Source organism: Pseudomonas sp. 44 R 15 (assembly GCF_900004965.1).
In the GTDB taxonomy this organism is placed as follows: domain Bacteria; phylum Pseudomonadota; class Gammaproteobacteria; order Pseudomonadales; family Pseudomonadaceae; genus Aquipseudomonas; species Aquipseudomonas orientalis_A.
This window is the reverse complement of sequence record NZ_CVTU01000066.1, coordinates 1-41,181: the sequence shown is the minus strand read 5'-3', so window position 1 is coordinate 41,181 and position 41,181 is coordinate 1. Positions and strand designations below refer to the sequence as shown.

39 protein-coding genes, 1 tRNA gene and 2 pseudogenes are annotated in these 41,181 nt (G+C 57.7%); 24 read left to right on the top strand and 18 right to left on the bottom strand.

The window, feature by feature from the left end; all coding sequences use genetic code 11:
- Positions 1 to 40: 40 nt before the first annotated feature.
- From BFP93_RS08000 to gabP, 4 genes are all read right to left on the bottom strand, one after another.
- A protein-coding gene (locus tag BFP93_RS08000) for an IS3 family transposase (RefSeq protein WP_122582746.1) occupies positions 41 to 1,188 on the bottom strand; the annotation gives its coding sequence in 2 pieces (ribosomal slippage) (positions 41 to 933 and positions 933 to 1,188; 1,149 coding nt in all).
- Positions 1,189 to 1,329: 141 nt separating this feature from the next.
- Positions 1,330 to 1,500 carry a hypothetical protein gene (locus BFP93_RS28830; RefSeq protein WP_163001567.1) on the bottom strand — a complete coding sequence of 57 codons (171 nt, stop codon included), beginning with the start codon at positions 1,498 to 1,500 and terminating at the stop codon, positions 1,330 to 1,332.
- A 147-nt stretch (positions 1,501 to 1,647) separates the two neighbouring features.
- Positions 1,648 to 1,818 (bottom strand): hypothetical protein, encoded by a 171-nt coding sequence (locus BFP93_RS28825; RefSeq protein ID WP_163003415.1) that lies wholly within the window; start codon positions 1,816 to 1,818, stop codon positions 1,648 to 1,650.
- A gap of 145 nt (positions 1,819 to 1,963) precedes the next feature.
- Positions 1,964 to 3,355, bottom strand: a complete 1,392-nt coding sequence (gabP, locus tag BFP93_RS07990; protein WP_065892681.1) for a GABA permease — start codon at positions 3,353 to 3,355, stop codon at positions 1,964 to 1,966.
- A 556-nt stretch (positions 3,356 to 3,911) separates the two neighbouring features.
- On the opposite strand from gabP, the gene BFP93_RS07985 reads away from it, so the two are divergent.
- The 5 genes from BFP93_RS07985 (at position 3,912) to BFP93_RS07965 (ending at position 8,117) form a co-directional block, all read left to right on the top strand.
- Positions 3,912 to 4,685 (top strand): ABC transporter ATP-binding protein, encoded by a 774-nt coding sequence (locus BFP93_RS07985; protein ID WP_065892680.1) that lies wholly within the window; start codon positions 3,912 to 3,914, stop codon positions 4,683 to 4,685.
- Positions 4,686 to 4,698: 13 nt separating this feature from the next.
- Positions 4,699 to 5,451 (top strand): ABC transporter substrate-binding protein, encoded by a 753-nt coding sequence (locus BFP93_RS07980; RefSeq protein ID WP_005783892.1) that lies wholly within the window; start codon positions 4,699 to 4,701, stop codon positions 5,449 to 5,451.
- A 74-nt stretch (positions 5,452 to 5,525) separates the two neighbouring features.
- Positions 5,526 to 6,221, top strand: a complete 696-nt coding sequence (locus BFP93_RS07975; RefSeq protein WP_065892679.1) for an ABC transporter permease — start codon at positions 5,526 to 5,528, stop codon at positions 6,219 to 6,221.
- 38 nt (positions 6,222 to 6,259) lie between these two features.
- Positions 6,260 to 6,949 (top strand): ABC transporter permease, encoded by a 690-nt coding sequence (locus BFP93_RS07970; RefSeq protein ID WP_065892682.1) that lies wholly within the window; start codon positions 6,260 to 6,262, stop codon positions 6,947 to 6,949.
- A complete protein-coding gene (locus BFP93_RS07965; RefSeq protein ID WP_065892678.1) occupies positions 6,930 to 8,117 on the top strand; it encodes a methyltransferase in 1,188 nt (395 codons plus the stop codon). Before BFP93_RS07970 ends, BFP93_RS07965 begins: the two co-directional genes overlap by 20 nt.
- A 219-nt stretch (positions 8,118 to 8,336) precedes the next feature.
- Here the strand turns inward: BFP93_RS07965 and bcsQ are convergent, their stop codons facing one another.
- The gene (gene bcsQ / locus BFP93_RS07960) at positions 8,337 to 9,257 is read right to left on the bottom strand and encodes a cellulose biosynthesis protein BcsQ (protein WP_065892677.1); all 921 of its coding nucleotides are present in this window, start codon (positions 9,255 to 9,257) and stop codon (positions 8,337 to 8,339) included.
- A gap of 331 nt (positions 9,258 to 9,588) precedes the next feature.
- Here bcsQ and BFP93_RS07950 point away from each other — a divergent pair.
- Positions 9,589 to 9,664, top strand: a tRNA-Thr gene (locus BFP93_RS07950).
- 172 nt (positions 9,665 to 9,836) lie between these two features.
- Positions 9,837 to 11,156, top strand: a complete 1,320-nt coding sequence (locus BFP93_RS07945) for a tyrosine-type recombinase/integrase (RefSeq protein ID WP_065892675.1) — start codon at positions 9,837 to 9,839, stop codon at positions 11,154 to 11,156.
- A 20-nt stretch (positions 11,157 to 11,176) separates the two neighbouring features.
- On the opposite strand, the gene BFP93_RS07940 is transcribed toward BFP93_RS07945, so the two are convergent.
- Positions 11,177 to 11,524 (bottom strand): hypothetical protein, encoded by a 348-nt coding sequence (locus BFP93_RS07940; protein ID WP_041475665.1) that lies wholly within the window; start codon positions 11,522 to 11,524, stop codon positions 11,177 to 11,179.
- 1,109 nt (positions 11,525 to 12,633) lie between these two features.
- Between BFP93_RS07940 and BFP93_RS07930 the strand changes: the two genes are divergently transcribed.
- From BFP93_RS07930 to BFP93_RS28260, 3 genes are read left to right on the top strand one after another with little or no spacing between them, the layout of a single operon-like run.
- Entirely contained in the window at positions 12,634 to 13,614 is a 981-nt protein-coding gene (locus BFP93_RS07930) for an integrase domain-containing protein (protein ID WP_065892673.1), read from the top strand.
- The gene (locus BFP93_RS27185; RefSeq protein ID WP_083205619.1) at positions 13,611 to 13,922 is read left to right on the top strand and encodes a hypothetical protein; all 312 of its coding nucleotides are present in this window, start codon (positions 13,611 to 13,613) and stop codon (positions 13,920 to 13,922) included. The genes BFP93_RS07930 and BFP93_RS27185 overlap by 4 nt, the downstream gene beginning before the upstream one ends.
- Positions 13,923 to 13,975: 53 nt before the next feature.
- Positions 13,976 to 15,325, top strand: coding sequence for a hypothetical protein (locus tag BFP93_RS28260; RefSeq protein WP_130138494.1), 1,350 nt, complete (start codon positions 13,976 to 13,978; stop codon positions 15,323 to 15,325).
- On the opposite strand, the gene BFP93_RS27180 is transcribed toward BFP93_RS28260, so the two are convergent.
- From BFP93_RS27180 to BFP93_RS07915, 5 genes are all read right to left on the bottom strand, one after another.
- Positions 15,322 to 15,936, bottom strand: a complete 615-nt coding sequence (locus BFP93_RS27180; RefSeq protein WP_242522246.1) for a GNAT family N-acetyltransferase — start codon at positions 15,934 to 15,936, stop codon at positions 15,322 to 15,324. The genes BFP93_RS28260 and BFP93_RS27180 overlap by 4 nt on opposite strands.
- Complete coding sequence (locus BFP93_RS27175) at positions 15,933 to 16,340, bottom strand: ASCH domain-containing protein (RefSeq protein ID WP_083205618.1); 408 nt, start codon at positions 16,338 to 16,340, stop codon at positions 15,933 to 15,935. The genes BFP93_RS27180 and BFP93_RS27175 overlap by 4 nt, the downstream gene beginning before the upstream one ends.
- On the bottom strand, positions 16,318 to 17,388 hold the full coding sequence (locus BFP93_RS07925; RefSeq protein WP_065892672.1) for an acetyltransferase: 1,071 nt from the start codon (positions 17,386 to 17,388) through the stop codon (positions 16,318 to 16,320). The genes BFP93_RS27175 and BFP93_RS07925 overlap by 23 nt, the downstream gene beginning before the upstream one ends.
- 5 nt (positions 17,389 to 17,393) lie before the next feature.
- On the bottom strand, positions 17,394 to 17,915 hold the full coding sequence (locus tag BFP93_RS07920) for an ATP-binding protein (protein ID WP_065892671.1): 522 nt from the start codon (positions 17,913 to 17,915) through the stop codon (positions 17,394 to 17,396).
- Between the two features lie 897 nt (positions 17,916 to 18,812).
- Positions 18,813 to 19,406, bottom strand: a complete 594-nt coding sequence (locus tag BFP93_RS07915) for a TetR/AcrR family transcriptional regulator (RefSeq protein WP_065892670.1) — start codon at positions 19,404 to 19,406, stop codon at positions 18,813 to 18,815.
- A 165-nt stretch (positions 19,407 to 19,571) separates the two neighbouring features.
- Here BFP93_RS07915 and BFP93_RS07910 point away from each other — a divergent pair, with 165 nt between their 5' ends.
- Positions 19,572 to 20,354, top strand: coding sequence for an SDR family NAD(P)-dependent oxidoreductase (locus BFP93_RS07910; RefSeq protein ID WP_065892669.1), 783 nt, complete (start codon positions 19,572 to 19,574; stop codon positions 20,352 to 20,354).
- On the top strand, positions 20,351 to 21,349 hold the full coding sequence (locus BFP93_RS07905) for an NADP-dependent oxidoreductase (RefSeq protein ID WP_065892668.1): 999 nt from the start codon (positions 20,351 to 20,353) through the stop codon (positions 21,347 to 21,349). Before BFP93_RS07910 ends, BFP93_RS07905 begins: the two co-directional genes overlap by 4 nt.
- 77 nt (positions 21,350 to 21,426) lie before the next feature.
- On the opposite strand, the gene BFP93_RS07900 is transcribed toward BFP93_RS07905, so the two are convergent.
- Positions 21,427 to 22,713, bottom strand: coding sequence for an OprD family porin (locus BFP93_RS07900; protein ID WP_065892667.1), 1,287 nt, complete (start codon positions 22,711 to 22,713; stop codon positions 21,427 to 21,429).
- A gap of 408 nt (positions 22,714 to 23,121) precedes the next feature.
- On the opposite strand from BFP93_RS07900, the gene BFP93_RS07895 reads away from it, so the two are divergent.
- Positions 23,122 to 25,209 carry a TonB-dependent receptor gene (locus tag BFP93_RS07895; RefSeq protein ID WP_065892666.1) on the top strand — a complete coding sequence of 696 codons (2,088 nt, stop codon included), beginning with the start codon at positions 23,122 to 23,124 and terminating at the stop codon, positions 25,207 to 25,209.
- A 26-nt stretch (positions 25,210 to 25,235) separates the two neighbouring features.
- Here the strand turns inward: BFP93_RS07895 and BFP93_RS07890 are convergent, their stop codons facing one another.
- The 3 genes and pseudogenes from BFP93_RS07890 to BFP93_RS29600 all read right to left on the bottom strand — a co-directional run.
- Positions 25,236 to 25,451, bottom strand: a complete 216-nt coding sequence (locus tag BFP93_RS07890; RefSeq protein WP_065892665.1) for a hypothetical protein — start codon at positions 25,449 to 25,451, stop codon at positions 25,236 to 25,238.
- 235 nt (positions 25,452 to 25,686) lie between these two features.
- The gene (gene aguA / locus BFP93_RS07885; protein WP_057725458.1) at positions 25,687 to 26,793 is read right to left on the bottom strand and encodes an agmatine deiminase; all 1,107 of its coding nucleotides are present in this window, start codon (positions 26,791 to 26,793) and stop codon (positions 25,687 to 25,689) included.
- A 133-nt stretch (positions 26,794 to 26,926) separates the two neighbouring features.
- A pseudogene (locus tag BFP93_RS29600) lies at positions 26,927 to 27,111 on the bottom strand (hypothetical protein); the annotation flags it as partial.
- Between the two features lie 151 nt (positions 27,112 to 27,262).
- On the opposite strand from BFP93_RS29600, the gene rfbB reads away from it, so the two are divergent.
- From rfbB to BFP93_RS07850, 7 genes are read left to right on the top strand one after another with little or no spacing between them, the layout of a single operon-like run.
- On the top strand, positions 27,263 to 28,345 hold the full coding sequence (gene rfbB / locus BFP93_RS07880) for a dTDP-glucose 4,6-dehydratase (protein WP_032894082.1): 1,083 nt from the start codon (positions 27,263 to 27,265) through the stop codon (positions 28,343 to 28,345).
- Complete coding sequence (rfbA, locus tag BFP93_RS07875) at positions 28,342 to 29,217, top strand: glucose-1-phosphate thymidylyltransferase RfbA (RefSeq protein WP_065883189.1); 876 nt, start codon at positions 28,342 to 28,344, stop codon at positions 29,215 to 29,217. Before rfbB ends, rfbA begins: the two co-directional genes overlap by 4 nt.
- A complete protein-coding gene (gene rfbC, locus BFP93_RS07870) occupies positions 29,214 to 29,759 on the top strand; it encodes a dTDP-4-dehydrorhamnose 3,5-epimerase (protein WP_065883191.1) in 546 nt (181 codons plus the stop codon). The genes rfbA and rfbC overlap by 4 nt, the downstream gene beginning before the upstream one ends.
- Positions 29,756 to 30,637, top strand: a complete 882-nt coding sequence (gene rfbD / locus BFP93_RS07865; protein ID WP_065892664.1) for a dTDP-4-dehydrorhamnose reductase — start codon at positions 29,756 to 29,758, stop codon at positions 30,635 to 30,637. Before rfbC ends, rfbD begins: the two co-directional genes overlap by 4 nt.
- Positions 30,638 to 30,673: 36 nt before the next feature.
- A complete protein-coding gene (locus BFP93_RS07860; protein ID WP_065892663.1) occupies positions 30,674 to 32,482 on the top strand; it encodes a sensor histidine kinase in 1,809 nt (602 codons plus the stop codon).
- Positions 32,479 to 33,864 carry a sigma-54-dependent transcriptional regulator gene (locus BFP93_RS07855; RefSeq protein WP_065883196.1) on the top strand — a complete coding sequence of 462 codons (1,386 nt, stop codon included), beginning with the start codon at positions 32,479 to 32,481 and terminating at the stop codon, positions 33,862 to 33,864. Before BFP93_RS07860 ends, BFP93_RS07855 begins: the two co-directional genes overlap by 4 nt.
- Positions 33,865 to 33,890: 26 nt before the next feature.
- A complete protein-coding gene (locus BFP93_RS07850) occupies positions 33,891 to 34,346 on the top strand; it encodes a thioesterase domain-containing protein (RefSeq protein WP_065892662.1) in 456 nt (151 codons plus the stop codon).
- Positions 34,347 to 34,474: 128 nt separating this feature from the next.
- Here BFP93_RS07850 and cysQ read toward each other — a convergent pair whose 3' ends face one another.
- Together cysQ and nudE are read right to left on the bottom strand one after the other, a co-directional pair.
- Entirely contained in the window at positions 34,475 to 35,311 is an 837-nt protein-coding gene (gene cysQ, locus BFP93_RS07845) for a 3'(2'),5'-bisphosphate nucleotidase CysQ (protein ID WP_065892661.1), read from the bottom strand.
- Positions 35,308 to 35,874, bottom strand: a complete 567-nt coding sequence (gene nudE / locus BFP93_RS07840) for an ADP compounds hydrolase NudE (RefSeq protein WP_065883206.1) — start codon at positions 35,872 to 35,874, stop codon at positions 35,308 to 35,310. The genes cysQ and nudE overlap by 4 nt, the downstream gene beginning before the upstream one ends.
- An 87-nt stretch (positions 35,875 to 35,961) precedes the next feature.
- Here nudE and yrfG point away from each other — a divergent pair, with 87 nt between their 5' ends.
- On the top strand, positions 35,962 to 36,624 hold the full coding sequence (gene yrfG / locus BFP93_RS07835) for a GMP/IMP nucleotidase (RefSeq protein WP_065892660.1): 663 nt from the start codon (positions 35,962 to 35,964) through the stop codon (positions 36,622 to 36,624).
- 169 nt (positions 36,625 to 36,793) lie between these two features.
- Here yrfG and lysM read toward each other — a convergent pair whose 3' ends face one another.
- The gene (lysM, locus tag BFP93_RS07830) at positions 36,794 to 37,234 is read right to left on the bottom strand and encodes a peptidoglycan-binding protein LysM (protein ID WP_065892659.1); all 441 of its coding nucleotides are present in this window, start codon (positions 37,232 to 37,234) and stop codon (positions 36,794 to 36,796) included.
- Between the two features lie 196 nt (positions 37,235 to 37,430).
- On the opposite strand from lysM, the gene fdhD reads away from it, so the two are divergent.
- The 3 genes and pseudogenes from fdhD to BFP93_RS07815 form a co-directional block, all read left to right on the top strand.
- On the top strand, positions 37,431 to 38,270 hold the full coding sequence (fdhD, locus tag BFP93_RS07825; RefSeq protein WP_065892658.1) for a formate dehydrogenase accessory sulfurtransferase FdhD: 840 nt from the start codon (positions 37,431 to 37,433) through the stop codon (positions 38,268 to 38,270).
- Complete coding sequence (locus tag BFP93_RS07820; RefSeq protein WP_065892657.1) at positions 38,267 to 40,615, top strand: FdhF/YdeP family oxidoreductase; 2,349 nt, start codon at positions 38,267 to 38,269, stop codon at positions 40,613 to 40,615. The genes fdhD and BFP93_RS07820 overlap by 4 nt, the downstream gene beginning before the upstream one ends.
- A gap of 329 nt (positions 40,616 to 40,944) precedes the next feature.
- Positions 40,945 to 41,181 (top strand): annotated as a pseudogene (locus tag BFP93_RS07815) (hypothetical protein); the annotation flags it as partial.

Here is a 41,181-nt window from a genome sequence, read left to right as displayed (position 1 = left end):
TGAGGTGGTCAACTTTTTCCGGACACCTCAATCGGTGTTTTCAGGCTGTTTGCCGCTCGTACTGATTGGGCGGCAAATAGTCTAACGATGAATGCATTCGTCGTTCATTGTAGAACCGCACAATGTAATCCGTGACGTCCCTGATTGCTTCATCATGATTGGCATAGTCCTTCCTCCAAACACGCTCCATCTTCAGGTTCAAGAAGAAACGTTCCATGACTGCGTTGTCCCAGCAGTTGCCCTTGCGGCTCATGCTGCAGCGCAAGCCATGTCGTGTCAGCATGGCTTGGTAAGTAGCGCCTGCATACTGGCTGCCCCGATCTGAGTGCGCGATCAGACCCGGTTTAGGCTGCCTCTGTGTGATGGCTAGTTGCATAGCACTGCACACCAACTCTGCGCGCATATGCGGAGCCATGGACCAGCCTACGATCTTGCGTGAATACAAATCCATGACAGCCGCCAAGTACAGCCAGCCGCTTCGAGTGCGAATATAAGTGATGTCAGCAACCCATGATTGGTTGATCTGCTCGGGGTTAAACTGGCGGTTGAGCAGGTTCTCAGCTACCGGGAAATTATGATTACTGTTGGTGGTATGAACGAACTTGCGCTTCCAGATCGGGCGTAAATCCTGTTGTTTCATCAGCCGACGGACCTTGTGCCGCCCAATGGATACGCCATCGCTACGCAGTGCTTTCATCACCCGACGACTGCCATAACAGTGCTCATTGGTCATGAACGTAGCTTTGACCTGAGCTGCAACCGGACAGACAGCTTTTGGCTTAAAAGACCGCTGACGAGCTTCATAGAACCCCGAACGGCTGATCCGCAAAACCCGGCAGATACGTATTACCGGGTAGGCCTTGCATTGCATTTGGTGAACCAATTGGTGGATCACTTCAATTCGCGGGCAAAGAAGGCCGTAGCTTTTTTTAATATATCGTTGTCAGTCTTCAGCTCGCGGATCTGCTGCTCAAGCTGACGAATACGCTGTTGCTCGCTGGTTAACGGTTTACCAATCCCTGTACCACCTAACTGCTCGGCTTGGTACTGCTGGACCCAGCGGCGCACGGCAGTGTCACTCAAGTCTAAATCGGTACAAACGGAGTTCACGCTCAGGCCTTGGTCAACAATCATCTTGCAGACTCTTAGCTTGAAAGCGGCGTCGAATTTTCTGTACTTCTTGGTCATGGAATACTCCTCAATAGGTGTAGTTTCACCTATTGAGGTGTCCGGGACTATTAGACCAGCTCAGTGGGTCAGTCACCTATTTGTCAACTGACCCACCGTTATCGGGGGCAAGCCCCCTCCCACATTTTGATCTACATCTTGTCAGTTCAGTACGGGAGCGCCGGCTCTCTGCGCCTTGCGACGACTGGCTACAAACAGCCCCGCCAACACCACCAGCAAGCTCAGAACGCCCGTCGCGATGATTTCGACCCGATGGGCTTCCTGGAACAGCTCACTCGCCGACGTACATTGGCGGGGATCGAATCGCCGCATCCCAAGCCCTGACGAATTCAGCAGACTGACGCATATCAAATGTGGGAGGGGGCTTGCCCCCGATGGCAGTGTGTCAGTCACCTATTTGTCAACTGACCCACCACTATCGGGGCAAGCCCCCTCCCACATTTTTTGATCTACATGTTGTCAGTTCAGTACGGGAGCGCCGGCTCTCTGGGCCTTGCGGCGACTGGCAACAAACAGCCCCGCCAACACCACCAGCAAGCTCAGAACGCCCGTCGCGATGATTTCGACCCAACGGGCTTCCTGGAACAGCTCACCCGCCGCCGTACATTGGCGTGGATCGAATCGCCGCATCCCAAGCGCTGACGAACTCAGCAGACTGACACATACAAATGTGGGAGGGGGCTTGCCCCCGATGGCAGTGGGTCAGTCACTTATTTGTCAACTGACCCACCGCTATCGGGGGCAAGCCCCCTCCCACATTTTGATCTACATTTTGTCAGTTCAGCACGGGAGCGCCGGCTCTCTGGGCCTTGCGACGACTGGCAACAAACAGCCCCGCCAACACCACCAGCAAGCTCAGAACGCCCGTCGCGATGATTTCGACCCGATGGGCTTCCTGGAACAGCATGATGGTCAATGTACCCACGATAAACACCATCACCGCGTAGGTCAGGCCCGGGAACAGCCACATCTTGAAGACAATCTTCTCACCCGCCGCCGCACGCTTCTGACGCATGCGCAGTTGTGACACTGCGATCACCAGGTACACCAGCAGGGCAATGGCGCCGGAACTGGCCAGCAGGAATTCAAAGACCGCCGCCGGTGCCACATAGTTGGCAAATACCGCCAGGAACGCAGCGCCGGTGGACAGCAGCACCGCCCAGTAAGGCGTACCGCTTTTATTGGTGCGCTTGGCCACAGCAGGGGCATCACCACGACGGCCCAGGGAGAACAGCATGCGCGAGGCGGTGTACAGCGCCGAGTTGAGGCAACTGGTCACGGCAACCAATACCACCAGGTCGACGATCAGCTTGGCGTTCGGAATGCCCATGCGCTCGAGCACGGTCTGGTAGGAACCCACTGCAGCCAGTGTCGGATCGTTCCACGGCACCAGGGACACGACGATGAAGATCGACAAGAGATAGAACAAACCAATCCGCCAGATCACCGAGTTGGTGGCCTTGGTGATTTGCTGGCCGGGATTCTTCGACTCCGCGGCGGCAATGGTGACGATCTCAGTGCCCATGAACGAGAACATGGTGGTCAGGATCGCCGCCAGCACCGCGCCCATGCCGTTCGGCATAAAGCCCTGGGTGTCGAACAGGTGCGATACACCGCTGACCTGGCTGGTGGGCAGCAAGCCGAAAATCGCCGCCAGGCCGAGGATAACGAAGCCCACGATCGCCACGACCTTGATCAGCGCAAACCAGAACTCGAACTCACCGTAGTTCTTCACACTGAACAGGTTGGTCGCGGTCAGCAGCAAGGTAATGATCAGGGTAAAGGCCCAGATCGCCACGTCGGGGAACCAGGCATGCAGGATGGTCGCCGCCGCGTTGGCTTCCAGCGGAATCACCAGCACCCAGAACCACCAGTACAACCAGCCGATGGTGAACCCGGCCCAGTGGCCGATTGCACGGTCGGCGTAAGTCGAAAACGAGCCTGTGTCCGGCGACGCAACCGCCATCTCGGCGAGCATGCGCATCACCAGTACCACCAGCGTACCGGCAGCCGCATAAGCCAGCAGTACGGCCGGGCCGGCGGCGGCAATCGCGTGGCCGGAGCCGACAAACAAACCGGCACCGATAACACCGGCAATCGACAGCATGGTGACATGCCGCGGTTTGAGCCCCTGTTCGAGGTCATTGGAGCTTTGCGTACTACTCATTGACACACCTTTGCGAGGAATTGCGAAAACGGTTCGCCGGGCCTGCGGTCTTTCTCGTGAAAAGAAACCAACAGGGCGTTCTTTATTTTTTACGCAAGATTTGCGCCAAAATGTAACAAAGGCACAGTTGACGTGGGCTGTAGGAAAATTCAGTAGTGAGCGCAAGTCTTTGAGAACAATGGCATTCCGCTATAGCGTTACCGTGCGACTCACCTTGCAGACGGACAGGTGCACCAAAAACACACACAGAAAGTGCGTGACGCTCCATTAAAGCGCTGATAAGCGCCGTTTGCCCGGTTAACCCTTCCAACACCTGCCCAAAGCTGGCACCATCGCGCCCTTTTTTACGCGAAGCCTGTAGATGCTCCGGGTTCAAACGTCTGTTCGGTTGTAGATGGCGCGACACGCCGCTGTGCCGATGCGACACCCTGCCGCAGACCACCCGTTAACCGTCCGCAGCGCTGTTGGCTGTCATCCAAACGCTATGCTAGCTTGGCGCCTCGCCAGGAAGGCGGCCCAACAGCGAAGATCGCAACGAACACAATGAGGACCGCACATGGCCGAGGCCACGCCCGCGCTTGAAATCCGCAACTTGCATAAACGCTATGGTGAGCTGGAGGTACTCAAAGGTATCTCGCTGACCGCTCGCGACGGCGATGTGATCTCGATCCTGGGTTCCTCCGGCTCCGGCAAGTCCACCTTCCTTCGCTGCATCAACCTGCTCGAAAACCCGCACCAGGGGCAGATCCTGGTGGCCGGTGAAGAACTCAAGCTCAAGGCCGCGAAAAACGGCGAATTGTTTGCCGCCGACGGCAAGCAGATCAACCGCCTGCGCAGCGAAATCGGTTTTGTGTTTCAAAACTTTAACCTGTGGCCGCACATGAGCATCCTCGACAACATCATCGAGGCGCCTCGCCGTGTACTCGGCCAGAGCAAGGCCGAGGCAATAGAAGTGGCCGAGGCCCTGCTGGCCAAGGTCGGCATCGCTGACAAGCGCCACGCCTACCCGGCGCAACTGTCCGGTGGCCAGCAACAACGCGCCGCCATTGCGCGAACGCTGGCCATGCATCCTAAAGTCATTCTGTTCGATGAGCCGACGTCGGCGCTTGACCCGGAAATGGTCCAGGAAGTACTTAATGTGATCCGCGCGCTGGCCGAAGAAGGCCGCACCATGCTGCTGGTCACCCACGAAATGGGCTTCGCCCGCCAAGTGTCCAGCGAAGTGGTGTTTCTGCACCAGGGCCTGGTCGAAGAGCAAGGATCGCCACAGCAGGTGTTCGACAACCCGCTTTCGGCGCGCTGCAAACAATTCATGTCCAGCAACCGCTAACGGAGCAACATGCATGCAGACCTATAAAAAATTCCTTCTGGCCGCGGCCGTCTCGATGGCATTCAGCGCCACGGCCATGGCGGAAACCTTGAAGATGGGGATCGAAGCGGCCTACCCGCCCTTCAACAATAAAGACGCCAGCGGCAATGTCGTCGGTTTCGACAAGGACATCGGCGACGCCCTGTGCGCCAAGATGAAAGTCGAGAAGTGCGAAGTGTATGTGTCCGACTGGGACGGCATCATCCCGGCCCTGAACGCCAAGAAGTTCGACTTCCTGGTGTCCTCGCTGTCCATCACCGATGAGCGCAAGCAGGCCGTCGACTTTACCGACCCGTACTACTCCAACAAGCTGCAGTTCATTGCGCCCAAAGCCACGGCGGATTTCAAGACCGACGCCGCCTACCTCAAGGGCAAGGTGATCGGTGCACAACGTGCAACGCTGGCCGGTACCTACCTGGAAGACAAGCTGCCCGACACCGAGGCCAAGCTGTATGACACCCAGGAAAACGCCTACCTCGACCTGACGTCCGGCCGCCTCGACGGCATCCTGGCCGACAAGTACGTGCAGTACGAATGGCTCAAGAGCAAAGACGGTTCGGCCTATGAATTCAAGGGCGACCCGGTTGTAGAGAGCGACAAGATCGGCATCGCCGTACGCAAGGGCGACCCGCTGCGCGAGCGCCTGAACAAAGCCCTGGCAGAGATCAAGGCAGACGGCACCTACAAGAAGATCAACGACAAGTACTTCCCGTTCAGCATCGAATGATCTGAACGGTCTGCCCGGCGCGCTCACCTGAGCGCGTCGGCTTTCAGCAATGCCTGCCGCGATATGAAAACACCATGAATTTCGATCTCTACGGATTCGGCCCGGCGCTTGCCGCCGGCGCGCTGATGACCGTCAAACTGGCGCTCACGGCCCTGTGCCTGGGGCTGGTGCTGGGTCTGGCCGGCGCCCTGGCCAAGACTTCACCGTACAAGCCGCTGCAATGGCTGGGCGGTACCTATTCGACCATCGTTCGCGGTATTCCCGAATTGCTGTGGGTGCTGCTGATTTATTTCGGCACCGTCAACCTGATGCGCGCCCTCGGGGAGTTCTTTGGTAACCCCGACCTTTCCCTGAGCGCCTTTGCCGCCGGCGTCATCGCCCTGGGCCTGTGCTTTGGCGCCTACGCCACGGAAGTGTTCCGTGGCGCGATCCTCGCCATTCCCAAGGGCCACCGCGAAGCCGGTGTGGCATTGGGGCTGTCAAAATTCCGGATTTTCACGCGACTGATCATGCCGCAGATGTGGCGCATCGCCCTGCCCGGCCTGGGCAACCTGTTCATGATCCTGATGAAGGACACGGCGCTGGTGTCAGTGATCGGCCTGGAAGAAATCATGCGCCACGCGCAGATCGGCGTGACCGTGACCAAGCAGCCGTTCACCTTCTTCATGGTCGCCGCATTCATGTACCTGGGCCTGACCGTACTGGCCATGACCAGCATGCACTTCCTGGAAAAACGCGCCGCCCGCGGCTTTGCAAGGAGCGCCCAATGAGCGGTGATTACAGCTGGCTGTCGCATTTCGACCTGGGCCTGAACTGGGCCGTAATCATCAAGTGGCTGCCTAAATTGGCCCAGGGCGCAACCCTGACCCTGGAGCTGGTGGCGATCGCCGTGATTGCCGGCCTGTTGCTGGCGATCCCGCTCGGCATCGCTCGGTCTTCGCGCCGCTGGTACGTGAGCGCCCTGCCCTATGGCTACATTTTCTTCTTCCGTGGCACGCCGCTGCTGGTGCAGTTGTTCCTGGTCTATTACGGCCTGGCGCAGTTCGACGCCGTGCGCCACAGCTTCATGTGGCCCTACCTGCGCGACCCGTTCTGGTGCGCCACGGCCACCATGACCCTGCACACCGCCGCCTATATCGCTGAAATCCTGCGCGGTGCGATCCAGGCCATTCCCCCGGGCGAGATCGAAGCCGCTCGCGCCCTGGGCATGTCCAGGCCCAAGACGCTGTTCTACATCATCCTGCCCCGCGCCTCGCGTATCGGCCTGCCGGCCTATAGCAACGAAGTGATCCTGATGCTCAAGGCCAGCGCCCTGGCCAGCACCGTGACCTTGCTGGAACTGACCGGCATGGCCCGGACCATCATCGCGCGCACCTACTTGCCGGTGGAGATCTTCTTCGCGGCCGGGCTGTTCTACCTGTTGATGGCCTATGTGCTGGTGCGCGGTTTCAAACTGCTGGAAAAATGGCTGCGCGTCGATGCGTGCCAAGGACGTTGAGGCACGCTTCCAGGCACTGGATGCGTTTCTGATCGAGCACCAGGGGCTGTGGCGACCACGGCCCTTCACCCACCTGCAATTACCCTGGGAAACCGAGCATCGCGCGTTATCACAGTGGCTACGCCAGCGCTCGCTGGACGACGCCGAAGCCAGTCACAATCATCCCCACGACCTGCCGGCGCCCGCGCCTTTTCCACAACTGGCGGCCCTGGCGCTGCGCGTGGGCACTGTGGATAAGTTGCCGACACACGCGCTTGCACCCGCAGGCCATCGCCTGAATGTCGACGTTCCGGGGCGTAAATGGCAACAGATCGAAGCCTTCGGCGCCGCCCTGAATTTTGCCGTAACGCCCAACCACTGGCTGGACTGGTGCGCCGGCAAAGGCCACCTAGGCCGCCGCCTGCTGCAACCTGGCCAACAACTGACCTGCCTGGAATATGATCCGGCCCTGATCGCCTCAGGCAAAGCCTTGAGCGATCACCACGGTTTGCCCGTCAGCCATCGCCTGCAAGACGTGATGGCAGAGGTCACGATCAGCGCCGAACACACGCCAGTCGCCCTGCACGCCTGTGGCGACCTCCACGTGCGCATGCTGCAACTGGCCAGCGCTGCCGGCTGCAAACAACTGGCGCTGGCACCGTGCTGCTATAACCGCATCAACGCCGACCGCTATCAAGCGCTGTCCGCGACCGGACGCGCCTCTGCCCTGCAACTGTCAATCGATGACCTGGGCCTGCCGCTGAGCGAAACCGTCACCGCCGGCAACCGCGTACGCCGGCAACGCGATACCTCCATGGCCCGGCGCCTGAGCTTTGACCGCCTGCAACGACAACTGCGCGGATGCGACGACTACCTGCCCACGCCCTCCCTGCCCGCCAAATGGCTGGATAAATCTTTCGCTGAATATTGCCGAGAGCTGGCAAGCCTCAAGGGTTTATCCACAGGTGATCAAGATTGGCTCGCGCTGGAAGCCCATGGCTGGCGGCGCCTGGCCGAAGTACGAAACCTGGAATTGGTCAGAGGCCTGTTTCGTCGCCCGCTGGAATTATGGCTGGTGCTGGATAGGGCCCTGTTCCTGATGGAGCAGGGTTACAACATCGAGGTGGGCAGCTTCTGTGAGCCGAGCCTCACGCCACGCAACTTGATGGTGCTGGCCCAGCGCGATTAAGGGGCAAAAATTCCTACGGCGCCCTGTGGATAACTCTGTTGATGAATTCTTTACGAAGGCTGTAACCATCAGCGCTACAGACCAAAAGCAGCACTGGTCATTTTTTGTTCACAAAATAAAACGCACACAAAACAGGCAGTTGCAGCGTGTTGAGAACGCCTCCACAAAATGGCTGTTATGTGACGCCGGTTACTAACCGATTGTGCATAAGCATCTGGGCTAAACCGTATAAACCGCGCTTTCACGCGTTTTTTTCGATGCCTTCAGCAGCAGGCACAGCGCATCGATGTCGTCACTGGCGAGCCGCTTCGTCACGTTATCCAAGGGGTCTGCCGCAGAGGCCAACGCTTCGTTGATCGCCATGTCGCGGTGAACTTCAAACAGCTCTCTGCCAAGCCGATGTTGGAGCGCCTCGACCATGTCCAGGCTGAACGCACTGCTTTCATCCACCTGGTTAACCACCACGTGCACGGCAGGTGGGCACTGGCGTTCAAGGTGCGGCGCAAGCAGCGTATCCAGCTGATCCAGCGTGACAAGGCACGCAGCGTCCGGCTGCACGACCGCCAACACCACATCGGCAACGCCCAGCGCTTGATGGAAATACACGTTATTGCCGGCGGGCGTATCGATAATCACCGTCTGCCGCTCGCTCAAGCCCAATGCCCCAAGACGTCGCGCCAGCCAGGCGGGCTCCTGCTTGAGCCAACGCTCCAGGCTCTCCTGCTGCTGGACATCGATATCGCCGAAAGTAATCACCCGGCACCCGGCAAAACCCAACTGCTGCAGCGGGACCCATTGCCCATGCTCCAGGCTGGTGCGCCCGATACCCGGCAATGTGCAACTGACGCCAAAGTGGTGATACAAGGCATTCTGCGGGTCCAGATCCAGCGCCACCACCGACTCCCCATGACGCTGCAAACCGCTGCTCAACGCCGTCACCAGCGTGCTGCGACCCACACCGCCATTGATAGACACCAGCGCCACTATTTTTGGACGCAACACAGGGCTCTCCAGCGGCTGGACAGGTTGATGAGATTCTTGAGGGATCGTGCCGAAAAAATGCATTCGCGCATTGATGCCGTCGGCATCACGGATGACGTCCTTGCCGAATAACGCCAGGATTTCTCTGCCAAGCCCCATTACCTGCTCCTCACGACGCAACTTAAGACGTGAAGCTCGGCAAGCGCGGGTACTTACCGCAGGTCTTATTATCAGTCGCCCTTGTGTGGGGCATTCTGTGACAACAGGGTGGCGAGTGTCATTATTTTGGTGCTGTTGGCGATGGAATTTTGGATGAACGGTAAATGGTCAATTTTATGACCTTCCTTGGTGTATTTGTCTGTACGGGTTTTCAGGCGGTGAACATGTGGAAAAAACACGGCGATCGCGAAAAACCACAGGGTTTGCAAAAATAGTCAGAATTCAGGGGTTTACAGAACCTTTTCAGTCGCTATAATCGTCGCCCTAACACGCCGGTATAGCTCAGTTGGTAGAGCAACTGACTTGTAATCAGTAGGTCCCGGGTTCGACTCCTGGTGCCGGCACCATACAAGGTTCCAGAGAAGGCTTTCAAAATCTCTGGAACCCCCGAAAAACCCGCCTTCTGGCGGGTTTTTTCGTTTTGGCGTTCCATCGGTTTCCGTCAGAAACTGGTGGATTCCAACCGTTTTAAGGGTAGAGTTTGGGATACAGGTCACTTCGATAAAAGGGAGTACCCTTATGTCGCGCACCACAGCTCCGCTCTCCGACGCAGCTTGCCGCTTGGCAAAACCTACAGACCGCGCCTACAAGCTTTTCGACGGCGATGGCCTCTACCTCCTAGTCCAACCCAATGGCCGCAAAGGCTGGCGGTTCCGTTACGTCAAACCCGACGGACGGGAAGGACTGACCTCGTTCGGCAACTACCCCGTCATTGGCCTCGCCGATGCGCGCCGCAAGCGCTTGGAGGTCAAGCGAATGCTGGCGGATGGCATTGATCCCATAGAGACCAAGCACCAAGCCAAGGCGGAAGCCGTAATCAAAGGCAGAACCTTTGAAAGCGTTGCGCTCGACTGGCATACGGAAATGTCGGCTAAGTGGGCACCAGGCCACTCCAAGACTGTGATGAGCCGCCTCAAAACCCACGTGTTCCCGCTGATCGGCGCTCGCGCCATTGTCGACGTCGACACCCATGACCTCATGCAGCCCTTGGAAGCGATCAAGAAGCGCGGAACGATCGACGTTGCTTTAAGGGTACAAAACTACCTGCAGAGCATCATGCGCGAGGCAAAGCGCCTCCGGCTTATCACCATAAACCCTGCTTACGATCTCGAAGGCTCGATCAAAGCCCCGCGGGTGGTACATCGCCCCGCTCTACCCTTATCGCGACTGCCGGAACTGCAGGAGCGGATCGACACCTATAAAGGCCGAGCACTTACCCGTCTGACGGTGATGCTGTCGCTGCATGTGTTTGTACGATCCAGCGAGCTGCGTTTCGCACGCTGGAGCGAGTTCGACCTCAAGCGCGGCACCTGGGAGATACCGGACACTCGACCCGCGTTGGAGGGAGTACCCTTTTCCACAAGGGGTACGAAGATGGCAGGGGATATCCATTTAGTACCCTTATCGCCGCAAGCAGTGGCGCTACTCGAAAAAATCCATGCACTCACAGGCAAATTCGCATTGGTCTTCGCAGGTGATGCCAAACCCTGGAAACCCATGTCCGAAAATACCGTGAACAACGCGCTACGGACGATGGGATACGACACAAAAACCGATATCTGCGGGCATGGGTTTCGCTCAATGGCCTGCAGCGCACTGATCGAGTCAGGATTATGGTCGGAGACAGCCATTGAACGGCAAATGAGCCACAAGGAGCGCAACAACGTCCGCGCCGCCTATATTCACAAGGCTGAGTTCATAGAGGAGCGTAGGCTGATAATGAACTGGTGGAGCCGGTACCTGGAAGCCAACCGTGAAGAGCATGTCACTCCGCATGAGTTCGCTAATCAGATTGGGGCGAATGTTACCCGGATGAAGGTGAAGCGGATCAATGGTTGAATCCGCCACCCAGGTCACTGCTATGGGAGGATGCCTAAAACCTCAGGCGTCAAGATCTGAAGCCCAATCCCAGACAACAGACTTGTGCCCAACACGAAGAGAGCTACTTTCAACACCAAACGAATACCACCGCCGAATCCTTTATGACGCAACAAATAACTGGCAACAATCTTCCTGTAACCATCGCCGTGGCTAAACGCATAGATGATCGCTACCGCGAAGACAAACCATGCAGCGCGCTCGGGATGAGGCATTGTGATTATCGTCAACGCCAAACCGACACAAACAAAACCAATGCTATTAACCTTCTTGAAATAGCTCTTGGCGATGGCTTCATCTTCATCGTCCAGAAAGAAATTCGGTCTCATTGATATGCTCCTTTTGAGATCACAGTGCCGATCACCATGTCATCCAGTCACAGATTAAGAACTCTCTCTGACCGTTTCCACCCAAAGCAGGCGCATTACCCCCGCAAATTGACAGGAGCATGTCACTCCACACGAATTCGCAAATCAGACCGGAGCGAACGTCACTCGCCTAAAAGCAAAACGTGGCGCAACTGAGTAAGCGCTCGGTCTTCATATCTCAGCGATCCGCTTGTCCACGCGGGTCCATCCAAGCAGGGCTGCAAAGCCGCCCTGCTTGGATGGACCTCACTTAAAAAATTTAAAGCCCACGCAACTGTCTGTGGAAAACCAATGATTTCCACCGGTGGATAATTTCATCCACAGCCGCAGAATTCCCGAAAACTCGAGCCTTGACCCAAATTATCCACAGGCGTAGAAAGGATCGGGCAAGCGCTGTCGTTGACAGCAACCCAGGTAGCCAGAACCTTTAAGGCTACGCCACACCGTGGTGGTTCTCCCAAAGTGCGATTAGCGTCCGGCGGCTCGCACGGTCACTGCGATGTGATGGATGCCTACTTTTATCAGTGTGCCCACTGCGGCAACTCATTCCCTTTCATAGCTGCCCTGCAGCAACCTATCCGCTTGGCCATTTCCTTGTGCCAACCTGCGCCCGTCTCTTTCTTCCGGAAAGAGACGGGCGCTCCTACCGTTGCTGCAGCCCAACTCGTACAAGGCTTTGCGGCATTCCCCCTCGTGACAATCGGCGTGACAAACACCGAAGTCACCAGCAACAGCGATGCAGATGATGGTGCCGCAGCCCAAGGAATGGACTGCACCTGACTGACAGTCAGGCATGCCCCGGTCATCGCTTCGCTGCCTTCACCCGATTCAGGATCTCGCGGCATTGGTCTCGTCAGCCAGTGCAGCCTCCACCCGCCCACTTCTTCGGAAGTGTCCAGGAGGCCAGATCATGAGATGCCCAAGCTCCCGGCCGTAAGGAGCCGTCAGTCCCGCGTTAGTGGACAACCCTCACAGGTCGCAGGGGCCTTGATCCCTGATAACACTCAACATTCTTGGCGGGATGACGTGGGGAAGGTTTTAAACGTTTTGGCTTCGAGAGGAGTTCGATCATGGCATTGGTCGGTAGACGGGATGGGCGCAATTTTGGCTATGGACGGCAACTGAGTTATGCGGGGCCGCAAGCGCTGAAAGATCTGTTTGGCGGTGGGCATTACGGGACGGTCAAAGCGCACAGTGATCGCTGGAAGGCGTTTGTTCGGTGGTGTCGGTCGGAGGATGGCCCGGGGTTTAACGATGCGCGGCAGATTGATCGGCAGACCTTGCTGGATTACGCCGAGCATCTGCGTCAGCAAGTTAAACAGGGCGAGCTCGCCATCGCCACAGCGCAAAACCGGTTGTCCAGCGTGAACCGGACCCTGGCAGCGCTTCGCGGTGATCAGTATGTGAAAGTACCGAGTCCGAGCACGGCGCTAGGAACGCGGCGCACCTGTGTTCGTCGTTCGGTGCCGCAAGGCCAAGACCGCGAACATGTGAAGAGGGTCGTAGAGGTGCTTTGCGCATACCAGCAGCCGCGCGCCGCGGCCATCGCTCAATTAGCGCGAGCCACCGGCATGCGCTTACGTGAGGCCATTTTGGCCGACCTTCCGCGCTTAAAACGTGAGGCCGAACAACTCGGCAAGATAAACATCCAGGATGGCACCAAAGGTGGACGCTCAGGTGCATCGGCACCTCGCTGGATTACGGTAGATAATCAAGTTCGTGATGCGCTGAGGTTTGCCATACAGGTCTCGCCCGACGGTAGCCACAACCTGCTTGCACCGAACGAAAGCTTCCTCGATTTCCAACAGCGAATCGTCCGCCCCGCCCGGGACATCCTCCATACGCTCAACCTCAAAGGTTTCCACGAATTGCGGGCGGCCTATGCGTGCGAACGCTACGAGCACATTACTAACCATCTCGCGCCCATTAACGGTGGCAATGGTTATCAGCTCGACCGACAACTCGATCAGGAGGCCCGAGCACAGATCAGCTATGAGCTGGGGCACGGTCGTATCGACGTGGTATCCGCTTATATTGGTGGGCGAACATGAAAAAAGCATTTGATATGCCTCTTTTTCTGTTGGGAATTTTGTCCGGCTCAGCGACCACTCGTCAGCGCCACATTCGCCAAGCAAGGACCATCCAAGCAGCGATTTGGAACCGCTGGGGTAGGGACAACCCTTGGACCTGGCAAGAAAAACATCTGAAGTGTTTCTTCAAAGAGAAAATCGAGAAAAAAGAACCGACGCGCTACTACTATCTTTTGACAGCTGCACTAATCGCAAAGCGAATGAACAAAAAATGGCGATTTTCACTAACGTCGAAATCTATCAGCGGACCTAGCATGATGGCCGATTGACATAGCATCGGTTGCTCTACAAACTGACGCAGCAGCTGGATAAGGAGCGCCTAATGCGATACCCATTCTCGGGAATAATTGTACGTTACCGAAAGCCCCAACAAGGAGTCTGTCAGTTTCCCGACGGAGAGATTCCTCGCATTCAGCAATCCGGTGCCAACAGCCCAAGCAACGATGCCTCTGGTACTGCTGAATCAGCAACAACTGACCAGGCAGAAATAACACTCTGTTCCGTGTGTTCTGAGGAACTAGCAGAAAAAGCCAACGTCGAGGAAAAACCGCTTCACGAAAGGCGACTAAGGGATGAACTACATATCAACATTTGGGAAGTTGGGAAGAAACCCGCTGGCCCATTTATGGATATTGGGGTCATGATTTCTGACCGTCAGAACACCGGATTTATCCAAGTAGACTTACCATGGGAGGTTAGCAAAAAAGATATAAGTGATCTTGGCGCAAAATTAAATGGGGAGAAAAGCGTAGCCGCCATCTTCAACGAAGTAGTGCACTATGATGGATTCGCCGAAGGAAATTTTGCAAACATTAGCTTTAGAAAAGATGGCAAAGATGAAAAGCCATTTTCACTGCTCAGGCTCAACTCCGAGCTTTTTAAAATTGAATACGTAAACCTAAGCAATGGAACTACTTCATCTCGCCTGTTAGTCGAGATCCCGCGCCCTCTCCCGAGCACACTAAGTTCAGACAGAAGAATCTCAGCATATGTTAGATTCAGAATAAGGAATATACCTAAAGAAGTATACACGAGTACTTTTGCTCAGAAGGACCGCACCCTTATAAGCTCAAGAACTGTAATGCGAATAGTAGATTTTAGAATCAATGTTCGACGAGGCGTGCCGGAGGAACTCTTAAGCGGTAGCGAGACCGTCGACTTCCCCCAATTTGAAAGAATACATTGTTTTTTAACGACAGACCGAAGTGAGGACTGTTCATCCCAAGGAAAAACATATAATGGCTACCGTTCGCTAATGGACGAAGATGTTTGGAATGAATACATCAGACTGGACCATAGAGAACGGATATCAGAGGAAAATAGCGTAAGTAACTATTTAGGCCACCAATGGACAGCTAGTAATGATCGTGGCGTTAAAGACCTAATCGTATTAGGTCGTTTCTCAAAAAACAAATCCGGCTTGCTTTTGATGATGCGATTTGTGTTACTCGGCATACTATTTGGCGCAACGGGTAACGGATTATGGGAATACTTCCCAACATGCATGAGTGACTATTCGAGCGCCGATTGCGTAACGTCCGCATCTAAAATGGCAGCGTTTGTTATAATAGGTGTATTATTAATGCTTATAGAACCAGCCATAGATATGGCTAAGAAATTAGCATCCCGCCTCCACAGAAAGATTAAATCCCTACTGCCATATAGAAGTTAGCCATGAGTTGACTTACGGAATTTAGGAAGCTGAAATCCGGTGAATGGCTTAAGAAGAGAGAAGTTTGAATCACTTTCTATTAGACCATTAAAACTTAGTTCGGCTTTGAAAGGCCGATAATAATCAGGATAAATCTTAGCGAACTCAAAACCATAGTACTGAAAAATTTTACGAAACACGACCAACTGCTCTTCAGCAATAGACAATAGCGGAGAGTCATTATTGAGCACTTCAAATGAACGCTCAAAAAGCTTCAACCCAACGCCTGTACCTTGATAGGGAGGTAAAACTCTCAAACAACACAATTTCTGTTCAGACTCATCATCCTTCACTATCGCCAACCCCGATAGATCACCGCGACGATATTCTAAAAGAATGCTTCGCTCGCCGGACATCAATCCCGGGAGGACTTTTTTGTCAAGCCACTCATCAAAACCTGGATAATAGCCAGACAACTCAGAGAGATGATCAAATATCCTCGGCAACAAATTCTGAAATGCATCAGGATTTGAGCCAAGATACTTTCTATCAATTAACCGCGGAAGTTCGGGATATCCGATCACTCCACTACCCTCCGAAAAAGGCCTATCTCTGAGTATTTCGATATTCATGACAATTCTAAAGCCACTTGACGTTCAGGTGAACCAATGTAGCAAAACGACTGCGGAGGCGCCTTAGGCCCACCTAACTCTTTCAAATCAAACGGCCTTTCATACGTTATAACTCGCCCCACCGCGATAGCTACGGCACTATTCCTTCCTTCGTAATAAGCATCAAAAAACTTCTTATTTACCCCGGCGTATGCTTTTGTCTTTTCCCAAATCCGGCTCGGAGAGTCTTGATAAATCCGAGTCACCTCAAACTCACCCACAATCTTCCCTACCGGCCTGGTGGCATAAATTACTACTGTATGAACGGCCGGATTCGAAAAACCGACCTTCCTAAATTCAAAGCGCTTTTCACCGCTAAGAATTTTAGAAGCATACTCGGGCTTAATTGACAATAAGACCTTCATTAACGCCCCCAAAATCTGCTATCCAACGCACATGGTCTTCTGACAGACCAATTAAATCCCACCGAGTCCGCGTACTAATTCCGCACTCATCAATGAGCCTACCTCTAATTATGCGCCTCGTCAGCGCCGCATTATAGGTGAATTTTATTATATAGTATTTTCCTTTATTAGTAAAATAGTCTTTTAGTTGTTCCTTAGTAAATACGCTATACGGTTTGGTGTACTTCACGAATTCAGATTCAGTGGCAAAACTCTTTATTTGCCTTACCTCCTCGACCACTACAATTGAAGAGGCAACCGAACGAAACCTAGCGTGTCCGGGGCGATCCGTTGTTCGATAAATAACAATAATATCCCCGGCACGCATCTGTTTTGCACGTGCAATGCCTGATATATATATTTTGTGTATACTGTTAGTATGTGAAACATCTTCCAAGATATCGTAACTTTCATTCTTAAGTATCGACTCCGGCAAAAATGACGAGTGATACTCAGGATAAATAGCTAGTAGAAAATGCTTACGCCCGCGCAGGTCAAACCTAGGAAAATCCTTCACTGGGTCACCTACTAATGAGGTGAGATCTTTAACAAAGACATCCTCTATACCATCGACTGTCTCTTTGGTTCCATATCGTAGAAACCCATAACGTAGAAAAAGCTCGACTAAGGATTCATGCTTCGCAAAAACCGTTACGTATATATAATCAACTTTTTGATCAATGGCGTTATCAAAAACTTTTTTTATAAACCTTTCACCCAGCCTCGTTCCATGGGCGTTGATTTTTAGGGTTCCTACTTTCAGTCGTCTACCTACAGGCAAAGGGGGAACAATACCTTCAGAGTCGTCCTCAATCTTCAAGTACAAAAAACCATCAAGTCTTTTTTTAGGACCCCTAAAGGTATATGCATTATCACCTGCATCGACCTTTCTTGAGTACCAATCAGTAAATCCTGAGTAGTCTTGTTTTAGGGAATCGAAAAACTCCTCTGCCAGCACATCGCTGGAAAACGCACCATAACTCAGACTTTTAACAAAACTACTGGCCATCTACGCTATTCCATAAGTCCATGTACAAAACGCCCAGCCAGTACAATGTCGTCATTCGTGGCAGAGCAAATAGGTATATTAAGTTTTTTGGCTACATTTTCGGCCCACTGCGCTTCAGCATCAGCCAACTGCTTTAAAACTTCTGCCGACCAGATTTTCCCATCTCTAGTTTCAAGCCGTTGAACGGCCACCTCAATTGGGACATCTAAATAGATTACCCCGATAGGCGCTATTGCCCTAAAAACATCCAAGTCAACACGGTATACGTCTTGCGACTCATCTAACAGCGCGAAATGGCCATCTAAAATTAAGTTTTTAGAGTCCCGATTTCTATCTATCCAAGCAATTAGAGCTCTTTGATTTCGTGCCAAGTTAGAAGTACGCTTGGTCATATCCAATTGAAGATCGATGATTTCTTCTTTTATTATTTCACTAACGGTTCGATGACTCAGCCCCGTGCGTTTCGCTAGCTCGCGGCAAAACGTCGTTTTACCCGATCCGTGAATACCGCCAACAAAAATAACCAATTAGGTCACTCCCGTAGAGTCTGCTTTCCTAGCTACGTCCACAGTACTAATTCGCCATCACCATGTCTAGAGCACAAAACCCAGATACAAACATTCTGGCTGCCATAAGCTGCATCTGACAGTCAAAATCGCGACGATGATGAAACCAGATCCCAGCTCATAAAGCTCATTGAACCGGCGCTCTTGAACCAGACGGAAATTTTGCAGAATAGGCTCTCTCTGGAGATGCCTTTTTAAAGATAAGGTAAGAGGTAGAGTTTAATTTATCGAAATTAAATCCTTTTAATATCAATTTATTACGTTTTTATTCGACTCCTGGTGCCGCACCATATCTCAAAGCCTCGCAATGCGGGGCTTTGTGGTTTCTGGGGTTTGGAAATCTCAAAATTTTAATGAGCCGTTTTCTTCAAAACGTCCAAAAAACGTCCACACTTCGTTTTCAGCCTGCTACGTAGCGTCGGCATGAAGAACCCGCAAACTGATGAGTAATGATGCCGCGTTGAGCCGGGCCGCCGCTCCCGGTGACATATTGCTGCTCTGCGGCAAAAGCAAAAGTCGCTCCCTCAACCTCGGCTATCAAACGCTGGCGCGAGACAGCCGTGCGTTGTACACGCATGTCGCATTGGTTATCAGCCCTTTCCGCGTCATCCACGCACCCCAAGCAAGGGTGTAGAAACCCGGGTGAAAACATGCGGGCCAGGGTTGATAACCTGGACCACCTATTGGGTTGGACGCAAAACTTATCTGACGATTTCACCCTGGATTTTCCTGCCATCCTTGCATCAGGCATCTACGAATCCGAAGAAGAAATAACCTCAGCAAGTCGATGCTTGTTGAATATTGCTGACTTCGCCAATGCCATAAGCAGTTGGGACGCTATGCGAACAGCAGTGCTGGCTACCTTTGAGGAACGGCCTTCTCTGGAGTTGACAACGACCCACCCATCCGCGCCCTACACACCCCCAAAATCTCATCCGCCAACGCCGAATCATCCGGACAAGCCCGCGACAACATAATCGCGCCCACCGCCCTCGCCAGTAGATCAATCATTTTCGCCCGCGCCTCTTCCGGCGCCTCATCCGGGCCAGTCGGGCATTTTTCGCCAAGTGTCTGCAACAAGCGTTCGATGCCTCCAGCAAAGGCCGACTTCAATTCCTCCGACTGACGCGCCGCGTCGCCGCATAGCGCCGCCATGGTGCAACCCGTGGCGCGGCCGTCGCGATGTTCCCTGGACACGTATAGGTCGATGAAGTCTTTCACGCTCAATTGTTCAGCGCCGGCCAGGGATTGCGCGAGGCTGTTGGCCGAAGCTTCGGCCATCAGGTCGGCCTTGGAGCCGAAGTGTTTGTAGAAGCCGCCATGGGTGAAGCCGGCGGCGGCCATCAGGTCGGCCACGCCGACGCCGTCAAAGCCGCGCTCGCGAAACACGACTGACGCCGTTTCGACGATGTGCTCCCGGTTTGCCTGGGCCTGGGCCTTGGATACGCGCATGTTCGATTCCTCTCTACCGCTGGATGCATTGGCCAATGATACATAGATGTCGTTCATAATCAAAACCGTTGACAGCTTAGATTTCGATCATCATCCTAATGACCAGCGGTATGACCTTCCCCCACAAGCACGGAAATCTCCGTCCCTGACCAAAGAGCTGACATCATGACTACTCGCCCTACCGTTCTCATCACTGGCGCTTCCACTGGCATCGGCGCGGTTTATGCCGAGCGTTTCGCCCAACGCGGGCATGATCTGGTGTTGGTCGCCCGCGATCACTCTCGCCTGGAAACGCTCGCCGCGACCCTGCGCGACAAACACAACGTCGCCATTGATGTGCTCCAGGCCGACCTGACGCAACTCAACGACCTGCACGCCGTCGAAGCGCGCCTGCGCGATGACGCGCGTATCGGTATCCTGGTCAACAATGCCGGCGCCGCACAATCGGGCACGTTTATCGAGCAAAGCACTGACAGCGTTGCGCAACTGGTGGCCCTCAACACCACCGCGCTGGTGCGGCTCGCGAGCGCCATCGCGCCACGCCTGGCCAAGGCAGGTGAAGGCTCGATCATCAACATCGGTTCGGTGGTGGGGCTGGCGCCTGAGTTCGGCATGTCGGTGTATGGGGCGACCAAGGCGTTTGTGCTGTTCCTGTCCCAAGGACTGAGCCTGGAACTGTCGCCTCAGGGTGTTTATGTGCAGGCCGTACTGCCCGCCGCGACCCGCACGGAGATCTGGGATCGCGCCGGTATCGACATCAACACCTTGAGCGAAATCATGGAAGTGGATGCGCTGGTGGATGCCGCACTGCTCGGCTTCGACCGTCGCGAACCAGTGACCATTCCCGCGCTGCAGGACGGCGAGCGTTGGGATGCGCTGCAAACCGCACGTCAGGGGCTGACGGCGCAGATCAAGCAGTCCACCGTGGCGCAGCGCTATCTACCATGAAGGCATTTTTTATCGATCGCTACGGCAAGCAAGACGGAATGATTGGCCATGTACCTGACCCTGCGGTCGGTGTGCATGACGTGCTGATCCAGGTGCATGCAGCAAGCGTGAACCCGCTGGACTCCAAGATCAGCACGGGGGAGTTCAAACTGATCCTGCCCTACAGGTTTCCGTTGATATTGGGCAATGATCTGGCCGGAGTGGTGGTTCGCACAGGTGCGGCAGTCACGCGATTCAAGCCGGGAGACGAAGTCTATGCACGCCCTCCCGAGTCACGGATCGGGACCTTTGCCGAGTTGATCGCCGTGCATGAAAACGCGCTGGCGTTCAAACCCTCGAACCTGAGCATGGCCGAAGCGGCTGCCATGCCCTTGGCCGCCTTGACGGCCTGGCAGGTGCTGGTTGAAACCGCCCAGGTGAAAAGAGGCCAGAAGGTGTTGATTCATGCCGGCTCCGGCGGTGTCGGCACGCTCGCCATCCAGCTCGCCAAGCACCTCGGCGCCTTCGTGGCGACCACCACCAGTACGGCGAATGTCGAATGGGTGAAAGCACTTGGGGCAGATGTGGTCATCGATTACAAACAGCAGGATTTTGCCAACGAGTTGCACGATTTCGACATGGTATTGAACAGCCTCGGCAGCGATGTACTGGAGAAATCGCTCAAGGTGCTCAAGCCTGGTGGACAGCTTATTTCTCTGTCAGGACCGCCCACCGCGCAATTTGCCCAATCGCAGGGCTTGCCCTGGGTGCTTGGGCAGGTCATGCGCCTGCTGAGCAGCGGTATTCGCAGAAAAGCCCGCAAGCGCGGGGTGAGCTATGCATTTTTGTTTATGCGTGCCGACGGCATGCAACTGCAGAAAATCACTGCGCTGATCGAGGCGGGCGTTATCAAACCGATCATCGATCGCTGCTTTCCTTTCGAATCGACCGCGCAGGCATTGCGGTACGTCGATCAGGGAAGGGCAAAAGGCAAGGTCACCATCACCCTCCAATAAGCTTATTTCGAGCATAAAAAAACCCCGAACCAGTCGGGGTTTTTCGTGGCCTGGCATCAGGCACGACGTGCAATCAATCAGAAAACATTGATCGGGTAGTCGGCGAACAGGCGCAGCTCGTTACCGCCTACGTTGTAGTTGCTGGCGTTGTTGGAAACGCGCAACCACGAGGCACGCGCACGCAGGCTCAGGTCTTTGGCCGGGCCGCTCTGGACCACGTACTTGAACTGGTTCCAGATTTCACGCTCGGTGCCATCGCCACGGCCGGTGCCGTCGTCGATGTTGGTACCGCGCACATAGGCAACGTTGTAGGTCAGGCCCGGTACACCGAAGGTGGTGAAGTCGATGCCGTAGCCGGCCTGCCAGGAGCGCTCGTCCTTGCCGTTGAAGTCGGACCAGTAGGAGTTGGCCAGCAGGATGGTATTGCCGCCGTCGCCGATGCCGCCGGCGTTGCGGTAGCCGCCGTACAGGTAGCCGGTGTCGCCGGTGCTGCGCTGGTGAGCGACGGTGAAGCTGTGCGGGCCAACAGCCCAGGTAGCGCCCAGGCTCCAGATTTTGTTGTCGCGTGCGTCCGCATCACCTTGGTTTTCCAGGGCGAAGCTGCGGTCCAGCTTGGTTTTGTAGCCGTTGAAGTCAAAGGTCAGCGACTGTTTCTCTGGCAGCGCCAGCACGTAGTTGACGTTGACGTATTGCTTCTTCAGCACGTCCTGCATATCGGAGGCATACAGGGCAGCCGACAGGCTTTCGGTGAATTTGTAGCTGCCACCGATGTAGTTGATGCTCTTCAGGCGGCCGCTGTCGCTGCCTTCGGCACTCTTGCGGGCTTCCTTGGTGAAGTGACCGGCGTCCAGTTGCAGGCCGGCAATTTCCTTGGAAACGATCGAGGTGCCCTCGTAGGTTTCCGACAACAGGCGCGAGTTGTCGTACTGCAGGACCGGCACGGCCGGCATCTGCTGACCGTATTTGATCACGGTGTTGGAAATGCGCGCCTTGACGGCTGCGCCGCCTTTGGCCAGGTCGTTGGCCGCTTCGCCGCTGTCGCCCTGCTTGAAGAAATCGATACCGCCGGCGCCGCTGCGACCTTTACCGCCGTCCAGACGGATGGCGTATTGGCCGATCACGTCCACACCCACCCCGACAGTGCCCTGGGTGAAGCCGGACTCGAACTTGCCGATGAAACCCTGGCCCCACTCGGCTTTGTCCTGCTTGCCGTTTTTGTAGTCACGGCTGATGTAGGCGTTGCGTGCTGCGATGTTCAGGTGGCTGTCTTCGACGAAACCCTTGGATTGCTCCTGGTCGTTCGCCATGGCTGTCGATGCGCTCAAAATCCCCAGAGCGATCAGACTCATCCTTTGCTTCAACATATTCTTATATTCCTTATTACTGGTTGAGTACGCGCTATGACACCAGGCCCCTATCACTTTCCGGTGTCGACTTTCTCCAAAAAAAACAAGGCCCGCGGACGACTGAACTGCCGCGGGCCTTTTCTTATTGGATGAGTCATGGCTGTCAGCCACAGGCGTTGGGCGCAATCCTATGCGCGCGTTGAACTATGTGTCAATTTCGTGAAGCACCCGTATTTAGGCTAAATAATTCTAAGCACAGACCTATTGCGCCTGGGTAACCGTCCAAAAATCCCAACAGCCCCTGCAAAAAAACACACTAAGTAACAAATTAACCGACGATACGTTTGGGAATAGATCCCGCAAGCAAATGCAAAGCATTACCATTTGCGCGCTTTCTCATCCCTGACAATTCGGACACTTTTTCCCATGCCTGCCCCTCGCCTGACGCCCGTTCTTCTTGGGCTTTCTGCTGTGCTGTCTGCCGGTTTTGCCTGTGCTACCACAGTGTTGCCTGCCACCTCGATCAGCGCCGAACTCGACGAAGACGACCCCCGCATCAAGCAAAGCAACACCGCCACGCGCACTGCGACCGCCGTGCGTTACGTACCCCAGGCGATCGATTCGGTGAAAACCGACAGCCTGCGCGCCTATGGCACCAACGATCTTGGCCAGGCGTTGAGCGGTATTCCCAACGTCAGCAGCGGCGCCGACACGCGCTTCGACAGCCTGCGTATCCGCGGTTTCGATGCGAGCAATGACTTCTACCTGGACGGCATCCGTGACGACAGCCAATACGTGCGCGACCTGCACAACATCGAGCGTATCGACGTGCTGAAGGGCCCGGCAGCAGTGCTCTACGGGCGCGGCGGCCAGGGCGGGATCGTCAACCGTGTGAGCAAACTGCCAAGCCCCGGCCGCATATCCAGCCTCGAAGCCCAGGGCGGCAGCAACGATTTGCGCAGCCTGTACGCCGACCTGAGTACCGACCCCAGCGATACCATCAGCCTGCGCCTGAACATGGGCAACCAGGACAACAACAGCTTTCGCGATGGCGTCAGTGGCAACCGCCAGTTGTTCGCGCCGTCGATGAGCTGGCAACTCACGCCCGAGCTGAACTGGCTGGTGCAATACGAATACAGCCGCTACAACCGCACGCCGGACCGCGGCATTCCTGGCGTCAATGGGCGTCCTGCGGATGTGAGCCGCAGCACTACCTATTTCTCCAGCGGCGATTACATCGATGACACCTCCCAGTCCCTGCGCTCCAAACTGGCCTATGAGCTCAACGACAACTGGCAACTGCGCCACACCCTGGGCGTGTTCAAGCTCGACAGCGATTTCGACAACACCTACCAGACCGGCTACGACGCGAGAACCAACACCGTCAGCCGCCAGCACTGGCAGCAGGACCTGACCACCCGCAACGTGTTCAACAACCTTGAACTGGAAGGGGGTTTCGATACCTTCGGGCTGGAGCACCGCCTGCTCACCGGGATTGAACTGGGCAGCCAGCGCCGCGACCCGAAACTGTACACGGCCACCGCGCCCAATCGGGGCGGCCAGGCTGTACCGAGCCTGAATCTGCACCAACCCAACCGTCATCTCAGCCACACCGGGCGCATGAGCGTTTCGAGCGACAACCACACTGAAGTCGAAAGCCGCGCCCTGTACGTGCAGGATCAACTGCGCCTGAACGATCAGTGGCAGCTGTTGGGCGGGCTGCGTTATGACCGCTTCGAAGTGGACACCACCAACAAGCTGCTCAACACTCAACAGGACGTGAAAAGCCACAGCACCAGCCCCCGCGTCGGCCTGGTGTGGACGCCGCTGGAGCATCACTCCTTCTATGCTTCGTGGAGCAAGACGTTCTCCCCGGCAGGCGGCGGTTTGGTCGGCATCACGCCGAACGCCGCCGGCAGCGTCAATGATCTCAGCCCCGAGCTGACCAAACAGAAGGAAATCGGGGTGAAAAGCGATTGGCTTGACGACCGCTTGAGCACCACCCTGGCGGTGTACGAGCTTGAACTCTACAACCGCCGCACCAGCGACCCGCTGGACCGCACCATTACCCTGCTGACAGGCAAGCAACGTTCGCGCGGCATCGAGCTGACCGCCACCGGCAAGCTCGTCGGCCATTGGTATGTGCGCGGCGGCATCGGCCTGCAGGATGCCAAGGTGGAGGAGGACAACAACGGTTTCGAAGGCAAGCGCATCAGCGACGTGGCCAAGCGCAATGCCAGCGTGTTCATCACCTGGAAACCGGAGATGGGCTGGTACGCGGAAACCGGCCTGACCCTGGTCGGTGACCGTTATGCCGACAACCTCAACACGGTGGTATTACCCGGTTATGGCCGCTGGGACGCGCTGGCCGGGTTCCGCCAGAAAGAATGGGACGTGAGGGCTGCGCTGAACAATATCGCCGACAAACGCTATTACGCCTCGGCCACCAGCGTCGCGCAGATTCAGCCGGGGGAGCCGCGTAGCGTGGTGGTGACAGGCACCTACAGCTTCTAAAGTTTCTCGCGCGATGTGGCAGCTGTTCAGTGACTCATCAGCTCGCACAACACCTGCACCTCATCCTCCGTGAACAAACCCGCCGGGTAGCGTTCGCTCATCACGCTGCGCAAGTCAGGCTGTTGCCTGACTTGCCGCGAGCCGTTTTCCCTCAACCAGAGCCCCAGCGCGTGGATGGCATCGCCATCGACCCGCACCGGGTGGAACGTGCGCATGTAGATCGGGTTGATTTCGGCATTCATTTCAGCGCTCTCTCCTGCTGCGTGAGCGGCTAACGTACTCAAGGTATGTGACAGAACAACGCGGTCTTGACCTGAGTCCCTGTCGCCTCTCTGCGATACAAGAGCTATGCCAATGTCCCGTATTCACGGGTATTGAGAAGCAAAAAAGCCCGCGACCTTGCAGGGCCACGGGCTTGCCTGGAACACCGCTATCTCGCGGTGCTCACTCGCCATCAAGGCACTGTTACAACTGCACTCAATTTCTCTGCGGGGCGGGCTGCTGCTGGGTCAGGCAGTGAATGTTGCCGCCCCCCAGTAACAGTTCGCGGCCCGGCACCATCACTACTTCGTGTTGCGGGAACAGGTTCTGCAGGATCTGCTTGGCCTGGTGGTCCAGCGGGTCGTCGAAGCTCGGCGCGATGATGCCGCCGTTGACGATCAGGAAGTTTACGTAGGAGCCGGCCAAGCGCACGCTCGGATTACGTTCCTGGCTCCCGTCCACCGGATCGACACCGGCACATTCTTCCTCGGTAGCGTACAGCGGCCCTGGAATCGGCATCTTGTGCACCGTGAACGAGCGGCCCTGGGCGTCAGTGCTGCTTTGCAGTACGTCCATGGCGGCATGGCAGCGCGCGTAGTTCGGGTCTTGCGGGTCGTCGGTCCAGGCCAGCAGCACTTCACCGGGGCGCACGTAGCAGCAGAAGTTATCCACATGGCCGTCGGTTTCGTCGTTGAACAGGCCATCCGGCAACCAGATGATCTTATCCACAGCCAGGTTGGCGCTGAGTACCGCTTCAATGGCTGCGCGATCCAGGTGCGGATTGCGGTTGCGGTTCAACAGGCACTCTTCGGTGGTGATCAGGGTGCCTTCGCCGTCGACGTGAATGGAACCGCCCTCCAGTACGAAGCCTTCGGTGCGGTAACGTGAGGCGCGCTCGATCTCGAGAATCTTGCCGCCCACTTGTGAGTCGCGGTTCCACGGCGCATACAAACCGCCGTCAAACCCGCCCCAGGCGTTGAAATCCCAGTTCACACCGCGCACTTCGCCGCTGTCGTTGATCACGAATGTCGGGCCGGTGTCCCGCACCCACGCGTCGTCGCTGGACATCTCCACCACGCGGATATTCGGCACGTCGAGGCGGCTGCGGGCGTTTTCGTACTGGCCGGCGGAAACCGCGACGGTCACCGGTTCGAACCGTGCGATGGCCTTGGCCACGGCCACGTGGGCCGCCTGCGCCGGCTTGCCGCCCAGGCGCCAGTTGTCCGGGCGCTCGGGCCAGATCATCCAGGTCTGGGTTTGTGGCGCCCATTCGGCGGGCATATGAAAGCCATCGGCGCGAGGCGTGCTGTGCAAGGTAGTCATGACGATGAAGGCTCCGAATGGGGTGAAAGCCGACTTTATAACGGATAAATATCGGCTTTAGTAGCTTAAAAATATGGAATTTTATAAAAACAATCGCATTCAGCCGATAACAATCGATTTTTACAACTGTCACCCGGCAAATTTTCAGAACGAAGCCCCTCAGGGCACTGTCAATGTTGAAGTTAAGGTCTTGCTGACTGCCCAGAGATCGCAATGTGCCACTCAGGCCGTAACAGTGCTCAAGCAGATAGCTGCCTGCTCAAGGCTCAACCAGAGGCACGGCAGACTGGCGCGATGGACCAATGGGGCGAGCAACATTGTGACGACCTCGGTTTTATCAGGCGTCTATATCGCCATTGTTCGGGGGCGTTAATCAACCCCTCCTGCTCGCCGCGCTTGCGCCCGTTCGATTCACAACTCAAGCTATGCTTCTTTCGCTTAATGTCCGTCTAAGGAAAAGGCCCTCGACATGCGCATTCTCATCACCGGCGGTGCCGGATTTATTGGCTCGGCCCTGATCCGGCATCTGATCCAGCACACTGAGCACGAAGTGCTCAACCTGGACAAGCTCACGTACGCCGGCAACCTTGAGTCGCTGGCCAGCATTGCGTCCAACAGCCGCTACGAGTTCGTCCAGGCCGATATCATCGACCAGGCCACCGTCAGCGCCGTACTGGCGCGCTTTGAGCCAGACGCGATCATGCACCTGGCGGCCGAGTCCCATGTGGACCGTTCCATCGACGGCCCGTCGGATTTTATCCAGACCAACATCGTCGGCACCTACAGCCTGCTCGAAGCCACGCGTGCCTATTGGCAGAAGCTGGCTGAACCGGCCAAAAGCGCGTTCCGTTTCCACCACATCTCCACCGATGAAGTGTACGGCGACCTGCATGGAGTGGACGATCTGTTCACCGAAACCACGCCTTACGCCCCCAGCTCGCCGTACTCGGCCAGCAAGGCAGCCTCCGACCACCTGGTCCGCGCCTGGCAGCGTACCTACGGCCTGCCGGTGCTGTTGACCAACTGCTCGAACAACTACGGGCCGTTCCACTTCCCTGAGAAACTGATCCCACTGGTGATTCTCAACGCCCTCGCGGGCAAGCCGCTGCCGGTGTATGGCGATGGTCTGCAAGTGCGCGACTGGCTGTTCGTCGAGGATCACGCCCGTGCGCTGCTGAAGGTGGTGACGACTGGGGTGGTGGGCGAGACCTACAACATCGGCGGCCACAACGAACAGAAGAATATCGACGTCGTACGCGGCATCTGCGCGCTGTTGGAAGAGCTGGCGCCACAGCGTCCGGCCGGCGTGGAAAAATTCACCGACCTGATTACTTTCGTCAAGGATCGTCCGGGCCACGACCAACGCTACGCGATCGACGCCAGCAAAATCGAGCGCGAACTGGGCTGGGTCCCGGAAGAAACCTTTGAGACCGGACTGCGCAAGACCGTGCAGTGGTACCTCGATAACCTGGAATGGTGCCGCAGGGTCCAGGATGGCAGCTATCAAGGTGAACGACTTGGCAATACTGACGTAAAGGATCTGATCGCATGATGAAGGGAATTGTATTGGCCGGCGGTTCCGGCACCCGTTTGCACCCCATTACCCTGGGCGTGTCCAAACAACTGTTGCCGGTGTATGACAAGCCGATGATCTACTACCCGATCTCGGTGCTGATGCTGGCGGGGATCAAGGACATCCTGGTGATTTCTACGCCGGTGGACCTGCCGCAATACCGCAACCTGCTGGGTGACGGCAGCCAGTTCGGCGTGCGCTTCAGCTATGCAGAACAGCCTTCGCCCGATGGTTTGGCCCAGGCGTTCATCATTGGCGAGGAGTTCATTGGTAACGACCCGGTGTGCCTGATCCTGGGAGACAACATCTTCCACGGCCAGCACTTCGGTGATCAGCTGCGCAATGCCGCAAAACGCCCATCCGGCGCCACGGTGTTCGGCTACTGGGTCAAGGACCCGGAGCGTTTCGGCGTGATCGATTTCGACAAGGACGGCCGCGCCCTGTCGATTGAAGAGAAACCGACCAAGCCTAAATCCAGCTATGCGGTGACCGGCCTGTATTTCTACGACAACGACGTGATCAAGATCGCCAAGGCCGTGCAGCCTTCGCCACGCGGCGAGTTGGAGATTACCGACGTCAACAACGCCTACCTCAAGCGCGGCGACCTGCATGTTGAACGTTTTGGGCGCGGCTTCGCCTGGCTCGACACCGGCACCCATGACAGCCTGCTGGAAGCGTCCACTTACGTGCAGACCATCGAGCATCGCCAGGGCCTGAAAGTCGCCTGCCTGGAAGAAATCGCCTACGACAACGGCTGGATTGATCGTGACTATTTGCTGGAACGGGCTAAATATTTCGGCAAAACCGGCTATGGTCAATATCTGTACATGTTGGCCGGGAACCCTAAATGAATGTGAGCACCACTGAGCTGCCTGGTGTATTGGTCATCGAACCGAAAGTATTCGGCGATGACCGCGGCTTTTTTTACGAGAGCTTCAACGCCCGCGAGTTTGAAAACGCCAGCGGGTTGAAACTTCAGTTTGTGCAGGACAACCACTCACGCTCCTTGAAAGGCGTGCTGCGTGGCCTGCACTACCAGGTCGAACACGCCCAGGGAAAACTGGTGCGTGTGACGGCTGGGGAAGTGCTGGATGTGGCGGTGGATATCCGCCGCAGCTCTCCTCATTTCGGTAAATGGGCCAGCGTGCGCCTGTCTGCCGAAAACAATCGGCAGCTGTGGATACCACCGGGCTTTGCCCACGGTTTCCTTGTGCTGAGCGATTACGCCGAATTCCTCTACAAGACGACGGATTACTACACCCCGTCGGCAGAGCGTTGCATTCGCTGGGACGACACGGACCTCAATATCGATTGGCAGCTCGATGGCCCACCGACCCTGTCCGCCAAGGATCAGGTAGGTAAAAGCCTGAAGGATGCGGACCTGTTCCCGTGACAGCGCCCCTGAAGATATTGATCACCGGTCAGCACGGCCAGGTCTCCCAGGCGCTGCAACAGCGCCTCCAGGGCCTGGGCGAACTCGTCGTGCTGGGCCGCGACCAGCTTGATCTGGCCAACGCCGAGCAGATTCGCCAACAGGTGCGCGCTCACCGTCCCGACCTGATCATCAACGCCGCCGCCCACACTGCGGTCGATCAGGCCGAAAGCGAGCCGGACGCAGCTTTCGCCATCAACGCCATCGCTCCCGGCATTCTCGCCGAAGAAGCCAAGGCGTTGGGTATCCCGCTGATTCATTACTCCACCGACTACGTGTTCGACGGCAGCAAACCTGCCCCGTACACCGAAAACGACACGCCCAACCCACTGGGTGTGTACGGCCAGAGCAAACTGGCGGGTGAACAGGCGATTGCGGCTGTAGGTGGCAAGTACCTGATTCTGCGCACCAGTTGGGTGTATTCCAGCCACGGCAAGAACTTCCTGCTGACCATGCAGCGCCTGCTGCAGGAAAAACCGCAGATGCGCATCGTCGCCGACCAGATCGGCGCGCCGACGTGGGCCGGGACTATCGCCGACAGTACGCGCGCACTGATCGAGCGCTGGCAAGCCGGTGACGCCGGCGAGTGGGGCGTTTATCACCTGACTGCCCAGGGTGAAACCTCATGGTTCGGCTTTGCCGAGGCGATTGGCGAGCAACTGCGTGCCGAAGGCAAACCCTGTGCCGAGCTGGAAGCGATCCCGTCCAGCGCCTACCCAACACCCGCCAGGCGCCCGCTGAACTCACGCCTCGATTGCAGCCGCCTGCAGCAGCAATGGCACGTCAGCCAGCCGCAATGGCAGGACGCATTGCACGAGTGTCTTGCCAGGCAGCACTAGGCATAATGCGCCTGTACCCACAGGCGCATGATCCCCATGACCCCACCTCTTCCACGAAGACCCCGCTGGCGCAGCCTGGCCCTGTTGGCGTTGTGCCTGGCGCCGCTGCTATGGCCGCTGGAACACTTGGCCGAGCGCTACTACCGCAGCGAACTGGCCGGGCAGAACCGTCAGACCCTGGACCTGTACGTCGCCAACCTGTTGGGCACCCTGCATCGCTATGAAGTGCTGCCGCAGATCCTCGGTGACCTGCCGGCCCTGCGCACCGCGCTGGATGCGCCGCAGATCAGCACCAACCTGGTCAATGCCAACGTGCTGCTCAAGGATGTCGCCGCCCAGGCCGGGGTGGAGGTGATGTACCTGATGGACACCACCGGCAAGACCCTCGCCGCGTCCAACTGGGATAAGCAAGACAGCTTTGTAGGGCGCAATTTTTCCTTTCGCCCCTATTTCAGCGAAGCCATGGCCGGGCGCCTGGGACGCTTTTTCGGGCTGGGCACCACCTCGGCCAAGCGCGGCTATTTCTTCGCCGCCGCCGTGCGCGATGATGAGAAAATCATCGGCGTGCTGGTGGTCAAGGTCGACCTGGACCACACCGAGAGCCTGTGGGGCAATACTCCGGAACAACTGCTGGTGACCGACCACAATGGCGTGGTGATCCTCACCTCGCGCCCGCAATGGCGGTTCCGCGCCACACGCCCGCTGACCGACGAAGAACGCCAGGCCATTATTGCCATCCAGCCCTACCCGACCCGTGATCCGCAGCCACTGAACCTCAGCAGCAGCGCCTGGCTGCGTCAATCCACAGCCATCGCCGAAACCGGCTGGAACGTGGAAATCCTCGCCCCACAGTCGCTGATCAACCGCCCGGTGCGCACCGTGGTGGCCGTCGGCGGCGCGACATTGCTGGTGCTGATGCTGCTGCTCGGCTTGATGATGCAGCGCCGTCGCCATTATCTGGAGCGCATCGCCTTCGAAGCCAAGGCCCGCCGCGAGCTGGAAATGCGCGTGGCCGAGCGGACCAGCGACCTGGAGGGCCTGAATCGGCGCCTGAAACAGGAAGTGCTGGAGCGCGAACACGCCCAGCAGGAACTGGTACGCGCCCAGGACGACCTGGTACAGGCCGGTAAACTCTCGGCGCTGGGCACCATGTCGGCCAGCATCAGCCATGAACTGAACCAACCCCTGGCGGCGATTCGCAGCTACGCGGAAAACGCTGAAGTGCTGCTCGACCATGAACGCACCGCCGATGCCCGCGGTAACCTCAAGTTGATCAGCGAACTGACCGGGCGCATGGCGTCGATCATCGCGCACTTGCGCGCGTTCGCCCGCCGCGACCGCCACGCGCCGGAAAGCGTGGCGTTGCAACCGGCGCTGGACGATGCGCTGGCGTTGCTGGGCAAGCGGCGGCGCTCAATGGAGGTGGAATTGATCCGCGACCTGCCCGAGGCGACCTTATGGGTACAGGCCGGTGAAACCCGTCTGCGCCAGGTGCTGGGCAACCTGCTGGCCAACGCCCTCGACGCCCTCACCGAAAAGGGCCCGCCGCGCAAACTCTGGCTGAGTGCCCAAACCACCGACCAGGGCGTCAACCTGTACATCCGCGACAACGGCCCGGGCTTTTGCATGGAAGCCCTGGGCCGCGCCAGCGAGCCGTTCTACACCACCAAGACACGCACCCAGGGCCTGGGCCTGGGCCTGGCCATCTGTGAAACCCTGATGCGTGCGTTCGGCGGCGAGCTGCTGTTCGCCAACCACAAGGAAGGCGGCGCGCTGTTAACCTTGAAATTGCGCGCCGGCTCGCCGGGCGTCAGTGTGCAACCGTCCGAGGACCGCAGTGTATGAGTATCGATAACCAGATTCAGGTGGTGCTGATCGACGACGATCCCCATTTGCGTCAGGCGCTATGCCAGACCCTCGACCTCGCCGGGCTGAAAGTGCTGACCCTGGGCGAAGCCAGCGGCCTTACCGCGCGCCTGTCGCGGGACTGGCCGGGCGTGGTGGTCAGCGATATCCGCATGCCCGGCATGGACGGCCTGGAGCTGCTCGCCGAACTGCACGGCCAGGACCCGGACCTGCCGGTGCTGCTGATCACCGGCCACGGCGACGTGCCGCTGGCGGTGCAGGCCATGCGCGCCGGCGCCTACGACTTCCTTGAAAAACCCTTCGCCAGCGACGCGTTGCTCGACAGCGTACGCCGCGCCCTGGCCTTGCGCCGCCTGGTGCTGGACAACCGCAGCCTGCGCCTGGCCCTCAGCGATCGGCAGCAACTGAGCACGCGCCTGGTCGGGCATTCGCCGCAGATGCTGCGCCTGCGCGAGCAAATCGGTGCGCTGGCGGCGACCAAGGCCGATGTGCTGATCCTCGGCGAAACCGGCGCCGGCAAAGAAGTCGTCGCCCGGGCCTTGCACGATCTTTCGAACCGGCGCAGCGGCCCGTTCGTGGCGATCAACGCCGGGGCACTGGCCGAGTCGGTGGTGGAAAGCGAACTGTTCGGCCATGAACCCGGCGCGTTTACCGGCGCGCAGAAGCGCCGTATCGGCAAGTTCGAATTCGCCAACGGCGGCACGCTGTTTCTCGATGAAATCGAAAGCATGAGCCTGGACGTGCAGGTCAAGCTGCTGCGCCTGCTGCAGGAGCGGGTGGTCGAGCGACTGGGCGGCAACCAGTTGATCCCGCTGGACATCCGCATCATTGCCGCCACCAAGGAAGACCTGCGCCAGGCCGCCGACCAGGGCCGCTTCCGCGCCGACTTGTATTACCGTCTCAACGTCGCGCCGCTGCGCATTCCACCGCTGCGCGAACGTGGCGAAGACGCGCTGATGCTGTTCCAGCACTTCGCCGACGAAGCCAGCAGCCGCCACGGCCTGCCGCTGCACGAGCTGCAACCGGGGCAACGCGCCCTGCTGTTGCGCCACAGTTGGCCGGGCAATGTGCGCGAACTGCAAAACGCCGCCGAACGCTTCGCCCTGGGCCTGGAACTGGCCCTGGACAGTACGCCGGACGATCCGTCCACCAGCACCCTGACCTCCACGCCTGGCGGTTTGAGCGAGCAAGTCGAACAATTCGAAAAAAGCCTGATCGCCGCCGAACTGACCCGCCCCCACAGCTCCCTGCGCAGCCTCGCCGAAGCCCTCGGCGTGCCACGCAAGACCCTGCACGACAAATTGCGCAAACACGGCCTGAACTTCGCCGACAGCGCCAACCACAGCGCAGACGACGAATGACCCCGTCCACCCACCAAGAGGCCGCCATGAGCCGCGACAGCCGTTACCTGGAATCCATCCTCCATCACGACATCCCCCTCACTCGGGAAATGGGGCTCAAGGTGCTCGACTGGCAACACCACCAACTGCAACTGCATCTGCCCTTGCAAGCCAATATCAACCACAAGAGCACCATGTTTGGCGGCAGCCTCTACTGCGGCGCCGTATTGGCAGGCTGGGGTTGGTTGCACCTGAGACTGCGCGAAGACGGCATTGAAGACGGGCACATCGTGATTCAGGAAGGACAGATCAGTTATCCGTTGCCGGTGACGCAGGATGCGACGGTGATTTGCACGGCACCGGAGGAGAAGGTGTGGAAGCGCTTCGTGGCGACCTACAAACGCCATGGTCGCGCGCGGTTGGCGCTGGACACATGGATTGTGAATGAGGGCAGCGAAGACCGCGCGGTGACTTTTACCGGCCAATACGTCCTGCACCGCTAGCCGCCATCACACAAAGCAAATGTGGGAGGGGGCTTGCCCCCGATAGCAGTGTGTCAGGCAACCCGCTTCTGACTGTTACACCGCAATCGGGGGCAAGCCCCCTCCCACATTTTTAATTTGCGCAGGTCTTAAGACCTGGCCAGGCTCAACAAGCGTTCACGCCATGCCGCCTTGGCCGGCAACGCCAGAAAGAACGGGTTCAGCAACGATTCCCGCGCCGGGTAGCTGAACGGCTTGCCGTTCAACTCCAGTACCGCGCCCCCCGCCCCTTCCAACACACCTTGCGCCGCCGCGGTATCCCACTGCGACGTCGGCGCCAGGCGCGGATAACAATCGGCACTGCCTTCGGCCAACAGGCAGAACTTCAACGAACTGCCGATATTCGCCAGTTTCAGCTCGCCCAAACCCTGGCTCAACCCCTCCAGCAAACGCTCCTGCTCCGGGCTGGTATGCCGGCGGCTGGCAACCACAGTAAAGGCTTCACCCGCAGCCGGCGTCTGGCGCACCTGGATCTGCCTGGGCGCGGCATTTACATCCGAGCGCCAGGCTCCCAGGCCCGCGCCGCCGAAGTAGCAACGACCGCTGGTGGGCATCGAGACCACGCCGAACACCACACGGCCCTGCTCGATCAAGGCGATATTGACCGTGAACTCTTCACTGCCGCTGATGAATTCCTTGGTGCCGTCCAGCGGGTCCACCAGCCACCAGCGCTGCCAGCCGGCGCGCACGCTCTGGTCGATATCGGCGTCTTCTTCGGACAGCACCGGAATGCTCGGGTCCAGCGCCGTGAGACCCGCGAGAATCAGATGATGCGCGGCGAGGTCGGCGGCCGTCACCGGCGAATCATCCGCCTTGGCGGTCACCGCCACATCGGCACGCCAGTACGGCAGGATGGCTTCACCGGCCTGGCGCGCCAGTTCAATGACCGGCGCGATAAACGGATGGCCCAGAAACAATTCGCTCATAAGGTAAACACCCCACGCTGGGTCAGCAGGTCTCGTACCAGATACAGCGCGGCCAGCGCCCGGCCCTCGCTGAACTGCTCGTTCTGCGCCAGTGCCGACAGCTCACGCAGGTTGACCCGCTCCACGCGCATAGGCTCAGGTTCATCGCCTTCCAGGCGCTCTTCGTACAGATCAGTGGCGAGCACCACCTGGATTTTCTGGCTCATATAGCCGGGCGACAGCGACAGCTCGGTGATATGTTCCAACTGGCGCGCGCCATAGCCGGCCTCTTCCTTGAGTTCGCGGTCCGCCGCCGCCAGCACATCCTCGCCGGGCTCGATCAAGCCCTTGGGCAAGGACAGCTCATATTCATCGGTGCCGCCGCAGTACTCTTCCACCAGCAATGCGTGGTCTTCGTCGATCATCGCCACGATCATCACCGCGCCATAACCCGCACCACGGCCCACCAGACGTTCGTAGGTGCGCTCAACGCCATTGGAAAAGCGCAATTGCACTTCCTCCACGCGGAACAAACGGCTACTGGCGACTATTTCGCGGGCGAGGACGGTGGGTTTCTGGCGCATAAACGGCTCCTTGGCGTGATCGGGTTACTATACCGTGGCTTTTCCGATTGTCTGTGTCGGATATCTTTACTTACATGAGAACGCCCCATGCCCTCTTTGCCCTGGCACGCCATCGACACTGTCCTGCTGGACATGGACGGCACCTTGCTCGACCTGCATTACGACAACCACTTCTGGATGGAGCACCTGCCGCAACGCTACGCCGAGCTGCACGGCGTGAGCCTGGCCATGGCGCAAATGGAATTGCAGCCGCTGTTCGAGCGTAACGCCGGACAGTTGCAATGGTATTGCCTGGATTTCTGGAGCGCAGAACTTGCAATCCCCGTGCGCGAACTCAAGCTGGAAACCGCCCACCTGATTGCCCTGCGCCCGGACGCCGATACTTTTCTGGCAGCGATCAAGCAGGCCGGCAAGCGCGTGATCATGATCACCAACGCTCATCGCGATTCGTTGTCCTTGAAGTTGGAGCGCATCGAGTTGGCGCCGTACTTCGAACGACTGATCAGCTCCCACGATTACGGTTTTCCCAAGGAGAACCCGCAGTTCTGGGAAGCGCTGCAAGCAGACATCGACTTCGACCCGGCCCGGAGCCTGTTTATCGACGACACCTTGCCGATTCTGCGCAGTGCCAGGGATTTCGGGGTGGCCCATTTGCTGGCAGTCAAAGAGCCCGACAGCAAAAAGGGGCCAAAGGACACTGCAGAGTTCGCAGCCGTCGGGAATTATCGAGAACTTATTACCGGGCTTTGAGCGAGTGTGGGAGGGGGACACGCCCTAATACCAATCTGTAGGAGCGAGCTTGCTCGCGAAAAACGTCAACGATAACGCGTATTTCCTGCATAAACGCGGTGCCTGTGAGTTTTTCGCGAGCAAGCTCGCTCCTACAAAAAGGGCGAGCTTCCTCATTTTATCCTGCGTATTACTCAGGGATACGCAGGGTCTGGCCTGGGTAGATTTTGTCCGGGTGCGACAACATGGGCTTGTTGGCCTCGAAAATCTTGTTGTACTGATTGGCGTTGCCGTACACCGTCAGGGAAATCGCGCTGAGGGTGTCGCCTTTTTTCACAACCACGAAACGCGCAGCGGTAACCGCCGGGCCGGAGACGGTGATCTTGTCTTCGACACTGCCGACACCTGCGATATTACCGGCCGCCAGGATGATTTTTTCTTTCTCTTCCTGAGTTGCGACTTCGCCCGTTACCGTGACTTTGTCACCCTCAACGGTGGCCTGCACATTCGGATTTCCAAGGCCAACCTTGGAGATGTGGTCCTTCAACTGCTCACTGGCGTTGGCATTACCCGGCGTCAGCAGATCAATCAATTTCTCGCCTGCTTCCTTAACAAAACTGAAAATACTCATGGTGCGCTCTCCTTGGGTTTAAGTACCTGATGCCCAAGACTAGACCAGTCCCAAAGATCTGGGTTCCGGGTCACTCCTTGACTAAAAAACGAACCTTGATCGACGCCATCTATCAATACATCAATACTGGCGATTAGACGCGACCCTTTGTCGCGCCTAGTCTGAACACTGATCAATCCGCCGGTGGTATTGCCCCATGAACGCCAAGCGCCCCACCTGCGCGGCGCCCGCCCTCGAAACGCCAGCGCCCGCCGCCAGCCAGAGCTATCAGTACAGCAATCTGGAACACACCGACGTCGGCAGCACTGCGCTGGCCGAAGAAGTGGCGTTGGCGATTGCCTACAACGATATCAGCCAGGCCGTCATGCTGGTGACGCCGACCGACCTTGAGGATTTTATCGTCGGTTTCAGCCTTGGCAGCGGCATCATCCGCGACGTTAGCGACATATACGATCTGAAGCTCAGTGGTTCGGGTTCCGCCCAGTATGCTCAGGTACAGATTTCCAGCCGTGCATTTTGGAACCTCAAGCAACAGCGTCGCCAATTGGCCGGTACCAGCGGCTGCGGCCTGTGCGGTGTCGAAGCGGTGGAGCAGGCCTTGCCCGACCTTCAGGTGCTGCCCGGCGCGCCCTTGCCACCGGCCGAATGGCTCGATGGCCTGCGCCAGCGCATCGGTGCATTCCAGCCGCTGGGCCAACACAGCGGCGCGGTGCATGCGGCGGTGTTCATGAACGACCAGGGCGAATTGCTGATGGGCCGCGAAGACATCGGCCGGCATAACGCCCTGGACAAACTGATTGGCGCCTTGATTCGCCAAAAGATTCCGACCGACGGCGGGCTGGCGATTGTCACCAGCCGCTGCAGCCTCGAATTGATCCAGAAAGTCCTGCGCGCGGGCATCCAGACCCTGGTCAGCCTGTCGTCGCCCACCGGCCTGGCCCTGCAATGGGCGCGCCGGCATAACCTCAATCTCATCCACCTGCCGCAGAAAAGCGCGCCGCGGGTCTACAGCCCTGCGATGGAGTACCAGCCATGAGCCTTCACCACCAAGCCGACCAGACCCCAACCCCACGCTATAAGCCCTATAAAGGCCCGGCCGGCGGCTGGGGTGCGTTGATCAGCGTGGCGCAAGCCTGGCTGACCAGCGACAACGCGCTGAAAAACCTGCGCATGATGCTCAAGACCAACCAGAACGGCGGCTTCGACTGCCCGGGCTGTGCCTGGGGCGACTCGCCGGAAAGCGGCATGGTCAAGTTCTGCGAGAACGGCGCCAAGGCCGTCAACTGGGAAGCCACCAAGCGCCGCGTGGACGCGGCGTTCTTCGCCAAGCACAGCGTTACCGCGCTGCTGGAACAAAGCGATTACTGGCTGGAATATCAAGGCCGTCTCACCGAGCCCATGCGCTACAACGCCGAGACCGACCGCTACCAGCCCATCAGTTGGGAAGCCGCGTTCGACCTGGTCGGCAAGCACCTCAATGCCCTGCCCAGCCCGGACATGGCCGAGTTCTACACCTCGGGCCGCGCCAGCAATGAAGCCGCCTACCTGTATCAGCTGTTCGTGCGCGCCTACGGCACCAACAACTTCCCGGACTGCTCGAACATGTGCCACGAAGCCAGCGGCGTCGCCCTGGCACAGAGTGTGGGCGTGGGCAAAGGCACCGTGACCTTTGATGACTTCGAACACGCCGACGCGATTTTCGTCTGGGGCCAAAACCCCGGCACCAACCACCCGCGCATGCTCGAACCGCTGCGCGAAGCGGTGAAACGCGGCGCCCAGGTGGTGTGTATCAACCCCCTGAAAGAACGTGGCCTGGAACGCTTCCAGCACCCGCAACATCCGCTGGAAATGCTCACCAACGGCGACAAGCCGACCAACACAGCCTATTTCCGCCCGGCCCTGGGCGGCGACATGGCCATTCTGCGCGGCATGGCCAAGTTCCTGCTGCAGTGGGAGCGCCAGGCCCTGGCCGAAGGCAAGGAAGCCGTGTTCGATCATGACTTCCTCAACGAACACACCGTTAACGTCCTGGACTATCTGGGTCAGATCGATGACACCTCATGGGAGGAAATCGTCGAGCAGTCCGGCCTGACACTGGTGGAGATCGAGCAAGCCGCGCGCATGTATGCCAAAGGCAAGAACGTGATCATGTGCTGGGCGATGGGCATTACCCAGCACCGTCACTCGGTGCCGACCATCCAGGAAATCGCCAACCTGATGCTGCTGCGCGGCAACATTGGCCGTCCAGGCGCTGGCCTGTGCCCGGTGCGTGGCCACAGCAACGTGCAGGGTGACCGCACCATGGGCATCAACGAGCGCCCACCGGCGGCGTTCCTCGACTCACTGGAGCGCCGCTTCCAGTTCCAGGTGCCGCGTACCAATGGGCACAACGTGGTCGAAGCCATCCACGCGATGCTCGAGGGCCGCGCCAAGGTGTTTATCGGCCTGGGCGGCAACTTTGCCCAGGCGACGCCCGACAGTACCCGCACCTTCGAGGCATTGCGCAACTGCGACCTGACCGTGCAGATCAGCACCAAGCTCAACCGCAGCCACCTGATGCACGGTAAAGACGCCCTGATCCTGCCCTGCCTGGGCCGTACCGACATCGACATTCAGGCCGACGGCCCGCAAGCGGTGACGGTGGAAGACTCGTTCAGCATGGTCCACGGCTCCAATGGCCAGCTGCAGCCGCTGTCGAAACTGATGAAATCGGAGCCTGCGATCCTGGCCGGCATCGCCGCCGCGACCCTGGGCAGCAAGCCTGTGGACTGGAACTGGTTGGTCGCCGACTACGGCCGCATCCGCGACCTGATCGCCGATACCATTCCAGGCTTCAAGGACTTCAACGAGAAGATCAAACACCCCGGCGGCTTCTATCTGGGCAATTCCGCCGGCGCACGCCGCTGGAACACCCCATCGGGCCGCGCCAACTTCCGGCCGAACATCCTGCCCAAGGACCTGATTCATGAGCGCACCCACGCCACAGGGCGGGTGCCGGACCTGATCATGCAGTCGATGCGCTCCCACGATCAGTACAACACCACTATCTATGGCCTGGACGACCGTTATCGCGGGGTCAAAGGGCAGCGGGATGTGCTGTTCGTCAACGAAGCCGACATCATCCGCCTGGGCTTCAAGCCAGGGCAGAAGGCAGACATCATCTCGTTGTGGGAAGACGGCCGTGAACGCCGTGTGAAAGGCTTTACCCTGCTGGCGTTCGATATCCCGGCCGGGCAGGCGGCGGCTTACTATCCGGAAGTGAACCCGCTGGTGCCGTTGGAAAGCACGGGAGAGGGCAGCCATACGCCAACGTCGAAGTTTGTCGCGATTCGTTTGGAAGCGGCGAGTGACACAGGCTTGATCATGGCGCGCTCGGCCTGACTTGCCCTAATGCCAGTCAGTTAAGCGTAGACCGCCCTCTGTAGGCGCCCCCCTCGCTCCTACAAAAAGCCTTAACTGACAGGCATTGGGGCTAGCCCCGCGAAGAGGCCAGCACTTTCAGCGCACATTTTACAGGCACAAAAAAGGCCGCTTTTACCTAAAAGCGGCCGTTCCGAAGTAACTAAAGACCCGTAAAAACAATTTAAGTTCCCTATACAAAACAGTAACTTAACACATTGTATACAACTTCTGCCGCCGGTCGGATTTCGATTGTCAGCGTCTCGATACAACCTCAGGATCGCGCCGTCATCCCCTTGAGGTTTCCCTGAATGAAGTTCTCCTCGATTCTCTTGTTGTCCCTTGGCCTGGTCAGTGGCGCAGCCATGGCCGGCGGCACCACCGAAGCCGGTGTAGGCGGCGCATTGGGCGGGGTTCTAGGCTCGGTTGTCGGCCAGCAGTTGGGCGGCAACACCGGTTCGGCCATTGGCGCGGCGCTGGGTGGCGCGGGCGGTAGTGCGGTCGGCGCCGACAAGCGCAGCCGTGGCGAAGCCGCCATTGGCGGCGCA

Excerpts from the sequence above, each read along its gene's own strand:
- BFP93_RS28260 (WP_130138494.1), top strand. The coding sequence starts at position 13,976 with ATGCGATACCCATTCTCGGGAATAATTGTACGTTACCGAAAGCCCCAA.
- rfbC (WP_065883191.1), top strand. The coding sequence starts at position 29,214 with ATGAATGTGAGCACCACTGAGCTGCCTGGTGTATTGGTCATCGAACCG.
- BFP93_RS07945 (WP_065892675.1), top strand. The coding sequence starts at position 9,837 with ATGTCGCGCACCACAGCTCCGCTCTCCGACGCAGCTTGCCGCTTGGCA.
- BFP93_RS28825 (WP_163003415.1), bottom strand. The coding sequence starts at position 1,818 with ATGCGGCGATTCGATCCACGCCAATGTACGGCGGCGGGTGAGCTGTTC.
- BFP93_RS07860 (WP_065892663.1), top strand. The coding sequence starts at position 30,674 with ATGACCCCACCTCTTCCACGAAGACCCCGCTGGCGCAGCCTGGCCCTG.
- BFP93_RS07925 (WP_065892672.1), bottom strand. The coding sequence starts at position 17,388 with ATGGCCAGTAGTTTTGTTAAAAGTCTGAGTTATGGTGCGTTTTCCAGC.
- nudE (WP_065883206.1), bottom strand. The coding sequence starts at position 35,874 with ATGCGCCAGAAACCCACCGTCCTCGCCCGCGAAATAGTCGCCAGTAGC.
- BFP93_RS07980 (WP_005783892.1), top strand. The coding sequence starts at position 4,699 with ATGCAGACCTATAAAAAATTCCTTCTGGCCGCGGCCGTCTCGATGGCA.
- aguA (WP_057725458.1), bottom strand. The coding sequence starts at position 26,793 with ATGACTACCTTGCACAGCACGCCTCGCGCCGATGGCTTTCATATGCCC.
- BFP93_RS07890 (WP_065892665.1), bottom strand. The coding sequence starts at position 25,451 with ATGAATGCCGAAATCAACCCGATCTACATGCGCACGTTCCACCCGGTG.
- BFP93_RS07915 (WP_065892670.1), bottom strand. The coding sequence starts at position 19,406 with ATGCGCGTATCCAAGGCCCAGGCCCAGGCAAACCGGGAGCACATCGTC.
- cysQ (WP_065892661.1), bottom strand. The coding sequence starts at position 35,311 with ATGAGCGAATTGTTTCTGGGCCATCCGTTTATCGCGCCGGTCATTGAA.
- BFP93_RS27180 (WP_242522246.1), bottom strand. The coding sequence starts at position 15,936 with ATGAATATCGAAATACTCAGAGATAGGCCTTTTTCGGAGGGTAGTGGA.
- BFP93_RS07855 (WP_065883196.1), top strand. The coding sequence starts at position 32,479 with ATGAGTATCGATAACCAGATTCAGGTGGTGCTGATCGACGACGATCCC.
- BFP93_RS07985 (WP_065892680.1), top strand. The coding sequence starts at position 3,912 with ATGGCCGAGGCCACGCCCGCGCTTGAAATCCGCAACTTGCATAAACGC.
- BFP93_RS07975 (WP_065892679.1), top strand. The coding sequence starts at position 5,526 with ATGAATTTCGATCTCTACGGATTCGGCCCGGCGCTTGCCGCCGGCGCG.
- BFP93_RS07905 (WP_065892668.1), top strand. The coding sequence starts at position 20,351 with ATGAAGGCATTTTTTATCGATCGCTACGGCAAGCAAGACGGAATGATT.
- BFP93_RS07895 (WP_065892666.1), top strand. The coding sequence starts at position 23,122 with ATGCCTGCCCCTCGCCTGACGCCCGTTCTTCTTGGGCTTTCTGCTGTG.
- BFP93_RS28830 (WP_163001567.1), bottom strand. The coding sequence starts at position 1,500 with ATGCGGCGATTCGATCCCCGCCAATGTACGTCGGCGAGTGAGCTGTTC.
- BFP93_RS07910 (WP_065892669.1), top strand. The coding sequence starts at position 19,572 with ATGACTACTCGCCCTACCGTTCTCATCACTGGCGCTTCCACTGGCATC.
- fdhD (WP_065892658.1), top strand. The coding sequence starts at position 37,431 with ATGAACGCCAAGCGCCCCACCTGCGCGGCGCCCGCCCTCGAAACGCCA.
- lysM (WP_065892659.1), bottom strand. The coding sequence starts at position 37,234 with ATGAGTATTTTCAGTTTTGTTAAGGAAGCAGGCGAGAAATTGATTGAT.
- BFP93_RS27185 (WP_083205619.1), top strand. The coding sequence starts at position 13,611 with ATGAAAAAAGCATTTGATATGCCTCTTTTTCTGTTGGGAATTTTGTCC.
- yrfG (WP_065892660.1), top strand. The coding sequence starts at position 35,962 with ATGCCCTCTTTGCCCTGGCACGCCATCGACACTGTCCTGCTGGACATG.
- bcsQ (WP_065892677.1), bottom strand. The coding sequence starts at position 9,257 with ATGGGGCTTGGCAGAGAAATCCTGGCGTTATTCGGCAAGGACGTCATC.
- rfbB (WP_032894082.1), top strand. The coding sequence starts at position 27,263 with ATGCGCATTCTCATCACCGGCGGTGCCGGATTTATTGGCTCGGCCCTG.
- BFP93_RS27175 (WP_083205618.1), bottom strand. The coding sequence starts at position 16,340 with ATGAAGGTCTTATTGTCAATTAAGCCCGAGTATGCTTCTAAAATTCTT.
- BFP93_RS07965 (WP_065892678.1), top strand. The coding sequence starts at position 6,930 with ATGCGTGCCAAGGACGTTGAGGCACGCTTCCAGGCACTGGATGCGTTT.
- BFP93_RS07900 (WP_065892667.1), bottom strand. The coding sequence starts at position 22,713 with ATGTTGAAGCAAAGGATGAGTCTGATCGCTCTGGGGATTTTGAGCGCA.
- BFP93_RS07850 (WP_065892662.1), top strand. The coding sequence starts at position 33,891 with ATGAGCCGCGACAGCCGTTACCTGGAATCCATCCTCCATCACGACATC.
- gabP (WP_065892681.1), bottom strand. The coding sequence starts at position 3,355 with ATGAGTAGTACGCAAAGCTCCAATGACCTCGAACAGGGGCTCAAACCG.
- rfbA (WP_065883189.1), top strand. The coding sequence starts at position 28,342 with ATGATGAAGGGAATTGTATTGGCCGGCGGTTCCGGCACCCGTTTGCAC.
- BFP93_RS07820 (WP_065892657.1), top strand. The coding sequence starts at position 38,267 with ATGAGCCTTCACCACCAAGCCGACCAGACCCCAACCCCACGCTATAAG.
- BFP93_RS07940 (WP_041475665.1), bottom strand. The coding sequence starts at position 11,524 with ATGAGACCGAATTTCTTTCTGGACGATGAAGATGAAGCCATCGCCAAG.
- BFP93_RS07930 (WP_065892673.1), top strand. The coding sequence starts at position 12,634 with ATGGCATTGGTCGGTAGACGGGATGGGCGCAATTTTGGCTATGGACGG.